Raw genomic sequence first — 57,671 nt, forward strand, 5'->3', positions numbered from 1 at the left:
GGCCGGGCGGAATGGTGAGGTTGACGTCGTTCAGGGCCGTGCGGCGGCCGTACCTCTTGGTCAGGCCCTGGGCCTGGAGTACTGGTGGGGATTGCTCGTTGGGCATGGCCCCATCCTGGAAACGGGGGCCGTCCGCCGGCACCGGCCCAAAGCACGGTTCCGGCCGCCGGGGGCCGTTCTTTCGGCTGGTTCGGCCAAGGTGCGCCCAAGCGGTCAGGCGCCGTTGCCGACGACGCGGTTCTCCCAGGCCCAGACGGCGATCTCGACCCGGTTGCGCGCGCCGAGCTTGCCCATGATGACCGACAGGTGGCTCTTGACCGTGCTCAGCGAGATGAACAGCTCGGCGGCGATCTCCTGGTTGGTGCGGCCACGCGCGATGGCCCGCACCACCTGAAGCTCGCGCTCCGACAGCGGCGGCTCCGCGCGGCCGGCCCGGCCCGGCGCCCCGGAGGCCGCCAGGTGCCGCAACAGCCGCACGGTGACGGACGGCGAGACCAGCGCGTCCCCGTTGGCCGCCGCCCGGACGGCCTCGACCAGGAGGGCGGGACCGGCGTCCTTGAGGACGAAGCCCACGGCGCCGCCGCGCACCGCGCCGTAGACGTACTCGTCCAGGTCGAAGGTGGTGACCACGACGACCCGCAACGGGTCGCGCACGCCGGGGCCGGCCAGCGCGCGGGTCACCTCGATGCCGTCGAGGTGGGGCATTCTGACGTCCACGAGGCACACGTCCGGACGCAGCCGCCGGGCCAGGGCGACGGCCTCGGCCCCATCGACGGCCTCGGCGACCACGCTGATGTCGGGCTGGTCCTCCAGGATGAGCCGCAGCCCGCCGCGGACCATGGCCTGATCGTCGGCGAGCAGGACCCTGATGGTCATCGTGGCTCCCGGGTGGGCAGGGGCAGGGTGGCCCGCACGAACCAGCCGGCGCCGCGACCGGGGCCGGAGAACAGCGTGCCGCCGAGCGATTCGACGCGCTCGCGCATGCCGAGCAAACCGTATCCGGCGCGATGGGCGGGCCGGACCGGCCCCGATGGGGCGTCGTCGACGACCTCCACGGTGACCCCTCGCGGGTCCCGGCCGACGGTGACCGACACCGAGCCGGCCCCGGCTGCGTGGCGCCGGACGTTGGTCAGCGCCTCGCGGACGACGCGGTAGACGGTGCTCGTCACCTCCGGCGGCCACGCCGCCTCACCGTCGGGAGCGTCGGGCATCCGCAAGTGGACGCGCGGGCCCTGCTGGTTGAAGCGCTCGACCAGGGCGCCGAGCCGCTCCGGCCCGGGAGAGGCGGGACCCGTGTCGTCGCGCAGCAGCCCGACGACGCGGCGCATGGCGGTGAGGGCGTCGGCGGCGCAGGTCTCGATGCCGGCCAGGGAGTCAACGGCCTTTCCGGGGTCCTTGCGCCCGACGACCTGGGCGGCCTGGGCCTGGATCAGCATGCCGGCGATGTGGTGGGCCACGACGTCGTGCAACTCCCTGGCCAGTTCCAGACGTTCGTCCCGGCGCACCTGCTCGGCGGTGGTCCGGGCCCGGTCGTCGAGCAGCCGCAGCGACAGCCCGACGGCCACGGCGGCCAGCCAGGCGGCGCCGTTCACCGCCGTCACGGCCGTGACGCCGGACACGGCCGGGTTGGCGGCGAGTTGGCCGCCGGCCACCAGCGCGAGCCCGGCGGCGGCGATGACCCCGGCGGGCACGGGACGCAGGGCCCGGATCGCGGAGCCGACCAGCACGGACAGGCCGAGCGCCAGCGCGGGCCCCGGCTCCTGGGGCAGGTCGGCGGCTTTGGACAGCGTGACGGCGACCGCCGCCACGGCCAGGCCCGCGCCCGCGAGCCACGCCCGGTGCCGGTGCCGGTGGCGGTGGCGGAGCAGCGCGAGCGCGCACACCGCCACCGCGGCGGCGGCGCCGGGGAGCCAGTACCAGGCGCCCCAGCTCTGCGCGATGGCGACGGTCTGGGTGACGAGCGCCGCGAGAAACAGGGCGGTGAGCCCGGTGGCGGAGGCGATCCTGGCGGCGCGGTCCAGCATGGTCACGCCGTTCACGCTACAGATCCACCGGCTTTCGGCCGTGCCGCTCGGCGGCGCGCGGGCCAACACCCGGCACCGGGGCGGCGATCCGTATCCATGCCCCGAGGCTAGTCACGCGGAGGCGCGGGGCGGACCGGCCGAAAGTACGGAAACCGCGTTCACACGCGCCCGCTGAGCCATGTATTGACACCCTCTTGACCTGCTCCTATCCTCTGTTCGACTTCGTGAACGACGTTCGATATTACGGACGTTCCGCGGTCGGGCGCGCCCCGTTTCCCCGCCGGCCAAGAGCGATCAGCGCTGTGCACAGCCCCGTTCCGAGCCCATGAGCGCCTGCTGGGCGTAGGCGCTTCTCCTCATCAACGGAAAGAGTGCGAGATGTCCTCCTCCGTCAGCCGGCGCCGGCTCCTCCAGGTGGGCGGGGCCGCCGCCGTCGCCTCCGTCGCCGGGCCCGTCATCGCAACCTCGCCCGCCCGGGCGGCGATTCCCCCGGCCCGGCCCGACATCGGGGTGTCCGCGCACCCCTTCGAGCTCGGTCAGGTCCGGCTGACCGCGAGCCGCTGGCTGGACAACGAGAACCGGACGCGGAACTATCTGCGGTTCGTCGACGTCGACCGGCTGCTGTACAACTTCCGGGCCAACCACCGGCTGTCCACCAACGGCGCCGCGTCCAACGGCGGCTGGGACGCGCCGACGTTCCCGTTCCGCACCCATGTGCAGGGCCACTTCCTCACCGCGTGGGCGCAGGTCTACGCCCTGACCGGGGACACCACCTGCCGGGACAAGGCCAACCACATGGTGGCGGAGCTGGCCAAGTGCCAGGCGAACAACGGCGCGGCCGGGTTCAACAGCGGGTATCTGTCGGGCTTTCCCGAGTCCGACTTCACCGCTCTCGAACAGCGCACCCTGACCAACGGCAACGTGCCGTACTACGCGATCCACAAGACCCTGGTCGGCCTGCTGGACGTGTGGCGGCACCTGGGCAGCACGCAGGCCCGCGACGTGCTGCTGAGCCTGGCGGGCTGGGTCGACTGGCGCACCGGCCGGCTGAGCGGCCAGCAGATGCAGACCATGCTGGGCACCGAGTTCGGCGGCATGAACGCCGTGCTGGCCGACCTCTACCAGCAGACCGGCGACGCGCGGTGGCTCACCGTCGCCCAGCGGTTCGACCACGGCGCGGTGTTCGACCCGCTGGCCGCCAACGAGGACCGGCTCAACGGGCTGCACGCCAACACCCAGGTGCCCAAGTGGATCGGCGCCGCCCGGGAGTTCAAGGCCACCGGCACCACCCGCTACCGCGACATCGCCACCAACGCCTGGAACATCTGCGTCAACGCGCACACCTACGTCATCGGCGGCAACAGCCAGGCGGAGCACTTCCGGCCCCCCAACGCCATCGCCGCCTACCTGAACCAGGACACGTGCGAGAGCTGCAACACGTACAACATGCTCACGCTCACCCGCGAGTTGTTCGCGCTGGACCCGAACCGGGCCGCGCTGTTCGACTACTACGAGCGGGCGTGGCTGAACCAGATGATCGGCCAGCAGAACCCGGCCAGCGACCACGGCCACGTCACCTACTTCACCCCGCTCAACCCGGGCGGCCGCCGGGGCGTCGGCCCGGCCTGGGGCGGCGGCACCTGGAGCACCGACTACGACAGCTTCTGGTGCTGCCAGGGCACGGGCCTGGAGATGCACACCAGGCTGATGGACTCCATCTACTTCTTCAACGACACCACGCTGACCGTGAACCTGTTCGTGCCGTCGGAGCTCACCTGGTCGCAGCGCGGGATCACCGTCACCCAGACCACGTCGTACCCCGTCGGCGACACCACGACCCTGCGGGTCACCGGCACCGTCAGCGGGACCTGGTCGATGCGCGTCCGCATCCCGGGCTGGACCAGCGGGGCCACCGTCAGCGTCAACGGCGCGGCACAGAACATCGCGACCACGCCCGGCAGTTACGCCACCCTGACCCGCTCCTGGACCTCCGGCGACACGGTCACCGTCCGCCTGCCCATGCAGGTCGTCCCGCGGCCGGCCAACGACAACGCGAACGTCGCCGCCATCACCTACGGCCCGGTCGTGCTGTCCGGCAACTACGGCAACACCGCGCTCGGCTCCCTCCCGTCGCTGAACACGTCCTCGATCACCCGGACCAGCGGCAGCTCGCTCGCCTTCACCGCCACCGCCAACGGCTCCACCGTCAACCTGGGCCCGTTCTACGACGCGCACGGCCACAACTACACCGTCTACTGGAACGTCGGCAGCAGCGCCACGGTCCGCCTCGTCAACGTCGGCAGCGGGCTGGTGCTGGGCATCCAGGACATGTCCACGGCCGACGGCGGCCGCGCCCTCCAGTGGCACGACTCGGGCACCGCCGATCACAACTGGGCGATGATCAACGACGGGAACGCGGTCCGGCTCCGCAACGCCCACAGCGGCAAAGTGCTCGGCGTCCAGGACATGTCCACCGCGGACAACGCGACCGTCCTGCAATGGTCGGACAACGGCACCGCCGACCACAGGTGGACGCTGCTCGACCAGGGAGACGGGACGTACAAGATCCGCAACGAGAACAGCGGCAAGCTGCTCGGAATTCAGGACAACTCCACCGCGGTGGGCGCGTTCGCGGTCCAGGAATCGGACAACGGCACCGCCGACAACCGGTGGCGCGTCGTGCGCAACGGCTAGGGCGCACCACCGTCGGCCGGGAGGCGGGACCACACCCGCCGGACGTCACCTGGAGGTGTATGTCCGGCGGGCGATCTCCGCCCGTGGCATATCGGCGAAGGCGCCGTCCCTGTTTAGCGTTTGAGCCTCGACATCACGACGTACGCGTGGCGACGGCACCCCGATGGAGAGTTGCTCATGAGACGCAGATTCCTGGCCGGCGCCCTGTCGGCCATGGTCCTGGCCGGCACCTTGTTCACCGCGTCCGCCGAGGCCGGCGAGCCGACGGCGCCCCCGCGGCTGCCCGAGCCGGGCGGCGACCACCCGATCGGCATGGTCACGGTGCATCTGGAGGACCGGGACAGTGCCGACCCCTGGGTGCCCCATGAACACCGGGAACTGATGGTCTCCGTCTGGTATCCGGCGGAAAGGCCCTCGGACACCCCCTCGGCGTACATGACCGCCGAGGAATCCAGCACCTATCTGGAGGCCGGCGGCATTCCGCTGCCGCCCGATGTGCTGAGCACCGTGGTCACCCACTCCACCGTCGGCGCCCGGCCCATGCGCACCCGCGCCCGACTTCCCCTGGTCGTGCTCTCCCCGGGGTTCGGCATGCCGCGCGCGACGCTGACCGGACTCGCCGAGGAGTTGGCCAGCCGGGGCTACGTCGTGGCCGGCATCGGCCACAACTACGAGGCGGACGGCATCACGTTCCCCGACGGGCACACCACCGGCTGCGTGATATGCGACAACCCGGATCACGCCCGGGTCGGGGACGTACGCGCCGCGGACGTGTCCTTCGTCCTCGACGAACTCACCGGAACTTCCCCGGCGTGGGAGCACGGCGGGCTCATCGACACCGACCGCGTCGCCATGGTCGGGCACTCGGCCGGGGGCTACAGCACGGTCCCGGCCCTGCTGGCGGACACGCGCATCAAGGCGGCGGTCAACATGGACGGCAACTTCCGCTACCCCAGCGAGGCACTGCTCCGCCGGCCGATGCTGATGCTGGGCGGACCCGGTCACGTGCCCGGCGGGCCCGACCCGACCTGGGACGAGACCTGGACCGAACTGACCGGCTGGCGGCGTTGGTTGAGCGTCGACGGCATGGCGCACCTCTCCTTCACCGACGTGGCGCCGCTGGCCGGACAACTCGGCATCCCGGTCCAGGCCCTCGACGGCGACCGCTGCGACACCATCACGCGCGCCTACGTCACGGCGTTTGCCGACACGCACCTGCGCGGGCGGAACGCGCCCCTGCTGGACGGGCCGTCGGCACGGTACCCGGAGGTGAGGTTCCACCAGCTGCCGTGAGCGACGTTGCCGTGGTCATGAGGGGCGCGCGGGCAGCACGCCGAGCTGGCGCAGCTGCGCGGCGACGTCCACGACCCCCCAGCCCTCGGCGATGCGGTCGTCCACGAAACGGACGATGAAGATCTCGCTGTAGGTGATGGACTTGCCGGTCGGCGCGACGCCCAGGTACTCGCCGCGGTGGGTCCCGGTGACCGTGTTCCGGCAGACGACCTTGTCCCCCTCGGCGATCATGTCCTCGACCGCGACATGGAGGTCGGGGAAGGCCCGGTGGAGCCTGGCGAGCACCTCCTTCTGGGCCTCCGCCCCCGTCGCCTCGATCGGCAACGGCGTGTGGATCAGCACATCGGGCTGGAAGATCTCGTCGATCATCGTCGAGACGAGCTCCACGTCGCCGCTGTTGTGGGCCTCGTTCAGACGGCTGAGCGTCGCCTTGTGGTCGGCGAGTTGGGTTGCAGACATGCGGTTCCTCCCTGGAGGGCTTCGGCGTTCCGCGGGTGTTCGCCGCGGCGCCGGACCGGCGGCGCGAACGTTGTCCCGCACACCTGGGCGACGAACGAGCACCCGCCCGGGGGACAGCCGCGGTCAGAGCTCTTCCAGCCGCCGGGTCAGGAACCGCCGTTCGGGCGTCGTGGTGGCCAGCTCAAGCGCCCGGCGGTACGCCGCCCGGGCCTCGTCGTGACGGCCGAGCCGCCGCAACAGCTCGCCGCGGGTCGAGTGGAAGTAGAGGTAGCCGTCCAGGCCGAGGCGGTCGACGGCGCCCAGCGCGGCGGCGGGGTCGCCGGCCTGGGCGACCGCCACGGCGCGGTTGAGCTCGACCACCGGGGAGCCGGTGAGCTCGGCCAGCCGCCGGTACATCTCGGCGACCCGCGGCCAGTCGATCCGCTCCCGCGTCTGCAACGACGCGATCGCGGCCTGAACGACATAGGCGCCGCGCCCGCCCAGCGCGACCGCCCGTTCGAGCGCCGCCCGGCCCGTCGCGATCTGCCCCGCGTCCCACAGCGACCGGTCCTGGTCTTCCAGCAGCACCAGGTCCTCACCGGAGAACCGGGCCCGGCGCCGGGCGTGGTGGATCATCATCAGCGCCAGCAGCCCGTGTACCTCCGGCTCGTCCGGCATGAGCGCGGCGAGCACTCGCCCCAGCCGGATCGCCTCGGCGCCCAGATCGACCCGGCCGCGGTAACCCTCGTTGTAGATCAGGTAGATCACGGCCAGCACCGCGTCGAGGCGCTCGGGCAGCAGACGCGCGCCGGGCACCGCGAACGGGATGCCGGTCGCCTTGATCTTGGCCTTGGCGCGCGACAGACGCCGCTTCATGGTCTCCTCCGAGACCAGGAACGCCCGGGCGATCTCGGCGGTCTCCAGGCCACCGAGCGCCCGCAGCGTGAGCGCCACCTGACCCTCCAGGGGCAGCGCCGGGTGGCAGCAGGTGAAGATCAGCTCCAGCCGTTCATCCTTGATCACGGTGTCGTCGAATTCGTCCATGACGGCCTCGGGTACCGGCAGCAGATTGATCTTCTCGGCCAGGGTGCGCTCCCGGCGAATCCAGTCAATGGCCCGGTTGCGGGCCGTCGTCACCAGCCACGCGCCCGGGTTCGCCGGCACGCCCGACTCGGGCCAGCGCCGCGCCGCGATCGCGAACGCCTCCTGCGCGGCGTCCTCCGCCTTGTCGAAGTCACCGAGAAACCCGACCAGCGAGGCCAGCACCCGGCCCCACTCGTCGCGGAACACTTCCTCCAGCACGGTCAGCGCCGCGCCACCGGCCGGATCTCGATCGTGGCGCCGAGCCGGACGGCCGGCACGCGCGCCGCCAGCTCGGTCGCCTCGTCCAGGTCGGCCGCCTCGAGCAGATAGAAGCCGCCGAGCACCTCCTTGGTGTCCGCGAAGGGGCCGTCGGTCATCAGGGTCCGGCCGCCGACCACGCGCACGCAGGTCGCCGTCTCGGCGGGCTGCAACCGCGCGGCGCCGGCGCACCGTGGGTCGTCGCCCAGCACCGCGTACTCGGCGTGCATCGCCTCACGTTCGGCATCGGACAGCGTGTCGTCGAAGCCGGGCTCGGCGTAGATCATCACGGCGTACTGCATCGCAACCTCCGGAGTTCAGTGGGGTCCCACCCCTGACGACGAACGAGCGGCGGCGCGGGGGACATCATCGGCGGACATTTTTTCGGACCGCCGTGCCGCCGGCGGCCGCTACCCCCGCGCGACGATCTTCGCGACCGCGTCGCGCATGAGCTCGCGGTCGGCCGGTTCGGGGTCCAGGGCACGGTGGATCGCCGCGCCCTCGATGAGGGCGTCGAGCTGGCGGGCCGCGCGGGGGCTGAAGTGCCGTTCCAGGTCCTCGCGGCTGCGCCGCATCCACGTGCTGGTGATCCGGCGGAACTTCGGGTCACGCGCCGCCAGCGTGTACAGCTCGAAGACGATCACCAGGTCGCGGTTGCTCTGCCGGCCGGACTCGGAGTGAATCAGGTCGAGGACCGCGGCCTGAGCCTGCTCGGCGTCCGCCGCGGCGCCCAGGCGGGCCGTGAAGGTGTCCGCGATCGAGTTCGCGAAGCGGGTGAACGCCTCGTACAGCAGCCCGTCCATGCCGCCGAAGTGGTAGGTGAGCGTCCCCAGCGGCACGTCCGCGCGCGCGGCGATCTTGCGGTGGGACAGGCCCGCCACACCGATCTCCGCGATGAGATCGATCGTGATGTCGATCAGGCGGTCGCGTCGGCCGGGTTCGGTACGGCGGGACTTCACAGCGCTCCTCGGGACGGCTGCCGCTAAAGGGACCGGAGCACGCGGGCCGGGTTGCCCACGGCGAGCGCGTTCGCGGGGATGTCACGGGTGACGACCGACCCGGCGCCCACGACGCTGTTGTCGCCGATGCTCACGCCGGGGCACACGATGACGCCGCCACCCAGCCAGACATTGTCGCCGATGGTGATCGGCCTGGCCGCCTCCAGCTTGTCGCGCCGCGGCTGCGGCTCGACCGGGTGCGTGGGGGTCAGCAACTGAACGTGCGGACCGATCTGGCAGTCCGCCCCGATCGTGATCGGCGCGACGTCCAGCGCCGTCAGGCCCATGTTGACGAACGTGCGGGGACCGATGGTGATGTGGCTGCCGTAGTCCACGTAGACCGGCGCGCGCACGAACGCGGTCTCGTCCAGCGACCCGAAGAGCCGGCGGGCATGGTGCTGGCCGGCCCCCGGGTCCTCGTTGTAGGCGGCGAGGAACTCGGCCGACAGCCGCGCGGCCTTCTTCTGCTCCTCGAAGATCGCCGGGTCGTCGGCGATGTAGAGGTCACCGGCCAGCATGCGCTCGTGGTTGGTGCGCGGATCGCCGGCGAAGTAGTCGGGGGGCGGCGCCGACGCGCCGGAGGCCAGATCAGTCATATGAACGATCGTACAGTGCCGCTATGAGCGATCGTTCATTACGGTGGCTCACTCACGCGCCGCCGCTGCCGGGGAGACCCGCCAGAATTCGGCGTACCGGCCGTCCCGGCGCAGCAGTTCCTCGTGATCGCCCTCCTCCATGACGCGGCCGCCGTCCAGGAAGACGATGCGGTCGGCGCGTTGGACCGTCCGCAGCCGGTGCGCCACCATCACCACCGTCCGGCCCGCCATCAGGCGCTCGATGCCCTCGTGCACGGCCGCCTCGTTCACCGGGTCCAGCGCGGAGGTCACCTCGTCCAGTAGCACGATGGGCGCGTTCTTCAGCAGCGCACGCGCGATCGAGACGCGCTGGCGCTCACCGCCCGACAGCAGCGCGCCGCCCTCCCCGACGTTCGTCGCCCAGCCGCCGGGCAGTCGCTCGATCACCTCGTCCAGCTTCGCCGCGGTCGCCGCCGCCCGCACCTCGGCCTCGTCGGCGTCGGGACGGCCGAGACGCACGTTCTCCTCGATCGTGCCGTCGAAGAGATAGACGTCCTGGAAGACGATGGCGATCCGGGACATCAGCACGTCCGTGCTGATCGCGCGCACGTCCACGCCCCCCACGCGCACGGCGCCCGCGTCCACGTCGTAGAACCGCGCGAGCAGGTGCAGCAGGGTGCTCTTGCCCGCACCCGACGGTCCGACGACGGCGAGCCGCTGCCCCTCCGGCACGGACAGCGACACGTCGTCGAACACCGTGCGGTCCCCGTGCCGGAAGCTCACGGACGCGAACTCCAGGCCGTGGCCCACCGGCTGGACCGGTTCGCGGGGCTCCGGCAGCGGCTCGGTGCGCAACACCGTGTCCAGCCTCACCAACTCGGAGCGCGCGCCCCGTAGTTGGCCGCCGATGTCCGACAGCGACAGCAGCGGGTCCGCGCAGCGGGCGGCCAGCACCAGGATCGCCAGCACCTCCGCCGCGCCGATGTCCCCACCGAGCGCGAGGTGGGTGCCCAGGACCAGCAACGCGGTGAACATCGCCTGCACCGCGAGCGTCAGGCCCACCACGCCGGGCAGCGCCGACAGCGTGGCACGGCGGGACGCGCGCCCGACCTCCCGCAGCGAGTCGTCGAGCAACCGGAAGCGTTCGGCGGTCCGGCCGCCGGCGCGCAGCACCGGCTGGGCCTGGAGATACTCGATGACTCGCCCGGCGGCCTCGTGGTCGCGTTCGGCGCGCTCCGCGTCGCCCGCGGCCATCGAGCGCCCCGTCCAGATCTGGATCGCCGCCACGACCGGCACGCCGACCAGCGCGGCCAGCCCCAACTGCCAGTGGAAGGCGAGCATCACGACGACGATCGTCAGGGGCGTCACGGCGGCGGAGATGAACGGTGCCAGCAGATGCGCGATCACGCTCATCGCCCGCAGGACGCCGCGACTGGCCAGGACGGACACCTCACCGACGCGGGCCGCGCTGTACCAGCCGACGGGCAACCGGGCCAGATGATCGCCGAGCCGGTGGTACACCCCGCGCAACAGCGTGGTCCCGGCGCGGAAACCGGACAGATCGCTGATGTAGCGCAGCGCCGCGTAGACCGCGACCGCGACTCCGAACGCGATCAGCCAGGGCCGGGCGTCCTCGGGTGTGCCGCCGAACAGTTCCCGCAGCACCGGAACCAGCAGCGCGTAGGACAGCCCCTCGGCCATCGCGGTCACGGTCATCAGGACCACGGTGCGACGCACCGGCCGGGCGTACTCGTGGCCCAGCACGCGCAGCAGCATGCGAATCATCGGGTCTCGTCTCCTTCCCGTGCGCCACCACGGAGTTCGGTCCCGTCGGCGACCGCCGACCGGTGGGATCGCCAGAACGCGGCGAACGTCCCGTTCCGCGCGAGCAGTTCGGCGTGCCTGCCGCGCTCGACGACCGCCCCGTTCTCCAGCATCACGACGGTGTCGGCGTCGGCGATCGTCTCCAGGCGGTGGGCGATCACCAGAACCGTCCGATCGCCCCCCAGCGTCGCCAGGGTCCGGCGCACCGCCCGTTCGGTCCCCGGGTCGGCGAAGGCGGTCGCCTCGTCGAGCACCAGCACCGGCGTATCCGCGAGCAGGGCGCGCGCGATCGCGATGCGCTGCGCCTCGCCGCCCGAGAGCCCGGCGTCCTCGCCGATCACCGTCTCGTATCCGCGCGGCAGTTCGAGAATGCGGTCATGAATGTGCGCCAGCCGGGCGGCGCACACCACGTCGTCGAGGCCGGCGTGCGGTACCGCCAGCGCGATGTTGTCCGCGACGGACGCGCGCAGCAGGCGAACGTCCTGGAAGACGAACGAGACCAGCCGGTGGAGCTGCCCGCTGCCGAGCTCCCGCAGATCGACACCGCCCAGGGTGACCGACCCGTGGGTCGGGTCGAAGAACCGCGGCAGCAGCCGAACCAGCGTGGACTTGCCGCTTCCCGACGGTCCCACGATCGCGGTGACGGTCCCCGGTTCGAGCACCAGGTCGATTCCGCGCAGCACCTCGTGGTCGTCGTCGTAACCGAAGCGGACGTCGCGCAGTTCCACGCGGTGCCCCCGCGGCGCGACCGGGTGCGCGGGCTCCGGCAACGGCCGCACCGCGAGCACGTCCCGGATCCGGCCCACCGCGCGCCGGGCGGCCTGCATGTCGTCGAAGCCGTGGCCGAGGGCCGCCACCGGGGCGGTCAGGCCCAGTCCGAGCAGCAGGAAGGGCAGCAGGTCGGCCGGGGCCATGGCGCCGTTCGTGATCAGGGTCGTGCCGCCGATCAGCACGACCAGCAGCACGAACGGCGGGGACAGCGCCACCTGCATCCCGGCGGCGATCCCGGACAGACCGCGCACCATCCGGAAGAAGCTGCCGGCGAAGTCGTCCACGGCCGTGCGAAACCTGCGGTGGACGCGCTCGCCTCCGCCGAACGCCTTGACCACCGAGATGCCCTGCACGAACTCGACGACCGAACTCGCGATCCGCCCCATGGCCGCGTCGAACTCCTGCTGCTCGCGCAGCCGGGCCGGGGTCATCATCAGCGGGACCAGCGCCACTGCCAGCGCCACCGGTATCAGGGTGATCAGCGTCAGCCGCCAGTCGATCGTGAACAGGTAGACCAGCGACACCAGCGGCACCACGAACGCGGAGACCAGCTCACCGGGGGTGTGCGCGATGAACGGGTGCACGGCGCTCACGTCCTCGCCCACGACCTTCGCCAGTTCGCCCGTCCGGCGCCGGGAGAACCAGCCGATCGGCACGGCGCCCAGCCGCGCGGCCAGAGCCCGGCGGAACGACAGTTGCACCCGGCTGTCGAGAAGGTGCCCGACTCCGGATGACGCGGCCGTGAACAGCAGCCGGACCAGCAGGCCGGCCGCACCCGCGAGCACGACGAACCAGACGTGATCGTGATCGACCGGCCCGGGCGACAGCAGGGCCCGGCCCAGTTCGACGACCGCCAGCAGCGGCGCGAGACCCGCCACGGCGCCGATCACCTGAAGGATCACCACGGCGGCGAAAGTCCACGCGTGTGGGCGCAACAGCCCCGGGATGCCCGGCTCCGCGTCCCTCGCCCGGGCCGGGTCGATGGTGGTCATCTTCCTGCCGTCCTCACTCGGCCACGGCGCGGCGCAGGGCGGCGCCGAGTTCGGCGATCTGCCGCTGCGAGACCTCGGCGGACAGGATCGCCTGCGACCCGTGGAAGGTGCCGGGCCACTGGTGCAGCTCCACCGACACACCGGCCTGCAACAGCCGCAGCGCGTAGGCGATGTCCTCGTCGCGGTTCGGACAGAACTCCGCGGTGGAGATGTAGGCGGGGGGCAGACCGGACAGATCGCCGGCCCGCGCCGGGGCGGCGTACGGCGTGGCGGGCGCGGAACCCAGGTAGTGCCGCCACGCCGCCGTCACCTTGTCGCGATTCATCCAGGGCGTATCGGTGAAGTTCCGCGCCGACCACGTCTCCTGCCGGTCGTCGAGCCCCGGCTGGTTGAGCAACTGGAAGCGGATCGCCGGCCCTTGCTCGTCACGCGCCCGCAGCGCCAGCCCGGCCGCGAGCCCCGCGCCGGCACTGTGACCGCCGACCGTGATCCGCCCCGGGTCGGTGCCGAGTTCCGCCGCGTGCCCGGCCGCCCAGGTCAGCACGGCGTACGCGTCATCCAGGGCGGCCGGGAACGGGTGCTCGGGCGCCAGGCGGTAGCCCACCGAGATCACCACCGCGCCGGAGGCCGCCGCGAGCCGGGCCGCCCACGGGTGCTCGGTGTCCACGTCACCCATGACGAACCCGCCGCCGTGCAGCCAGATGACGGCGCCCCGCGCCCGGTGCGGGCGATAGACGCGCACCGCCACGTCCGGATCGGCGGGCACCGTGCGGTCCTCGACCTCCATTCCCGAGGTGTCCGGGGGCGGCACCGAGGTGGCCAACGCGGCGAAGTTCTCGCGCTCGCGGATCGGGTCGGTCAGGTCGGCCCGGGGGAACAACGGGATGAATGCTTCGAGTTCGGGATCCATACCGGCCATCCTCACGGCCGTCCACCCCGGGATCATCCGCCGTCCGTCGCGCATCCCGTCCGGATCGCGCACCGATCGGCGCCTTTATCCTTCTGGTGTGGAGGCACTGGCCGTACGGCTGTCGGGACTTGATTCGCTCGTCGAAGGCGCGCTCCGCGTCGTCATGTTCTACGACACGCTGATGCGCCGGCGCGTGGATCTCCCGGCACTGGCCCGCGCCTCGGCGGGCCTGGCCGAGTGCGTGGCCGGGATCCGGCTGCACGGCACGGGCCGGGCGATCCGCGTCTCGCCCGACGGCACCGAGGCGTCCACCCCGCCGGCACCCGCGTCCACCACGACGCCGATCACCCTCGACGACGAGGAGATCGGCACGGTGTGGCTGGAACGCCCCGGCCCGCCCAACTCGCTCGACGAAGTGCTGCTGGACCGGCTCGCCATCGCCGCCGCGGCGGCCGTCGAGCGCTACGGCCCGGCCCGCACCACCATGGCCGACCCCGCCCTCGTCGAACTGGCGATCAGCCCCGACACCGACGAGGCCGCCCGAGCCCGGGCCCTGCGCCTCCTGGGCTTCGCCGCCGACCTCCCGGTCCGCGTCGTCGCCGTGCGCTCCCAGCTCCCACTCGACCGGGTCGGCGGCCTCATCTGCCCGGCCCGCCGGGTCAAGGCGGCACCCCTCGCCGACGTCGGCGTCCTCCTGGCCACCACCGTCGACCCGGACCGGTTCCCACCGGGCGTACGCGCCGGCATCGGCACCGCCACAAGCCCCGACCACTCCTGGCGCGAAGCCCGCACGGCCCTCCGCTTCACCACCCCCCGCGCCCCCGTCATCCGCCACGCCGACCTGGGCGCGCTGGCGCTCCTGGCCGAGATACCGGTGGAAGCCGCACGCGACAACGCGGACGTGGCCGCCATCGTCCGCCTGGCCGACACACCGGACGACCTGGAGACGCTGGACGCCTACTGCGCCACCGGTTCACTGCGCCAGGCCGCCGACCTGCTCCACCTGCACCACAGCAGCGTCTCCCGCCGCCTCGAACAGATCGGAAAGAGGCTCGGCATCGAACTCACCGACCCCACCGGCCTGACCCGGGCCAGAGTCGCGCTCACGACGTGGCGGCTGCTGCACGACTGAGCGCACCCGGGCGGTCGTTGTTCAGTGGTGCCGCGCGGCACACTGTGGCAAAGCCTCCGCCTTCTGACCGGCTGGCCGGTGAAGCGTCCCTTCGGCCGCCGACCGCTGCCCCGCCAGGGAGGCAGCCTCCCCGACATCCGGGCGCCCAAGAAGCGTTCTCCGGTGGGCTCCTCGGGCCCTGCCGGGGGCGGCCCGCGCGGCGTCAGCCGCCCAGCAGATCGCGGAGGCCGTCAAGAGCTGAGGTCCGTGTCGGGGTGCCGCTGAGGCTCCGGGTCAGGACGGGGCGAGGACGCGGAACTCGTGGTCCTCCGGGTCGGCCAGGCACGTCCACGGGACGTCGCCCTGGCCGAGGTCGAGGTCGGTGGCGCCGAGGGCCCGCAGCCGGGCCACCTCCGCCGCCTTGTCGTCACCGGGGCACGGCAGCAGGTCGAGATGGACACGGTCCGGCACGGTCTTCACGTCGGGCGTGCGGAGGAACTCGAGATACGGGCCGACCCCCTTGGCGGAGCGCAGCACCGCCTGGTCGTCGGTCACCTCGTGCAGGGTCCAGTCCAGCGCCTCGTCCCAGAACCGGGCCATGGCCCGCGGATCCGCGCAGTCGACCACCACCGCGGCGATCGGCCCGGTGTCCCGGTAGGTCTCCCGAGGCTCCAGCACACAGAACTCGTTGCCCTCGGGGTCGGCGAGGACCGTCCACGGCACATCGCCCTGGCCCACATGGGCGGGCGTCGCACCGAGCGCCCGGAGGCGCGTGACCAACTCCGCCTGGTGGGCCGCGGAGGTGGTGGCGAGATCGAGGTGCACGCGGTTCTTCGTCGCTGTCTTGCGTTCCGGGACGGCGACGACATCGACGCAGACAGCGACCGGGTCCGGCCAGACCAGGCCGCCGGCGGGTCCGACGCAGGTGGTCACGCCGGATCCCCCGCTGTGCACACTCCAGCCGAGCGCCTCCGCCCAGAACCGGCCCACCGCCGAGTGATCAAGAGCCTTGATGTTCACCTGAACAGGTCGCAGTGCCATGGTGGCCAACTATCCCTGACGGGCACAGTGGACGACGAGCGCGTTGGCGTGTCCGTGGCCGAGGCCGTGCTCGGTCTTCAGCCAGGCGACCAGTTCGGAGTGCCGGGTGAGGGGCGAGGCGCGGATGAGGTCCAGCCAGTGGGTGACGGGGTGGCCGTACTTCTTCTCGATGGAGGGGAAGTAGCTGGCGGGGCCCTTGGCGCGGGTGGTGGGTTCGGTCATGGTGGTCTCTCCTCGTGGCGGGGTGTGGTCAGGCGTGCGCGGCGTCGTCGGGGTACCAGCGGAGTTCGACGGTGTTGCCGTCGGGGTCCCGGACGTAGAGGGAGATCCCGTTGCCGCGGGCGCCGTAGCGGTCGACCGGTCCCTCCAGGACGTCGAAGCGCCCGGAGTCGATGACCTCCTGCCAGTCGAGCGGCTCCACGACGAGGCAGAAGTGGTCGACGTTGGTCTCGCCGCGGCGCCGGGAAACGAGGTCGACGATCGTGTGCGGGGAGACGCGGACGGAGGGGAACGGGACCTCGCCCGCGCGCCACTGCTCGACGCGCACGGGTTCCAGGCCGAGGGTGCCGCAGTAGAACTCCAGGGCCCGCTCGGGATCCACGGTGTTGAGGACGAGGTGGTCGAATCCGGTGACACGCACGGTGGTCGTTCCTTTCGCGTTCGTGGTCTGACGTGATCCACGATCTCCCGGCCGACGGCGCACACCAAGCCACGATCGGTCTAGAATCGTTGAGCTCAGGTAAACGATGTGGGGAGGGCCGGTGCTGGAACGACACGAGATCGAGTCCTTTCTGACCCTCGCCGAGGAGCTGCACTTCGGGCGCACCGCCGAACGGCTCGGGGTCACGACCGGCCGGGTCAGCCACGTGATCAAGAAGCTGGAACGACAGGTGGGCGCCCGGCTGTTCGAGCGCACCAGCCGGGTCGTGCGGTTGACGCCGATCGGCCGGCGGCTCGCCGACGACCTCCGCCCGCACGTGTCCGGCATGGAGGAGGCGTTCCGCCGAGCCGTCCAGGCCGGCCGAGGCGTCACCGGGCAACTGCGCGTGGCGTTCGTCGGCGACGCCACGGCGCCGGTGCTGAGGAAGGCCGTGAGCCTGTTCTCCGAGCGCTACCCCGACTGCGAAGTCCGCGTCAGCGAGGCGCACTTGTCGGGAACGCGCGCCGGCCTGCTCGATGGCTCGATCGACGTCCTCATCGCCTCGTTCCCCTTCGACGGCATGGCCAACGGCCCCACGCTGATGCGGGAGAAACGCATGCTGGCGGTTCCCCTCGGCCACGCGCTCGCCGACGCGGAGTCCGTCTCACTCGAGGTGCTGGCCGACCACCCCGTCGTGCAGTACCCGGCCGTCACCTCCGCCGCGTTCAAGCGCGACCGCACACCCGACCACACCCCGTCGGGCAAACCCGTCCGCAAGGGCCCCACGGGGAACACCTTCTCCGAGATGCTGTCCCTCGTGGCTCTCGGGAGAGGCGTTCTCCCCGTCGGGGAGCTCACCCGGGAGTACTCCCCGCGCCCGGACATCGTCTACGTCCCCATCCACGACGCCCCACCCATCCGCCGGGGACCCGTCTGGCTGGAGGCGAACACGACCGCCCGCGTCCGCGAGTTCGTCCGCGCGGCCGCCGACGCCCACCCCCAGGGGCCGTGACCCGCGCGCGCGAGCCACGGCCCCGACCGGACAGGACCTACCGGCCCCAGAGACGCCAGGTCTGGTTGCGCGGGGTGCTCTGGCCGGCGGGGTTGCAGGTCCACTGGTGGATCGGGGCCCGCACCGCGGTGGAGATCCCGCTGACGTCGACGCACTTGCCGCTGTGGCGGGCGACGAGCTGGTGGTCGTGGGAGTCGCTGCCCGCGTAGGTGACCGGCCGCAGCGTGAACTGCTGGTTCAGGGCCCCGCTGAGGCAGGTCCACTGCTGGACGGCGGCGCCGTCGGCGGTCGAACCTCCGTTGACGTCGAGGCACTTGCCCGTCTGCTCGTTGACGATGGTGTAGGTGTTCGCGACTCCGGCCACCGGGCGGAAGTTCCACAGTTGCTGGTCGCCGCCCTCGCAGGAGTACTGCTGCTGCTGGTTGCCGTCGGCGGTGTTCAGGTCGGTGTTGTCCAGGCACTGCTGGGAGTGCTGGGCGACGGCGACGGACTGGAAGCCGGTGTCGGAGGGCGGCAGCAGGGTGATGGTGAAGGCGTCGTCGGCGTTGGTGTGCGGCAGGTTGACCGTCGTGGCGTTGCCGGACAGGGACACCACGGAGTTCTGAACGGTGATCGGGCCCTGGACCGCGGCGCCGTTGTTGTACGGAATGCGCTGGACGACCACCCGCACCTGGTTGTTCTGCACGATGCCGCTGGTGGCGTCGAGACGCCTCAGGCCGACCGCGATGTTGCCCGTGGTGCCGCCACCGCCGACCAGGATGCTTGCCGACCCGTTCGTCTTGGTGGCGAACGCGTCGTACGACTGGCTGGGGGTGACGGAGGCGATCTGGCCGGTCTGTGAGCCGTAGTAGCGGTAGACCCACCACTCGCCCTTCGGCAGATGCTGCCCCGCGGAGTCTCGGACCAGGAGGTTGGCCAGGTCGTTGTGGAGCTGCCCGCCGCTCGCCCAGTTGGCACGCAGGCCGTCGGCACCCGCCCGTTCCAGGCGCGTGATGTACCAGGCGCCGTCGCCGGGGTTCTGCTCCTCGGGCGAGCCGTACTCGTTGATCTGGTACGGGCGCGGGTGCGGTATGCCGCGCGCGTCGAGACTGGCGTTCGCCGCCGCCACGTTCGCCACCGGGTCACCCGGCAGGGAGTGCCAGCTGAAGATGTCGGGGACCACGTCGTTCGCGCGGACGAAGTCGAGGTACTGCGTCCACCACGAGCTGGTGGTGGACGGGACGCCGGCGATGCTCGGGCCGACGATCAGGTGGGAGGGGAACGCCTGCCGGATGCGCTGGTGGGTGCGCCGCCACAGCTCGAAGTACTGGGACTGGGGGCGGTTCCAGAACAGTGAGAGGTTGGGCTCGTTCCACAGGTCCCACTGCACCGGAACGCCGGTCGCCCGCACGTCGTTGATCAGCCGGGTGAGGAAGTTGTCGTAGTCGGTCCAGTCGCCGTTGTCGCCGGGGAAGCGGGAGATCGGGTAGCCGTCGGCGCCCCACAGGTCGTGGACCAGGAGGACGAACTCGCCGCCCAGATCGCGGGTGCGCAGCAACTGGGCGCGGGTCGCGTTCCAGCGGCGGTCGTAACGGCCCGACACCCAGCCGCCGGGGCTGTCGAGTTGTGCGCCACCGGCGCGCATGGACTGGAAGTTCACGTCCTCGAAGAAGTGGTCGGCGGGGCCCGACGCGTCTTCCGTCATGCCGTAGATCCAGCCGGAGGCCCGGTGGGTCGGGGAGCCCCCGGCGACGGAGAAGTCGACGGCGATGGACTCGTCCGCGGCCTGGGCCGGGGTGGCGAGCGTGACGAGGGAGGTGACGACGAGGGTGCAGGTGGCGAGGAGCGCGGTGAGGCCGAGGCGGCGTTTGCGCCGCCTGCTGGGGGTGAGGTTCACGCAGGTCTCCTTGGCTGAGGGAGAACGGGGGTTCCGGGGGCGTGCCACGGCGTTCCCGCGGAAGTGACGGGCCGTCGGGCCGTTGCTCCGGGGGCTCAGGGGAGGCTGTCGCGCACGCGTCGTCCGGCATCGCGGGAGCGCGCAAGGAGAGTTCGCCTGTCCATGAGACTCCGGAACGGGTCGGGGAAGGCTGTCGAACCGGTTCGCCTCGCGGCCGTGGACGTCCTCGGTGAACCGGTTCGACGGGGAACGTAGCACCGGCGTTCTCGGGGGTTCAATACGTGTGCACGGGCTTCCCGGCGGGCGTCGACGGTCGCGGCGGCGGCGACCGCACGAGTTCGCTCCTTCGTATTGAATCGCCGCATACCCGGTGCTAGCTTGCGCGAACCGGTTCGACAAGGGAGTGGACAGTGGTGACGATCGGCGATGTGGCGCGCGCCGCGGGGGTGTCCCGCAGCACCGTCTCCTACGCCCTCTCCGGCAAGCGCTCGATATCCGACGAGACGCGGCAGCGCATCCAAGAGGCCATCACCCGGCTGGGGTTCACCCCGCACGCCGGCGCACAGGCCCTGGCCACCGCGCAGACCAAGGTGATCGGCCTCATGCTCAGATTCCACGACGACGAGTTCGCGCCGGCCATGCTCCAGTACGTGCTCCCGCTCTCCGACACCGCGCGGGAGATGGGCTATGACGTCCTGATGGTCACGGACGCCGACGGCGCCGAGGCCCTGCGCCGCATCACCAAGTCCGGCAAGGTCGACGGCCTGATCCTCCTCGACGTCGCGCACAACGACCCGCGCCTGGAGCCGCTGCGGGCGGCGGGGAAGCCGGGCGTGCTCGTCGGCCTGCCGCAGGACACCGACGGGCTGGACATCCTCGACCTGGACTTCGCCGCCGCCGCTCGCATGCTGGTCGACCACCTGCAGGGACTCGGGCACCGCGAGATCATCCTGGTCACGCCGCCGCTGGAGGTGTTCAAGCGCGGGATCTCCTACAGTTGGCGATTCCGCGACGCGGCGATCGAGCGAGCGCGCGAACTCGGGCTCGTGCTCCACGCCCACTACGGGGAGTCCCGGCAGCCGGCCGTGGGGGAGACGCTCAACGCCGTGCTCGACGAGCACACGTCGGCGACCGCGATGATCGTCCACAACGACGGATCCGTCGCGGCGCTGCCCATGGTGCTCCACGAGCGCGGCGTGCGGGTGCCCGAGGACCTCTCCGTCACCAGCCTGTACTCCCAGGAGTTCGGCCGCACGTTCTCCCTGCCCTACACGGCGGTGGAGACCTCCCCGCGCGAACTGGGCCGGCTGGCCGTGCGCCAGTTGGTCGACCGCATCCGGGACGGTGACGGGCCGGGCCCCCACCGGGTCCGCTTCCTGCCCCCCACGCTCACCGACCGGGGCAGCACCACCTGACCCCGGCGCGCACCGGTCACAGCAGCCGCACACGCGCACTGATCGAACCGGTTCGACGATCATCTCGAACCGAGCACGCCCGAAAGGAACGCAGCGATGAGAAGCAGGACTTCACGCTCGGCATCGGCCGCCCTGGCCGCCGTTGGACTTCTGGCCGGAGCCACCGCCTGCTCGGGCGGCGGCTCCGGCGACGGCGCCGACGGCGACCGTTATGTGTTCTGGGACCCCTACCCGCAGTTCGACGACGACTCGGACTGGGTCCAACTGGTCGAGCGGTGCGGCGAGGAAGCCGGAGTCACCGTCGACCGCTCGGCGTTCGACACCTCCGACCTCACCAACCGGGCGCTGCTGGCGGCACAGCAGGGCGACACCCCCGACATCATCGTGCTGGACAACCCGGTGGTCTCCACACTGGCCGAGGCCGGCGTTCTCACACCGGCGGGCGACCTCGGGCTGGACGTCTCCGGCATATCGGAGAACCTCCTGGCGGCCGGGCAGCTCGAGGGCGAGACCTATGGCGTGCCGATCGGCGCGAACACCCTGGCGCTGTACTACAACGCGGAGGTACTCGCCGCCGCGGGCGTGGACCCGGCCTCGGTCACCGACTGGGAGAGCCTGAACGCCGCGCTGGAGGCGGTGACCGCGGCGGGGGGCAAGGGCATCACGTTCTCCGCGATCGGCACCGAGGAGGGCTCGTTCCAGTTCCTGCCCTGGTTCTGGGGCGCGGACGCGGATCTGCGCGAGCTCAATTCCCCCGAAGCGGTGGCCGCCGTCAGCCAGTGGAAGGACTGGCTCGACGCCGGCTGGGCGCCCAACTCGGTGATCAACAACACCCAGACGACGAGCTGGCAGGAATTCGAGACCGGGGAGTACGCCTTCGCCGTCAACGGCACCTGGCAGTTGGCCAACGCGGACGCCTCGGGGATCGACTACGGCGTCATCCCGATCCCGGCGGCGTCGGGCGGGGCCGCCGCGGCCCCCACGGGCGGCGAGTTCGTGACCGCTCCGGTGCAGTCCGACACCGGCCGGTACGAGGCGACCGTGGCGATCACCGAATGCCTCACCAGTGGCGAGAACCTGCTCACCACCGACACCACCCTCTCCTACGTCGCGCCCACCGAGGCCCTGCAGGACCAGCAGGTCGCCGAGAACGAGGCGCTGGCGCCCTGGGTCGAGGCGGTCCGTTCGGCACGCGGCCGCACCAGCGACGACCTGGGCACCGACTACCCGGTCATCTCCGAGCAGTTGTGGACGGCCGTGGGGAACGTCCTCTCCGGCGCCCAGAGTCCGCAGGACGCGCTGGACACCGCTCAGGAAGCCGCCGCGGCCGACACGGCCGACTGATATCGCCGGTGCGGGGCGGCGAGCCCGGCACAGCATCCCAACGAAGGAAGCCCGATGACGGCCATACGCACCCACGGCCGGCCCTCCGCGGCACCGCGGCAGGGTGGACCGACACGACCTCTCCGGCGAACCGGCGGAACGAGCGGACGCCGGCCGCGGCCCCAGCCGATCGCCTGGCTGTTCCTCGCCCCCCTGCTGGTCTACCTGATCGCGTTCTACGCCTACCCGCTCGTCCGCAACGTCGAGCTGAGCCTGAAGGACTACACCCTGCGGTCCTTCGTCCAGGGCGACGCGCCCTTCACGGGCCTGGACAACTACCGGGAGATCCTGGACGACCCGGCCTTCCTCCCGGCCGCGCGCAACACCCTGACGTTCACCTTCGTCTCGATCCTCTTCCAGTACGGCATCGGGCTCGCGCTGGCGGTCTTCTTCCACCAGAACTTCCGTCTCTCCGCGACCTTGCGCGCGCTGTTCCTCGTTCCCTGGCTGCTGCCGCTCATCGTGTCGGCCTCGACCTGGTCGTGGATGCTCAACAGCGAGACGGGGGTGGTGAATTCGGCGCTCGGAGCCTTCGGCCTGCCCCCGGTGAACTGGCTGACCTCGCCCGACTGGTCGCTCGCCGCCGTCATCATCGCCAACATCTGGATCGGCATCCCCTTCAACCTGGTGATCCTCTACAGCGGCTTGCAGAACATCCCGCGCGATCTGTACGAGGCCGCCGCCCTGGACGGGGCAGGTGGCTGGCAGCAGTTCCGGCGCATCACCTTCCCGCTGCTCCGCCCCGTGTCGGCCATCACCGTCCTGCTGGGACTGGTCTACACACTGAAGGTGTTCGACATCATCTGGATCATGACGCGCGGTGGCCCGGGCGACTCCTCGACCACCCTGTCGACCTGGTCCTACGATCTCGGATTCGGCTCCCTGACACCGCACTTCGGGCCGGGCGCCGCCGTGGGCAACCTGCTCATCCTGCTCGCCCTGGTCTTCGGCCTGGTCTACATCCGCGTGCAGAGGAGGCAGGCGGCATGACGCGACGACGAGCACCGTGGAAGACGATGGCCGGCCTGGCGCTGACCGCCGTCATGCTGTTCCCGCTCTACTGGATGGTCAACGTCTCGCTGACCCGCTCGGGGAACATGCGCAAGGATCCGCCGGACTGGTTCCCCCTGGACCCGACCTTCACCGGATACCGGGCGGTCCTGGAGGACCAACTGCCCCATCTCCGGACGAGTTTCCTCATCGGACTCGGCACCGTGGCGCTGACCCTCGCCATCGCCGCGCCGGCCGGCTACGCGCTGGCCAAGCTCCGCCCGCGCGGCAGCGGCCCGGTCGGACTCGTCCTGCTCATCGCCCAGATGATCCCCGGCATCATCATGGCGATGGGCTTCTACGCCATCTTCCTGAACCTGGACATCCTCAACCAGTGGTGGGGCCTGATCATCGCCGACTCGACGCTGGCCGTCCCGTTCGGCGTGCTGATCCTGACCGCCTTCATGTCCGGCATCCCCGACGAGCTGATGGCCGCCGCACGGATCGACGGCGCCGGCGCCTGGCGGACCTTCCGCTCCATCGTGCTGCCCGTCAGCCGGAACGCGGTCGTCACCGTCTCCCTCTTCGCGTTCCTGTGGGCCTGGTCGGACTTCATCTTCGCCAGCACCCTCAACGGTCAGGGCGACACCCAGCCGATCACCATCGGCATCTACCGCTACATCGGCAACAACAACCAGGAGTGGAACTCCATCATGGCCACCGCGGTCGTCGCGTCCGTTCCGGCAGCCGTCCTGCTGGTGCTCGCCCAGCGCTACGTCGCCGCGGGCGTCACGGCCGGGGCCGTGAAGGACTGAGCGGACGGGCCGGGCCATCGCGGCCCGACCGCCGCCTCCCCTGTTTCCGGGTTCGACGGGCGGTATGCCGCACGCCGGCAGCACCGACCTCCACCAGTTTCGTGGCCTCGCGGATTCGCCGCCGCCGCTCAACGTTGGGAGTTCTCTTCCGTGACCGTGTTCCAAACTGCCTCAGGCCGTCTCATCTGGCGGGGAGACGGCGAGACGCTCGTCGTCGAGCCCTGGGGGCGGCACAGCCTGCGCGTGCGCGCCACACGCGCGGCCGACGTGGCCGACACCGATTTCGCCCTGCTCCCGCGGCCGCCCGCCGATGCCGAGATCGTGACGGAAGGGAACGTCGCCCGGCTGACCAACGGCAACATCACCGCCGTCCTGACGGCCGAGGAGTTCTACGACGCGCAGGCCGGATACGACGTGTCCCGGTGCTCACTGGCCTTCCACGACCGCCATGGCGACGTGCTGCTCAGGGAGCTCGGCTCCGGCGGCTCGTTGAAGCTGAAGGCCCGTGCCCACCGGGCGATCACCGGTGGGCCGCACCACCTCACCGCGAGCTTCGAGGCACGCCCGGACGAGAAGCTCTACGGCATGGGGCAGTACCAGCAGGACATGCTCAACCTCAAGGGCTGCACGCTGGAACTGGCACACCGGAACTCCCAGGTGTCGGTCCCGTTCGTCCTCTCCAGCGCCGGATACGGCTTCCTGTGGCACAACCCCGCCATCGGCCGCGCCACCTTCGGCACCAACCGCACGGAATGGGTGGCCGAGAGCACCCGGCAGCTCGACTACTGGATCACCGCCGGTGACACCCCGGCGGAGATCACCGCCGCCTACGCCGAGGCCACGGGGCACGTTCCGATGATGCCGGAGTACGGCCTGGGGCTGTGGCAGAGCAAGCTGCGCTACTGGAACCAGGAACAGCTCCTTGAGGTGGCGCGGGAGTACCACCGCCGCGGCCTGCCCCTGGACGTCCTGGTCGCGGACTTCTTCCACTGGCCGAAGATGGGCGACTTCCGGTTCGAGGACGAGTTCTGGCCGGACCCCGACGCGATGGTGGCCGAGCTGCGGGAACTCGGGATCGAGCTGATGGTCTCGGTCTGGCCGCAGGTCTCGGTGGAGTCGGAAAACTTCCGGGAATTCCGGAGGCACAACCTGCTGGTCGGCGCCGAGCGGGGGCCCGACGTCCAGATGAGCTTCCAGGGCCCCAGCATGTTCCTCGATGTCACCAACCCCGCCGCCCGCGAGGCCCTGTGGGAGCTGTGCCGCCGCAACTACCACAGCAAGGGCATCCGCGTCTTCTGGCTGGACGAGGCCGAACCGGAGTACGGCGTCTACGACTTCGACAACTACCGCTATCACCTCGGCCCGGCTCTGGAGGTCGGCAACCTCTATCCGCAGGCGTTCTCACGCGCGTTGTCCGAGGGCCAGCGCGCCGCCGGGCAGGAGGACGTCGTCAACCTCGTGCGCTGCGCCTGGGCGGGCAGCCAGCGCTATGGCGCGCTGGTGTGGTCCGGCGACATCCACTGCGATTTCGACACCATGCGCAAGCAGATCACCGCCGGCGTCAACATGGGCATCGCCGGCATCCCCTGGTTCACCACCGACATCGGGGGCTTCCACGGGGGAGACATCACGGATCCCGGCTTCCATGAACTCCTCATCCGCTGGTTCCAGTTCGGCACCTTCTGCCCCGTCATGCGGATGCACGGCGACCGGCAACCCACCGCACCGGTCCGGGCGGCGGACGGCACCCCACGGTGTCCCACCGGCGCGGACAACGAGCTGTGGGCCTTCGGCGAGGACGTGTACGACGTCCTCACGCGGTATCTGCGGCTGCGGGAAGCGCTTCGCCCGTACACCCGCCGGCTCATGTCCGAGGCCCACCGCGACGGCCAGCCGGTGATGCGCGCGATGTTCCACGAGTTCCCCGACGACCCCGCCTGCTGGGACCTCGCGGACCAGTACATGTTCGGCGGCGACCTGCTGGTGGCGCCGGTGACCTCGGCCGGCGCCGACTCCCGGGAGGTCTACCTCCCCCAGGGCGCCACCTGGACCGACCTGGGCACCGGCACCCGGCACAAGGGCGGCCGGTACATACGGGCGGCGGCGCCGCTGGAGGTCATCCCGGTCTTCGCCCGTGACGACGCCCTGGCCCACCTCGTCGGCCTCGTCTGACCGGTGAGCGGTGTGGCCCGCCAACACCGGGCCACACCACGCGGAGCCCCGCGGGCCCCGCGCGACCCTCTCCGGCGCGTCGGCCCGGAACGACATCCGAACCGGACACCGTGGTGAACTGTCCCTTTTCATTTCCCCGCCGCTCCGCGAGGGACCAGTGTGACCAGCGCCGCGATGGTCGGGTGCCGGTAGAGATCTCGTACGGAGAACGCCGGCAGTCCCGCCGCCCGCAGCGCGGCGGACACGCGGGCGGCGAGCAGTGAGTTCCCGCCGAGTTCGAAGAAATCGTCCTCTGGCGTGACGGCGGTTTCGAACAGTGACGACCAGATCCGCACCATCACCGCGGCAGCGTCCGTGGGTTGTTCCTCGCCGGGCCGGCTCCCGGGACGGTCACCGAGCCCGGGTGGGTGTTCCCGGGCGGCGCTCACCGGGGCCGGCAGCCCGGCGATGTCCACCTTGCCGTTGGGCGTCATCGGCAGCTCGTCCAGCCGCGTCACCGTGCTCGGCACCATGTGGTCCGGCAGCTTTCGGGCGACCAGGCCCCGGATCTCGGCGGTCGTGTACCCACCGCCGGTGACGTAGGCGTCCAGCCTGGCCAGGGCGGGATCGCCGCCGGGGCCCGCGGCGAGCACCACGACGGCGGCGGAGATGCCCGGGATCTCCTGGAGAACCGACCGGATCTCGTCCAGCTCGATGCGGAATCCGCGCAACTGCACCTGGTTGTCGAGCCGGCCCAGGTGCTGGAGGCGGCCGTCTGGCAGCAGCCGTCCGCTGTCCCCGCTCCGGTAGAGGACTTCTTGGCCGAAGGCGTCCGGCACGAAACGTTCGGCGGTCAGCTCGTCGCGGTTGAGATAGCCGTCGGCCACGCCCGCGCCCGCGACGCAGATCTCCCCACGGGCGCCGAAGGGCAGCGGACGCCCCCGTTCGTCCCTGACGGACACCGCCCAGCCCGGCAGCGCCGCGCCGACGGAGCGTGACCGCCGGGCGATCTCCGCCGGCGTGATGGTCTGCGCCGTGACGTGCACGGTCGTCTCCGTGATTCCGTACATGTTGACCAGTCGGCAGCGGGAGTAGCGGTGCCGGTCGAGCCAGTCGCCGAGGCCCGCCACGACAAGTGGCTCGCCGCCGAAGACCACCAGTCGCACGGCCAGCTCGCCCTGCTCACCGCCGGCCTCGGCATCGGCCGCGTCCAGTTGCGCGAAGGCCGACGGCGTCTGGCTGAGCACCGTCACACGGTGGGAGACCAGGAGTGCGCGAAACTCCTCCGGAGACCGCGACACCCAGTGGGGCACGCACACCAGGTGACCGCCGGTCAGCAGGCAGCCCCAGATCTCCCACACGGAGAAGTCGAACGCTCCGGAGTGGAACTGTGTCCACACATCGGTGGGTGCGAGGTTCATCTCCGGCGCCGTCGCCGCCAGCAGGGCGAGGACGTTCCGGTGCGGAATCAGCACGCCCTTGGGACGTCCCGTCGAACCCGAGGTGTAGATCACATAGGCGGTGTCCCCGGGCCTGGCCGCCGTCCCGACGATGTCCGGCCCGGCGCCGGTGGCCGGCGCCAGCTCGGACGGCGAGACGACTGGTGCCCCGACCAGGGCGGGAAACTCCGCGAGATCGGTGATCACCGCGATCACTCCGGCGTCGGTGGCCGTGAAGGCCAGCCGGTCCGCGGGGGCCCGGACGTCCATCGGCACATACGCCGCGCCGGTACGCAGCACCGCGAGCAGGACGGTGACGAGGTCGATCCCACGGTCGAGGCAGACCCCGACGCGCGCTCCCGGTCGCGCCCCCAGCGACGCCAGGCCCGCCGCCAGGCGCTCCGAGCGCAGGTACAGGTCCCGGTACGTCAGCCGCACGCCGTTCTCCGAGCACGCCGAGGCGTGCGGCTGCCGGCGAGCGATGGTTTCGAAGGCCTCGTGGATGTTCGGGTACGCGGTGAACGTGTCGGCCTCGGCCGCGGGTCGGGGGGTGCGTCCCGCTGCCAGGACCAGTGCCGTCCGGTCGTCCGTCATCAATTCCAGGTCGGCGACGGCCATGGAGTCGGGCCGCTCGAGCATCTGCCGCGCGACGCGGCTCACGCAGCGGGCGAACTCGGCGGCGATCGCCGGGGAAAGGAACGCCTCGTCGTAGTGGCAGCGGGCCACGGAGCCGCCGTCCGGCCGGATCTCCCAGCACAGGGTCATGCGGAACACGGGGGCCATGGCCGGCTGATAGCGAACGCCGGGCGCCCGGCGGGCGAAGACCACCCCCAGCGACGGCAGCGCGGCAGCCTCGGGCGGCTCATTCGCAAGCTGCGTCGCCACCGCCTTCCGCACGACCGCGATGGTGTGGTCCCCGGCGATGTCCGGAGCCACGACGCCCAGCGTCTCCCGGTCGCAGTCCACCAGTCCGATCGGCGCCGTCTCGCCCATCTGATAGCGGTGATGGACCACGGCGACGGCCGCCACGAGCAGGACGGGATCCGGGGCCATTCCGTCGAGCCCCGGCAGTACCACCTGGCCGTACCGGCCGGCGCTCGCGAGGCCCGGGAGCCCGAACGCCAGCGCCGGCTCCGCGCTGTCCGGGGGCACCGGTCCGCCGGCCGCGACCGCGGGAGGCGGTGCGGGCGTCGGCATCCCGCCCGGCTCCGCGCCGGTCAGGGCGCGGGCCATCCGGATCATGGCGGAGCGTTCGAGCCTGGCCCGGTGCGCGACCAGCAGGAGATCGGCCGTGCCGTCCGCATACCGCAGGACCACCACCCGGGCGGCCGGCCCGTCGGCCGGCAGCGCCCGGCGCAGTTCTCTTGCACGGCGCGCCCGGGCCCGGGGATGACCACGTGGCACGTCCAGCCGCTCTTCCCAGGTGGCGGTGTCCGCCAGGCGCTGGAGTTCCCCGCCGCCCGGTATCCCGGTGGCCAGGCTGTGGCTCGCCCGCTCCGGCCGCTTCAGGAACTCCGGTCGGGCGAAGAACTGTTGTGTCTTCATGCGTGTGCTCCCGCAGCATGTCGAAGGAGGCTCAGCGCGCGGTGAACCCGCCGTCAACGGTCAGGACTGTTCCCGTCACGTTCGGCGCGTCGTCGCTGGCGAACCAGAGCGCCGTGGCCGCCACGTCCCAGGGGTCGACGAGCCTGTTGGTGGGCTGTGCCGGGACGAACGTCTCCTCGTGGTCGGCCACCGGCAGCCGCAGCGATCGGGCGATCTCCGAGAGCATCCGTCCGCCGAGGTCGGGGTCGTCGTGGACCGATCCCGGGCAGATGGCGTTCACCCGGACCCGGTGGGGGGCGTAGTCGAGCGCGGCGGCCTTGGTCAGGCCGATGACTCCGTGCTTGGCGGCGACGTAGCCGGCGAAGTGTCGGTATCCCACGAGTCCGGCCGTGGAGGAGATGTTGACGATGCTGCCGCCGCGCCGACCGAGCATGCCGGGCGCGATCGCCTTCATGACGTGCCAGGCTCCGGAGAGGTTGATGTCCAGCATCACCGACCATTCGTCCTGCGTGATCCGTTCCACCGGGCTTCCCGAGGGCGCGACGATCCCGGCGTTGTTGATCAGTACGTCCACGCGGCCGAACCGGTCGAGCGCCTGGCGTGCCATGGCGTCCACGGCGCTCTGGTCGCGCACGTCGCCGGCGATGGGGAGCACGCCGGCTCCCTGCTTCCGGCAGCGCCGGGCGGTCTCGGCCAGCTCCTCGCCGGTGCCCAGGGGATAGGGCACCGCGGTCAGGTCGTCGGCGATGTCGAACAGCACCAGGTCCGCGCCCTCCTCGGCGCAGCGGATGGCGCAGGCACGGCCGATGCCGCGCGCGGCGCCGGTCACCACGACCGTCTTGTCGAGCAAACGCATGGAGGCCGTCCCTACCGTCCGCCCGTGCCGGCCCGGGCTCCGGTGGCGGCGACCAGTTCCAGAACGCCGCGGCCGGAGTCGGTGAGGTACATGTGCCCGCCGGGGAGTTCGACGCGGCGGAAGTCCGTGGCCGTGGCCGCCGACCAGCCGGACAGCTCCTCGGCGCCGACGAGTTCGTCGGTGATCCCGCGCAGGGCCGTGATGTCGACGGCGATCGGCGCGGCGTCGCGCGGCCGGTACTGCTCGTGCATCTCCACGTCGGCCCGCAGCGCCGGCAGGATCAGCTCGCGCAGTTCCGGATTGTTCAACGCGTCGTGCCGGTAACCCGCGAGGGATTCCACCCGTTTCAGGAACTCGTCGTCCGCCAGGCCGGTCGCGCGTTCCGCCCGGTTTTCCCAGGGAGACGGAGACCCGCTGACGAAGAGCCCGGCCACGGGCTGCCCTCTCTCGACCAGGCGTCGCGTCAGCTCGTAGGCCAGCACGGCCCCGAGACTGTGTCCGAAGACGGCGACGGGTCCGTGCCCGTCCCGAGCCACCCGCAACGCCTCCGGCAGCAGCGCGTCGGCGGCCTGGTGCACGTCGCGAAAGGGCTCCTCGTCGACGCGCTGCTCGCGCCCGGCGAGTTGCAGCGGGTGGATGCTCACGTTCGGGACGCCGAGCTTGCGCCAGGGCCAGAAGAAACTCGCCGCCGCGCCCGCGAAGGGCAGGCAAATCAGCTTTACCGGCATGGTCGCCTCTCTGTGGGAGCGATGCTTTCGATCAGCTACCTGCTGAGGAGTTGTGTGATTCGCGAGGAAACGTGCTTCAGCGCTTGGGCGTTCGGTGGGCCATCGTAGCGGAGGAACTCTCGATGACGCCTGGGTGAGGGTGAAATCGGCTTTCTGCGGCGCGGGATGGTGAGGACAGTCCGAGGACCGAATGAGGACGGCATGGGCGATGGTCGGGGCCGGTTTTCGGGTGCCGGTGGCTCGGGAGGCTGATCGGTGTGTCGGATGCGGGTGGTGCGGTGAGCACTGGCCAGGTGCCAGCCACGAGAGAAAACGGGAAGTGCTATGTGTTTCCCGCGTCGCGCGCTCAATATCAGTTGTTCTTCTTGCAGAATCTGCTCGGTGACGCGCCCACTTACAACGTGGGGCTTGTCTACGAACTGCAAGGCGCTCTTGACGAATACGCGCTGCGATCCGCGCTGCTTCTGGTGATGGAACGGCACGAAGCGCTGCGCACGCACTTCGCTCTCGATGACGGAGCACTCCTGCAGGTCGTCGATCCCGACGCTCCGCTGGACTATCTGGTGACGGACGGAACGGATCGGTCCTGGATCGACGAACAGGCACGTCGGCCCTTCGACTTGGAACGCGGGCCGCTGTTCCGGGCGCGACTGCGGCGGCAGGACGACGCGAGGGCGACCCTGCTGCTGAGCATGCACCACATCATCGTGGACGGCTGGTCCGCGGGGATATTGCTGGACGAGATCGTGACGGGCTACGAGGCGCTGGCCGCCGGCCGACAGCCGGACCTGCCGGATCCGGAGTTCCATTACGCCGATTACTCCGGCTGGCAAGAGGCGTGGCTGGCGGGTCCGGAGGCCGCCCGGCAACTGGACTTCTGGCGGAGCACCCTGGGCGGCACCCTGCCCGTGCTGCGCCTGCCCTCCGACGTGGCGACGCACGCCGGACCGACGGGTTCCTCGCATCGTTTCGCCTTGCGGTCGGACGCGACGGGCGCGCTGCGGGCACTCGCCGGTGCCACCGACTCCACCATGTTCGTCGTCCTGCTCGCGGCATTCGCCCTGCTGCTGCGCGGCCGGGCCGGAAACGACGACATCATCGTCGGCACCGCTGCGGCCAACCGTGGCCGCGGCGAGTTCCACCGCACCATTGGGTTGTTCGTCAACGCGGTGGCGATCCGAAGCACGTTCCACGGCGATCCGACCTTCCGCGAGCTGGTGCGCCAAGTGCGCCGAGCCACCCTGGAGGCGGTCGACAACCAGGAAGTGCCCTTCGATCTGGTGGTGCGGGAGCTGGCCCCTGAGCGTGCTCTCGATCACGACCCCGTCTTCCAGGTGCTGTTCACGCTGAACGAGAAGCCGGGTGCGAGACATACGTCGGGCGGGGTGCGATTCGAACCGATTGAACTTCCCACGGAAACGTCCAAGTTCCAGCTCACGCTCGCCATCATCGATCAGGGTGAAACGGTCGACGCCGAATTCGAGTACCGCGCCGACCTGTTCAGTGAGCAGCGGATCGGGCAGTTCGCCGACGAGTTCTGCCGGATCGTCGAATCGGCAGCCGCCGACCCGGACCAGCCGGTCACCACGCTGGCTCGGCCGGGTGATCCGGAGGGGGACGAGCAGCCGGCGCGGCCCGGATCCGAATGGGAGGATCCAGCGCCCTATTCGGCCCCGACCAACCCGACCGAAGCCACGCTCGCGGGCATTTTCGCCAAGGTGCTCGGCCTGGAACAGGTGGGCATCGATGACAATTACTTCGAGATGGGCGGCGACTCCATCCGAAGCGTGCAGATCCTGGCACAGGTCCGGGCGGCCGGCCTCGAACTCCGGCTGACCGACCTGATCCTGCACCAGACCATCCGAGAGCTGGCTCCCCTGGTCATCGCGGCGGATGAAACACCCGAATCACCCATCGTGGAGCGTTGCGACCTGCTCAGCCCGGCGGACCGGGACCTGGTCGGTGAGGACGTCGAGGACGCCTATCCTCTCCTGACTGTCCAAGCCGGCATGCTTTACCACAGCGAAGCCACGGAAACACATCAGATCTACCACAACGTCATGCGTTATCGGCTTCGCGCCGAGTTCTCGGCGACGGCCTGGGAACAGGCGGTCAAGCAGCTTTTGACAAGGCACGAGATGCTGCGGACCAGTTTCGCCTTCGCCCCGTTCAGCGAGCCCGTACAACTCGTGCACCGTGAAGTGGCGGTGCCGATGACGTTCGAGGATCTGCGCGGGCTCGACGACGCCGACCGCCGCGCGGCGGTCGGCGGGCGCCTCCACCGGGAACGCGCGCGTCCTTTCGACCTCGACCGCGCGCCGCTGATCCGGTTCCACGTGCAGCGCCTGTCCGAGGACACCGTGCAACTGTGGATAGCGGAGCACCACGCGATCATCGATGGCTGGAGCGACGCCTCCCTGTTCGCCGAACTGCTCAACCTCTACGTGCGGGAACTGGGGCACCAACGGGAGATCCCGCCGCCACCGAAGGCACGGTTCCGCTCGATCGTCGCGGCCGAGCGGGCGGCCGTGGCCGACCCGCGACAGCGGGAGTTCTGGGTGGAGCAGTTGCGCGACGCGGCGGTGACCCGGCTGCCCCGAGCCGTGGACGACACCGCTCCCGCCGACATGCGGATGACGGAGTTCTCGCTGCCGAACGACCTCTCGACGGGCGTCCTGGAGTTGGCCAAGTCGCTGAAGGTGCCGGTACGGATCGTGCTGCTGGCCGCGCATGTGCGGGTGATGGCGTTGCTGGGCGGTCAGCCCGACGTGGTGACCGGCGCGGTGTACCACGGCCGCGGTGAGGAGAGCGACAGTGACCGGGTCATCGGGCTGTTCCTGAACATCGTGCCGTTCCGCTGCCGACCGGCCGGCGGCAGCTGGGCGGACCTCATCGCGCAAGTCGCCGCGGTGGATCTGGAGATCCAGCCGAACCGGCGGTTCCCGCTGGCGGAGATCCAGCGTGAGCAGGGTGTTGGCACGCTCCTCGAGTCGTTCTTCAACTACACGCATTTTCACGTCTCCCGATCCCAGCCGACCGGTGACGTGGAAGTGCTGGACGAGGAAGGCGTGGTGCCCACCAGTTTTCCGTTCGGTACGGAGTTCTTCCGCTCCGCCGAATCCGGCGAGATCGGTTTCGCGCTGCGGCACGACGCGACCCGGCTGAGCGCCGAGTGGGTGGAGCGCGCGCACGGGTACTACCTCAACGCGCTCACCGGCATGGTCCGCACGCCCGAGCGCGCGTACACCGCCACACTTCTGCTGTCCGCCGACGAGTCGCGTCGGCTCGCCACGTGGAACGACACGACGCGCGCCTTCCCCGAGCCGCATGTGCTGCCCGAACTGGTGCGTCGCCGGGCACTCGTCGCCGCGGATGCGCCGGCCGTTGTCTGCGAGACCACCACCTTGACCCATGGCGAACTCGACGACCGGGTCGGCCGACTGGCGCGCAGGCTGATCGATCTGGGGGTCCGGCCCGGGCAGTTCGTCGGGGTCAGTATGCGCCGCTCGGCGGAGCTGGTGGTCAGCCTGCTCGCCGTGCTCCGGGCCGGTGCCGCGTATGTGCCGCTGCCTCCGGACAACCCGCCCGACCGGCTGGCCGCGATGGTGGCGGAGGCCGGGCTGGAACTGGTACTCACCGATGCCGAGGAGGCCCCGGGTCCGCAACTCGGCGACGCGCGCACCGAGATGGTGACACTGTCGGCATGCCGGCGGCTCTCCGGCACCGTGCCGGAGGTGCCGGTGCTGCCGGACGACCCCGCGTGCCTGATCCTCACCTTCGGCTCGACCGGGCGCCCCGAGGGGGTGGTCGTCTCCCACCGGGCCCTGTGCAACCGCCTGCTGTGGGCGCAGGACGAATACCCGATGGGTGCCGACGACGCGCTGGTGCGGGCGGCGCCGTTCTCCTCCGACGTGTCGCTGTGGGAGTTCTTCCGGCCCCTGCTGGTAGGGGCGCGCCTGGTCATCTGTCGTCCGGGCGGGCATCGCGAACCGGCCTACCTGCGGGAGCTGATCCAGCGGCACGAGGTCGGCGTCGTTCACCTCGCCCCCTCGACGCTCCGGACCCTCCTGGACGAGGGCGGTCTGACGGAGTGCGCGAGCCTGCGCCGGGTCTTCTGCGGCGGTGAGACCTTGTCCCCCGACCTGCGGCGGCGGTTCCGGGCCCGGCACTCGGCCGAACTGGTCAATCTGTACGGAGCGACCGCGGCCGGGGGCGACGTGACGCACTGGCGTTGTCGGGACGACGGCCGCCGGGTGGTACCGATCGGCCGCCCCATCGCCAATGTCACGGCGCACGTGCTCGACAGCGAGCGCCAGCCGGTGCCGGCCGGCCTCCCCGGTGAGCTGTACGTTGGCGGCGCCGGAGTGGCCCGGGGCCATCACGGCGACGCACCGGACACCGGCGTCACCAGCGCCCCGTTCTTCGACCACACCGAGCACGGTCGGCTGTACCGCACCGGCGACTTGGCCCGGCACCTGACCGACGGCGAACTCGAATACCTCGGCCGGCTCGACGAACAGGTGAAGCTCCGCGGCCTCTGGGTCCGACTGGGCGAGATCGACGCGGCGCTGCGCGGCCACGAGTCCGTCCGGGACTGCGCCGCGCTCGTCCGGGACGAGGCGCTCGTCGCCTGCGTGGTGCCGGTCGCGGCGGAGCGGGGGCTGGACACGGCGGCGCTGCGCGCGTTCGCCGCGGAGCGGCTGGCCGGCCACATGGTGCCCCAGGTGTGGCTCGAGGTGCCCGAGATCCCGCTGCTGGCCGGTGGCGAGGCCGACCGCGAGGGTCTGGCCGGGCTGGTCCGGCCCGGGCAGACCGCCGGGCGTCCGTACCGGCCGGCCGGCAACGACGTGGAGCGGGAGCTGGTCGCGCTGTGGGAGGAAGCACTGGACACCAGGCCCATCGGCATCGACGACACCTTCTACGAACTCGGCGGGCAGTCGCTGGTGGCGCTCCGGCTGATCACCGCGATCCGCCGACGGTTCGACCGCCACATTCCGCTGGTCGAACTCATCAGAGGTGGCAGCGTGGCGCGGCTCGCGGCGCTCCTCGAACGCCAGGCGGAGGTGCCGGACGACGGCGCCCTGCTGGTGCCGCTGCGGGCCGAGGGCGATCGCGCGCCTCTGATCCTGATCCATCCCGGTGGCGGTGGAGTGTTCTGCTACAAGGAACTGGCCGCGCGCATCTCGCCACGCCATCCGGTTCTCGGCCTGGCCGCGGCCGGCCTGCGCACCGGTGTCGTCGGCCCGGCCAGCGTCGGCGCGCTGGCCGCCGACTACCTCAAGATCCTCCTGGCCCACCAGCCCACCGGGCCGTACCACCTGGCCGGCTGGTCCTTCGGCGGGGTTGTCGCACACGAGGTGGCGCGGCTGCTGCACGAGGGGGGAGCCTCCGTGGACCTGCTGTGCCTGGTCGACTCGGCGTATCCGGGCCAGCTCCACGTCGGCGGCGACGACGAGCTGGACGCGCTGCTGCGGGCCGAACTGGCCGCCCCCGCCGGGCCGGAGCCGGAGGACCGGGAGGCACTGCTCGGAGTGCTGCGTCACCACATGACCGCTCACGCCCGGCATCGCCCCACGGTGTACCCCGGCAACGCGGTCTTCGTCCAGGGCGACGAGACCCATGTACGGGGCAACGCCGATCTGTGGCGGCCGTTGATCGGCGGTGAGTTCACCGTGCGCCGGACCTCGGTCCCCCACTACGACCTGATGCGTCCACCACACGTGGCAGCGGTGGCCGGGGTCATCAACGGTGTGCTCGGCGGGACGGGCCAGGTGGCCGCGCGGTGACCAATGTGACAAGGGGCCGCCACGATGTCGGCCCCGGCCCGGTCACGACCGGGCACAGGACCGGTTACGGGCGGGCCTCCGGCACGTTCGGTGAGCTGCTGCAGGGTGTGCTGCCCGACGACGGCCGCGATTTCCTGGTCACCCTGCCGATCAGCGAGTTCTCCGCCGCGAGGTTCACGCCCACCGGCGCGGGCGAGCCCCTGACCGTCATTCCGGCCGCCAAGGAGAAGACGCGCCGGCTCTTGCTCACCATGACGGCCGCCTGCGGCTACCGCGGAGGTGGCGTGCTCGAACTGACCAGCGGGCTGGCCGAGGGCAAGGGGCTGGCCAGCTCCTCCGCCGATCTGGTGGCCGCCGCACGGGCGGTCGCCGACGCGCTCGGGCTGCCGCTGGAGGCGACGGCGATCGAGGCGCTGCTGCGTCAGATCGAACCGTCCGACGGGGTGATGTACGACGGAATCGTCTCCTACTACCACCGGGAGTCCCGGTTGCGGGAGAGACTCGGCTGCCTGCCCCGGCTGACCATCGTGGCCGTGGACGAGGGCGGCCAGGTCGACACCGTGCGGTACAACCGGAGCCTCCGCCCGCGCACCGACCGGGAGAAGCAGGAGTACGCCGAACTGCTGGCCACCCTCACGACGGCGGTGCGCGCCCACGATCTGGCCACCGTGGGCATGGTGGCCACGCGCAGCGCCGTGCTGAGTACGAAGGTGCGCCCACGGCCGTATCTGAGCCCTCTGGTGCGGATCGGCAGAGAGGCCGACGCCCTGGGCCTGGCGCTGGCGCACAGCGGAACCGTGCTGGGCGTGCTGATCGCCGAGCACGATCCGGAACACGACGCCAAACTCCGGCAGTTGACCACGGCCTGTCGGCTGCTCGGGGGCGCCGTGTCCGTCTACACCTCGTCGTGCCTCCGCGACGAGTGCCGCCCGGAGGAGAGCGACGCGTGCTGACTCCGAGCGTTCTCGAACTGACCGTGCCGGCGCGGTACAACGGGCCGGCGGGCTCCGCTCACGGCGGTTACACATGCGGTCGGCTCGCGGCGCTGGCCGTGCCCGGCCCGGCCGCCGCCGTCACTCTCCTGAAGCCACCGCCGCTGGCGACGCCGATGCGGCTGCGGCCCGGCGCCCACCGGTCCGCGCTGTGGTGCGGCGACGAGCTGATCGCCACCGCGACGCCGACCGACGCCAGGATCCAGGCGCCGGCCCCCGTGTTGGTGGCGGAGGCGACGGCGGCCGAGAACGGTTTCCTCGGGCGCACGGGGCATCCGTTCCCCACGTGCTTCGCCTGCGGGCACGCCCGCACCGACGGCATCGGTCTGCGGCTGGCACCCGGCCCGGTGGCCGGCCGGCCGCACACCACCGCCTGTGTATGGCGGCCCGCGGACACCGCCGCCGAGACCGTGTGGAGCGCGCTCGACTGCGCCGGCGGCTGGACCGCCGACCCGCGGCGGCGACCCGCGGTGCTGACCAAGATGACCGCCCGGCTGCTGCGCCCGCCGCGGGTCGGCGCGCCCCACGTTCTCGTCGGGTGGCGCAAGGACGATCACGGCCGGACCGCCACCAACGTGACGGCCTGCTACGACGCGGACGGCGAACTGCTGGCCGTCGCCTCCGCAGTGTGGACGAAGAGGGCCGGGTGAAGGGGTGATAGGAGTGAGTCCGAATCTCGACGAAGAGTCACTGCCGGCGTTGTTCACCCGGCAGGCGGCGGCCACCCCGGGGCGCGTCGCGGTGCGCTGCCGTGGCGAAGAGCTGAGCTATGCCGAGCTGGACGAGCGGTCGGCCCGGCTCGCGGCCCTGTTGCGCGAACTCGGCGTCACCGCCGAGGAGCCGGTCGGCGTGCTGATGGACCGGTCGATGCCGCTCGTGGTGTCCCTGCTCGCGGTGCTGCGGGCCGGTGGCTGCTATCTGGCTCTCGATCCGGACTGGCCACCCGCGCGCTCGTCGCGGCTGCTGACCGACGCGGGCGCGAAGGTGGTGCTCACCCAGCGGCCCCTCGCGGACCGGCTCGCCACCGGACACACCACGCTGGCGCTGGACGATCCGGCACTCACGCTGCCGCCGCCCGGTCCCGACGCACCGCTCGGCCCGGACGCCCTGGCCTACATCGCTTACACGTCCGGCTCGACCGGCACGCCCAAGGGCGTGTGCGTGCCGCACCGCGCGGTGGTGCGGCTGGTGCGGGACGCCGACTTCCTGCGGTTGTCCGCCGACGACGTGTTCCTGCAGTACGCCCCGGTCGCCTTCGACGCCTCGACCCTGGAATTGTGGGCACCGCTGCTCAACGGGGCACAACTGTGCGTTCCCCCGCCAGGTGCCCTGACGCCGGCCGAACTGGCCGAGGTGGTGCGAGCCGAAGCCGTCTCCGTGCTGTGGCTGACCGCGGGTCTGTTCCACCAGGTGGTGGACGCCGCCCTCGACGCGCTGACCGGGTTGCGCTACCTCATCGCCGGCGGCGACGTGCTCTCCCCGTCCCATGTCGGCCGGGCGGTGACCGGCCTGCCCGGCACCACGGTGATCAACGGCTATGGACCGACCGAGAACACCACGTTCACGTGCTGCCACCCCATGACCTCGGTGCCGGCCACGCCGACGGTGCCGATAGGCCGTCCGATCCGGGGCACGGAAGTGCGCCTGCTGGACGCCGAGATGGTTCCGGTGCCGGAAGGGGAGACCGGCGAGTTGTACGCGAGTGGCCTCGGCCTGGCCCGGGGCTACCTCGGCCGGCCCGTGGCCACCGCGGACGCGTTCCTGCCCGATCCGTTCGGCCCTCCGGGCTCCCGGATGTACCGCACCGGCGACCTGGCCCGCCGCCTGCCCGGTGGAGACCTGGTGTTCGTCGGCAGGGCGGACAGACAGGTGAAGGTGCGCGGGTTCCGCGTCGAACCGGCCGAGGTGGAAGCCGCGGTGCTGCGCCGCCCCGGCGTCGCCGAAGCCGCGGTGGTGGCGCAGCCCGACACACGCGGCGGCCAGCGGCTGGTGGCCTTCTACACCAGCGACTTCGCCGTCTCCGCCGCCGCGCTGCGCCGCGGCCTCGCCGGCGAACTGCCCGGCCACCTGGTGCCGTCCCTGTTCACCAGGCTGGAGGCGATGCCGTTGACCGGCAGTGGGAAGGTCGACCGCGCCGCGCTGGCCGCGCGCCCGGTACGGCGCCGCCCCGAACTGGACACCGAGTTCCGGCGGCCGGCCGGGCTCGTGGAGACCTGGCTGGCCCGGATGTGGGGCGACGTGCTGGAGATCGACCCGGTGGGCGTCGACGACGACTTCTTCGAACTCGGCGGGCACTCGCTGCTGGCCTCGCAGATCACGACCGAGATCGGCACCGAGCTCGGCATCCCGCTGCGGGCGCGGACCTTCTACGAAAACCCGACCATCGCCGAACTCGCCCTGCATCTCGACGAGATACGGAAGGGGGGAGCCCGGTGAGGATCAGCGTCCCACGCGGAGAGCCGGACATCGATCTCGGTTCCGTGGACCTCTTCGACCCGGAAACCTATGTCAGCGGTGATCCGCACGCCGTGTGGCACGTGCTGCGCCGGCGCGCGCCGGTACACCGGCAGACGCTCCCCGACGGGCGCTCCTTCGCGTCCGTGACACGGCACGCCGACGTGAGCGCAGTGCTGCGCGACCACACCCGGTTCACCTCGCGCAACGGCACTCTGCTGTCCATTCTCGGCTCGCCGGATCCGGCCGTGGACAAAATGATGGCCGCCAGCGACCCGCCGGTGCACTCGCGGATGCGGGTGCCGATGTCCAAGGCGCTCTCCCATACCGCCCTGCTCGCCCAGGAGCCCGGCATCCGCCGCGTGGCGCACCGGCTGCTGGCGCCGCTGCTGGACGGCGAGCCGTGGGACCTGGCCGTGGCCGGCGCCGATTTCCCGATGGCGTTCACGGGCGCGCTGATGGGCCTTCCCGAAGCGGACTGGCCGCGGCTGACCCGGCTGACCACCATGGCGATCGCCCCGGAGGACCCCGCGTACCACGATGAAGCGGGTGATGGCACGCTGGCAGCCGCCCATCACGAGCTGTTCGAGTACTTCGCCGAGCAGTGCCTGGTTCCCGCGCAGCGCGACGACCTCATCGGGTTCCTGCGGCAGATGAAGATCGACGGGCGCCCGCTACGGCTGGACGAACTCGTCTACAACTGCTACAGCCTGCTGCTGGGTGCCAACGTGACCACGCCGCACGCGATCGCCGCCACGGTGCAGGCGTTCATCGAACACCCCGACCAGTACCGCCGGCTGACGGATGGAGCGGACACCGCGACCGCGGTGGAGGAGGGGCTGCGATGGGCCTCCCCGGCCAACCACTTCATGCGTTACGCCGTGGCCGACACGGAACTGAGCGGAGTGCCGATCCGGGCCGGCGAGGCGGTGGTCGCGTGGTTGGGCTCAGCCAACCGGGACGAGCGGGTGTTCGATGATCCCTACCGGTTCGATGTGGGCCGCACCCCCAACCGGCACGTCGCGTTCGGGTTCGGGCCCCACTACTGCATCGGCGCACCGCTGGCCAGGATCGCGCTGCGTCTGCTGTTCGGCGAAATCGTCAGGCTGGTCGAGGAATTCCGGCCCGCCGGAACGGTCGTCCATCTGAAGTCGAACTTCGTGGCGGGCATTCGCCACCTGCCCGTCACCGCGCGGCTGCGCCCGGGCGCCGCGCCCCTGTTGGCCGAGGCGGTCGCGACCGCCGGCTCGCTGTCCGAGTAGACGTCGGCGGAAGGAGAATCCGAGGTGACCACGTCTCCACCGGCCAGGCGCCACGGCAAGTGGCTGTTGCGCCGGCCCAGAAGTGAGTCCGCGGCACGGCTGCTGTGTTTCCCGTATTCGGGGATGGGCGCGTCGATGTACAGCCGGTGGCCGTCGTTCGCCGGTGACGTCGAGATCTGCCCGGTACAGCTTCCCGCCCGGGAGAATCGGATCGGGGAGCCGCATTACGGCAGCTACGAGCGACTCGCCGAGCTCGCGGCCGAAGCGCTCCTGCCCCACCTGGACCGGCCGTTCGCCTTCTTCGGCCACTGCGGCGGCGCGCTCGCGGCGTTCGCCACCGCGCTGCGGCTGCACGAGATCGGCGGCCCCACGCCCGCCTGTCTGCTGATCTCCTCCCAGGTCGCGCCCCACGACGGTCCCTTCGGGCGGTTCCTGGGCATGAGCGACGGCGAGCTTCGTCATGAACTGACCACGCTGACGAGGGAGCTGGGAGGCCGGCCGGACCCGGACGTCATCGAGCTGGGGCTCGGTGTCCTGCGGGCCGATCTCGCCGCCAACCAGCGGTACCACCTGGCCGAACCTGTGATGCTGCGCTGCGCGTTGCACGCGATCGGCTGGAGCGACGACGTGGAGATCCGCCCCGAACAGATGGGCGGCTGGCGCCAGTACGCGCCCGAGGGCCGCTTCTCGGCCACCGTACTGAACGGCAGGCACCACACCTTCCTGAGCGCCCCCGATCACCTGCTCGCCGAGTTCGAGCAGGTGATGGACAAGTCGCTTTCCGCTGCTCGGTCCAGGGAGAACCATGATGGATAGGCGTCCCGATGACTACGCGCTGTCGTGCTACATCAGCCCTCCGGGCGTGCGCTCCGTCCTGCACAGCCGACACGATCAGAACATCTCCCTGTGGCGCCGGAGGGGGGACTCCGTGGAGCTGGTCCGGATGTGGGAGCTGGAGCGGCTGAGTGGGCAGAAGCACCACCACTGGCCGCTGTACTCGGTCGAGCGGGCCCGGGCGCTGCTCGACGGACTGCTCGCCGAGGAGGGGCTGACCCTGGCCGACGTGAGCACCGTGTGGGGCACCCCGGGGCTGCCGGCCGCCGCCGAACTCCCCATTCCGGCCGGGGCCGAGGAGTTCCCGGTGCACACGCTCGGCCACCTGTTCGGTGGGCTGCTGATGGACAGCCGGATCTTCAAGGAGGCGACCATCATCGGCATGGCGATCGACACCGGTCCGGACTTCGTCCAGGAGCGGGTCACCCACCGCTACTCCTACGCGGGATGCGTGTCCCGGCAGGGCCGCCTCACCTTCGCGCCGGTCGAGTCACCCGCACCGCTCTACGCCGCGGCCGAGATGCTCTTCGAGAAGGAGCCGGGCACGCTGATGGCGCTGGCCAGCGCCTGCCGGACCCAGATCGACTTCGATTCGCAGGCCGTGCTCAAGCTCAACCTCTACGGCGGACGAGTGCACCCGGTCTCGCTCTCACTGCCGTTCGTCCAGGACATCGTCGAAGAGGCCCGGGAGCAACTCGCCGGGCGGGCCCTGGAACCGGAGTTCACGCCCGACGAGCATCTGCAGAGCGCGGTGATGTCCGTGGTGCAGGAGTGCTGTGAACTGGTCGCCAGGCGCAATGTGGAGCGCCTCTGCGAGCTGGCCGACGTTCGCCCCGCGGACTGCTACCTCTCCACCAGCGGTGGATTCGCCCTGAACTGCCCCACCAACTCGGCCCTGATGAACCACTTCGGCTTCCGGGGGCTGCTCACCCCTCCCTGCGCCAACGACTCCGGCCAGTCCTACGGGTTGGGACTCCTCGGTCTCCATGGCACCGGCGCCTTCGACCGGGCCGACCACCGACTCGAGTCCGCCTACTACGGAGCGGAACTGCCGGACACCGACACCGCGTTGGCCGAGTTCGCGCCATGGATCGAGAACGTCCGTGAGTTCTCCCCGGAACAGTTCGTGGCCGACATCGCCCAAGGACCGCTGGCCTGGGTGGACGGCGCCGCGGAGATCGGCCCGCGCGCCCTGTGCCACCGCAGCCTGCTGGGCGATCCGCGGTCCGAGGAGACCAAGCGGCTGCTCAACGAGTACAAGCGGCGTCAGTGGTGGCGGCCCGTCGCGCCAGTGGTCATCGAGGAGCTCGCCGGCGAGTGGTTCGACCAGGACCGTCCCTCGCCCTTCATGCTGGAGACCGCGCTGGTGCGGCCCGAGGTGCGCGGCCGGGTGCCGGCCATCCTGCACCTGGACAACTCGGCCCGGCACCAGACGATCACCGAGCGGGTCAACCCGTTGCTGTACCGCGCGCTGCGGGCCTTCCACGCCGAGACGGGCGTGCCCATCCTGTGCAACACCTCGTTGAACGACCGCGGCGAACCGATCGTGGGCACGGTGGCCGAGGCGCTGACGTTCTGCCTGCGCAGAGGCATACCGTTCGCCTATGTACAGGGGCGCCGGGTCAGTTTGCGAAGCGAGCCCGTGCCCGCCGTGGAGCGCCCAACCCGGCCGCGCCCACGACGCGTTGACTACTTCGCCGGCCAGGAGGCCGAGAGGGACGCCATCTGGCGTCGATGGGTGAGGGCCGGCCTGACCGAGCGGGCGATGTTCCTGCTGCCCCAGATGCCCGAGCTGTGGGCCGACCCCGAGGACTGCCCCGTGGAGGACCTCAACGCGCTGGCCGACCACGTGCACGCCACCGATCCCGCCTTCGACCACTGGGTCCGCGAGTTCCGCCTCCAGCAGGGGCCCGGCTCGTCCTTCGCCGAGGGGGCCTGAGAGATGCCGGGCGCGTATCCGGTGCGGGAGAGCCCGGCCGGGAATGAGGAGCCGATGTCCGCCGAGTCCCCCGCGAGCAGCCTGCACGGCCTCTTCGAGGAGCGGGCCGAGGTCTGTGCGGACTCGGTCGCCGTGCTGGCCGGCGATGGCCGGCACCTGACCTACCGCCAACTCGACATGAACGCCAACCGACTCGCTCACCGGCTCCGGAACCTCGGAGTGGACGTCGACCATGTCGTGGGCGTCCGCGTGGACCGCTCGATCGACCTGGCCGTTTCCCTGCTCGCCGTCCTGAAGGCCGGGGCCGCCTATCTGCCGCTCGACCCCGAGGCCCCCGCCGCCCGGCTGGAGCAGATGCTCCGCGACTCCGGGGCGCGAGTCTGTCTCACCCTCGGCCGGCCGCCGGCCGAACTCCCCGGCGGCGTGCGGGGCCTGCGCGCGGATGACCCGGCCGAGGTGGCGCGCTGCTCGCCCGAGCGACCCCAGGTGTCCGTCTCGCCGGACAACCTGGTGTCGGTGTACTACACCTCCGGCTCGACCGGTGTCCCGAAGGGAGTCGCGAGCACCCATCGCGGCTGGGTGAACCGGATGGTCTGCATGCAGCGCCAGCACGGCCTGCGGCCGGGCGAGACGGTCGTCCACAAGACCACCCTGACCTTCGACGACGCGGGCCTGGAGCTCTTCTGGCCGCTGGCAGTGGGCGGCCGGGTCGCCATTCTGGAGCCCGGGCTGCACCGGGACCCCCGGGCGATCGTCGACGCGGTGGCCCGCCACCGGGCGGTGTATCTCCAGGTCGTGCCGAGCATGCTGAATCTGGTGCTGGACACCGTGACACCCCAGGACAAGCGACTGCTGCGCTCCCTGCGCAACACCACGTCCAGCGGTGAGGCGCTCAAGCCGGCCACGGTCGAGCGGTTCAGAGCCGTCATGCCCGGTGCGCTGCACAACACCTGGGGTGCGACGGAGGTCTCGATCGACTCCACCCATCACACCTGTGTGGCCGAGGACACCGCCGCCTCCGGCGCCGTCTGCGTCGGCCGGGCCATGGCCGACAACCAGGTGCACGTCCTGGACGAGAACCTCGACAGCGTGCCGGAGGGACAGATCGGCGATCTCTATCTGGGTGGTTCGGGGCTGGCACGAGGATATGTGAACAACCCGGCGGCCACTGCCGCGGCGTTCCTGCCGAGCCCGTTCGCCGCGGGGGAGCGGCTCTACGCCACCGGTGACCGGGGATACCTTCGCCCCGACGGCGCCGTCATGTTCGTCGGCAGACAAGATCACCAAGTGAAGATCCGCGGCATGCGGGTGGAACTCGGCGAGATCGAGACCGTGCTCCTGCGTCACCCCCAGGTGAGCGAGGCGGTCGCCGTCCTGCACCGCTCCGAGGCGGGCCTGGAGCGCCTGGTGGCCTTCGTCTGCCCGAAGACGCCGGCCGACCCGCCCGAACCGGGCGATGTCCAGGCCCACATGGCGGAGCGGCTGCCCGATCACATGAGGCCGTCCGTGGTGCTGGTTCGGGACAGCCTTCCCCTGAACACGAACGGGAAGGTGGACCGCGGTCGGCTGATCCCGTCCGAGGAGGAGATCCGCGACCACGTCGCGGCGGGCCGCGTGCCCTGCGAGGGGCCGGTCGAGGAGGCGCTGGCCGAGATCTGGTGCGAGCTTCTCGAACTGCCCAAGGTGGGCGCCCTGGACGACTTCTTCCGCCTGGGCGCGCACTCGCTGCTCGCCACCCGGCTGAAGCGTCATGTGTCCGAGCGGTTCGGGGTGGAGCTTCCCCTGCACACCGTCTTCGAACGGCCCGTGCTGCGTTCGCTGGCCGCCGAGATCGAGAAGACGCTCGTGACGCAGCTCGACAGCCTGCCCTCCGACAGCCTGCGGCGCCTCCTGGAGGACAACGACTGACCCGGCGGACCGCGGCCCGGATGCCACTGCTGAGGAGAGACGGAGGAGTACTCGATGTCTGAGCGAAACGAAGAGGACACCCGCGAGTACCGCGTGGTCGTCAACGACGAGGAGCAGTACTCGCTGTGGGAGCGGGACAAGCCCTTGCCGGCCGGCTGGTACGAGCGCGGGGTGACGGGAAGCCGAAGCGAGTGCCTGGCGCATATCGCCGAGGTCTGGACCGACATGAGGCCGCTCAGCCTGCGTCGGCGGATGGCGCAGTCCGCCGGCGGCACCGAGGAGCGGGGCGGCGCGCGATGAGCGACCTGGTGCGGCGTCTGGCCGACGCGGACAGCGAGGTGGACCTGGGCGATCGGACCGGCCCGCTCACCGACCTGCGGCGACGGATCGAGGATCTCCGGTACCTGACGATCAGATTCACCGGAACGCGCGGTGGAACGGTCCTCGGCGTCGCCCTGGACCCGGCCGCCACTCGCCTCGCGGACGCCGACTTCGCCCGGGCCACCGGGACGGTGCACATCGAGGGAGACCTGCTGCTCGACCACGTTCCGGTGCGCTGCGTCGCGGACATCGACCTGGCGTCGCGGCGAGGCGTGGGACGGCTGTCGGTCACCGGGACGGGACACGAGGAGAGGTGAGCCCGGGTGGCGGACGTTCCCCAGCAGCCTGAGAAGCCGCTCAGCGGCCGGATCCGGGGCGGCCCCAGCAGACAGCTGCACGACGAGGTACTCGCACCGCAGTTCCGCTTCGAGGTGCGGCACCTGCTCCCGTGGTACGTCGCCGCCGAGAAGGTCCTGGCACTCGAGTACGGGCGCATGGGCCTGATGTCGGGCGATCAGGTCCTGGAGGTCTTCCGGGCGCTCGACGCCGCCCGGGAAAGCTTCCCCGAGGCCGACCCCGACGAGAACATGTCCGACCTCGCCTTCGCGCTGGAGCGGAAGGTGACGGAGTCGCTCGCCGAACCGATTCCCGTCTGGCACGTCGATCGGAGCAGGAACGATCTGCAGTCCTGCGCCCAGGCCATGTTCCTGCGCACCGAGGTACTGGAAACGGCGGCGGTCGTCCTCGACCTGGCCGGGGCGTCCATCGGGCTGGCGGACGAGCACCGGCACGTGCCGATGCCCGGGTACACCCACTACCAGGCGGCTCAGATCATCACGCCCGGCTACTACTTCGCCGCCGTGTCCGAGCAGGTGCTGCACAGCCTGCGGCGCATGCTCGGCACATACGACGGAATGGACACCTGTCCGCTGGGCTCCGGTGCGATGGCCGGACAGGAACTGGCCTGGGACCGGGAGCGGATGGCCCGTCTGCTGGGCTTCCGCGCCGCCCAGCCGCACGCGCTGACCGGTGTCGCGTCCCGGCGGTCGGCGCAGGAGGTCACCGCCGAGCTCTCGCTTTTCGGAGCCGCCGTCAGCCGGTTCACCACGGATCTGCTCACCTGGAGTTCGGGCGCGTACGGCTTCGTCGAGCTGCCCGACGAGTTGTCCGGCATCTCCTCGGCGATGCCGCAGAAGAAGAACTACCCCATTCTGGAGCGCGTTCGGGGAAAGTCGGCGCACCTGAGTTCCATCCACATCGACACGCTTCTCGGCCAGCGGAACACGCCGTACACCAATCTTGTCGAGGTCTCCAAGGAGGCCGGCTCCCATCTGCTGGACGCCCTGACATCGGCCCGGACGATGGTCCGGCTGCTGTGCACCGTGCTGGAGCACCTGGTGCTGCGCCCCGAGCGCATGCTCGCGGCGTGCGAGCGGGAGTATCTGGGGGGCTTCGCTCTGGCCAACAGGCTGACTCTGGATGAGGGGGTGCCCTGGCGGAGCGCCCAGGTGCTGGCCGGTCGCTACATCGTGGCGGCCCTGGACAGCGGCCGCGAGCCCCCGGACATCGACGCGGGCCTCCTCCGCACGGCGGCGGCGGAGTTGGGGCACCGGCTTGCCGAGCCGGAACGGGCGCTTCGCCGCGCCTGCGATGTCCCGGGAGGGGTGCGCGAGCACCGGACAGCCGGCTCGGTCCACCCCGACGCGGTCGCCGAGCTGGTGGCGGCACAGCGCGCGGAGCACCGGCGGCTGGCCGCCGAATGGAACGCGCGGAGCGCGGTGGCGACGGCCGTGCCCGCGGAGCTCGACCGGATCGCCGCCGTGTGGGCGGCGGACGCGGATGGCACGGGCAGGGGTGCCCGGTGACGCCGACCACGTACCGGACGGCCATCGAATTCATGGATCCGAAACGACCCCTGGGGGCTGGAGCGGTGCTCTTCGACAGCGTGCTGGACGCGATTGGCTGCACCCCGGTGCTGCGGCTCCGGATGGACACGCCTCCCGGAGTCGACGTGTACGCGAAGCTGGAGATGCAGAACGTCTTCGCGATGAAGGACCGTGTCGCCCGCAGCATCATCCTGAAGGCACGGGAGAGCGGGGTGCTGCGGAACGGGGACCCGATCCTGGAAAGTTCTTCCGGCACCATGGCCCTCGGGGTGGCACTGGTGGGCACCGCGCTCGGCCACCCGGTGCACATCGTCACCGACCCGCGCATCGACGAAGTCACCCTCGCCAAGCTCGCCGCGCTGGGCTGTGAGGTGCACATGGTCGGCGCGATGACCGCGCAGGGCTGGCAGAGCGCCCGGCTCGAGCGGCTGGCCGAGCTGATGGACGAGATGCCGGGGGCGTTCTGGCCTCAGCAGTACACCAACCCGGACAACCCGGCGGGATACCGCAGGCTGGCCGAGGAACTGACGGACGACCTGGGCCGGGTCGACGTGCTCGTCGGTTCGGTGGGAAGCGGCGGTTCGCTCTGCGGCACCGCCAGGGCACTGCGGCGGCGCTTTCCCAAGCTCCACGTCGTGGGCGTCGACTGCGTCGGAAGCCGGCTGTTCGAGCAGCCCGACCGCCCGGAGCGGTTGCAGAGCGGACTCGGCAACAGCCTGCTGCCCGGCAACCTCGACCGGCGGCTGATCAACGAGGTGCACTGGCTCAACGACCATGAGGCGTTCGCGGCGACCCGCGCCCTGGCCGCGGAGCAGCAACTGTTCGCGGGCAACACATCGGGCGTGGTCTACCGAGTGCTCCACGACGTGGCCTCGCGGGCGGAGCCGGGAAGCACGGTCGTCGGGATCTTTCCGGACCGCGGTGACCGCTACGCCGGCACCGTCTACAGCGACGCGTACTGGGACCGGCACCGGCTGAGCGGGGGGCCCGTGGCCCGGACCCCTCAGGTGGTGGAGTACGGGACGGAGGTCCGCACCTGGTCGCGGGCGGCCGTCAGGCCGCCCTCGGCGCCGCCCCGGCTGCTGTTCGTGGAGTCCAACACAACGGGCTCGGGCATGCGCGCCCTGCGCACGGCGGCCGCACTCGGCCTGGAGCCCGTCCTGCTGACCGGCGGCCCGGAGCGCTACGCCGGTCTCACCGAGACGGGCTGCGAGGTGGTGGTCTGCGACACCAACTCGCCGGAGGAACTGCGCGCCACCGTCCAGAGGCGGTACCGGCGCGAGGAACTGGCGGGCGTCACCAGCACCAGCGAGTTCTACATTCCCCGCGTGGCCGATCTCGCGGAATGGCTCGGGCTCCCGGGCAATCCGCCGGCGGCGATCGCCAGTTGCCGTGACAAGGCCCTGCTCCGGGAGACTCTGGCCCAAGCCGGGGTGCGCCAGCCCGCGTTCGGCATCGCGCGCGAGGGCACGCTTTCCGGGGACGTGGCCGACGCCGTTGCAAGAGTCGGTCTGCCCTGTGTGGTCAAGCCGGTGGACGACTCCGGCTCCCGGGCCGTGCGGCTGTGCCACACCATGGCCGAGGCGACCGAGCACGCCGAGCGGATCCTGGCGGAACGAACCAATGTGCGTGGGCAGCCCACCGCCCGGCGGGTGCTGGTGGAGCAGTACCTGCCGGGGCCCGAGGTGAGCGTTGAGATGTTCGGCTGGGACGGCGAGACGCATTGCCTCGGCGTCACCGACAAGAGCACCTCCACCGGCCCGTACTTCGTGGAGCACCAGCATGTCTTCCCCACGGCGCTGCCGACGGCCGCCGTCGACAGGATTCAGGACGTCGTCCGCCGCGGCCTGGCCGCGGTCGGGGTCGGGGCCGGTGCGACGCACACCGAGGTCAAGCTGACCCCCGAGGGACCGAGCGTCATCGAGATCAACCCACGGCCCGCGGGCGGGATGATTCCCGAGCTGATGCGGCTCGCCTCCGGGATCCGGGTGCTCGAACAGCACATGCGGGTGGCGGCCGAACTGCCCCCGCAGCTCACCGCCTCCTCGTACCGCCACGCCGGCATCCGCTTCCTGACCGCGCCCCGGCCGGGGGTCCTGCGGACGGTGGAAGGTGTCGCGGCGGCGGGCCGGACACCCGGGGTCGAACAGGTCACGGTCACCGCCCGGCCGGGGGCGAAGGTGAGACCGGCCCAGGACGCGTACGACCGCCTCGGCTTCGTCATCGCCTCCGGAGACGCACCCGGGGCGGTGGCACGTTCCCTGGCCGAGGCGGCGGCGCGGCTGCGGATACGGACGGATCAGGACACGACGAAGGCGGGGCCCCTGCCGTGATCGAACTGCGCAGTGACACCTTCACTCTTCCGACGCGGGAAATGCGCCGCGCGATGGCCGACGCGCCGCTCGGCGACGACGTCTACGGCGAGGACCCGACGGTTCGCGCCCTCGAGGAACTCGCGGCGGAGACCCTCGGCAAGGAGGCCGCCTGTCTGATGCCCTCGGGAACCATGGCCAATCTGGCCTCCCTCCTGGTGCACGCACCGCGGGGCGCCAAGGTTCTGGTGGGCAGCGAGAGCGACATCTACGTCTACGAGGCCGGCGGCGCGTCGGTGTGCGGTGGAATCGTCTACGAACCGATCCCCACCCAGCCCGACGGCCGACTGCTCCTGGAGGACCTGGCCGCCGGATTCCCCGTCGACGGCGACGACCCCCAGTTCGCGCGGCCGGCGCTGATCTGTGTGGAGAACACCCACAACCGCTGCGGCGGCGCGATTCTGCCCGAGGAGTACATCGAGCGGCTGCGGCGGTTCGCCGACGAGCGACGCGTGGCTCTGCACCTGGACGGCGCCCGGGTGTTCAACGCCGCGGTGGCGTCGGGCGTCCCGGTCGCCCAACTGGTCCGCCACGTGGACACCCTGCAGTTCTGTCTGTCCAAGGGACTGGGCGCCCCGGTCGGATCGCTGGCCGTCGGCCGTGCGGACTTCGTCGCCGAGGTCCGCCGGGTGCGCAAAATGCTCGGCGGCGGCATGCGCCAGGCAGGGGTCCTCGCCGCCGCGGGGATCGTCGCCGTCAGGAACGCCGGCCGGCTGGCCGAGGACCACGAGAACGCCGCCGCCCTGGCACGGGGCCTGGCCGGCATTCCCGGCATCGAGATCGACCCCGGAGAAGTCCGGACCAACATCTGCATGTTCCGGGTCACCGACCCGCGGTTCACCTGGCAGAGCTTCGTGGCGTCGGCCCGCGAACTCGGCCTGGCGGTAGGTGAGCTGGGCCATGGCCGCATCCGGGCCGTCACCCACTCCGGCGTCACCGGCCACGACATCGAGGCGGCGGTGTCCATCGTGGCCAAGGTGCTCAGCCGCGGTCCCGAGTACTGACGCCGAAAGAAAGAAGGACAGGATGAGCTCGGAAGAGCAACGGGGCGGTGCGAGCCCCAGGCAGCGGGAACTCCTGGCCATGCTCCTGGCACGGCGCAAGGGGATGTCGGCCGCCCCGCGCCGGGTCCCGGCGGCGGAGCCGATCGCCGCGTCCTACGCCCAGCGCCGGATGTGGTTCATGGACGAGCTGTACGGCGCGGGCCCGACCTACAGCGTGCCGTTCGTGCTGCGGTTCACCGGCGATCTGGACACCGACGCGCTCGTGCGGTCCATCAGGGAGCTGTACGCCCGGTACGAGGCGCTGCGCACCAGGTTCGAGCGGGACGCCGAGGGAAATCTGCTCCAGCACGTCGTGGACACCGACGGACTGGCCGTCGAGGTCAGCGACGTCGGTGAGACCGGTGACCCCGACGGCGCGTCCGCGGAGAGCCGCGCGCGGCGGAGGATCGACGAGATCATCCACCGGCCGTTCGCGCTGACCGGGGACCCGCTGCTGCGGGTGCACCTCATCCGGGTCTCGGACACCCTCCATCTGCTGGCGCTCTGCACCCATCACATCGTGTCCGACGGCTGGTCCGAGAAGATCCTCTTCGCCGAACTGGGCCGGCTGTACACGGCGCATGTCCGGGGCGTGCCGGCCGACCTGGCGCGGGTCCCGTTCCAGTACCGCGACTACACCGCCTGGGAGTACCGCGCGGCGGCCGCCGGTCAGTTCGACGACGACCTGGCCCACTGGGTGAAGAAGCTCGACGGGGCACCGGCACTCCTGGAACTGCCCTGCGCCCGCCCGCGCCCCAAGCGCCCCTCCGGAGCGGGCGCCGCCGTGGAGTTCGCGATCGCCGAGGAACTGGCCCGCGGTGTCGAGACACTGCGCGAGGCCGAGCGGGCGTCGGCCTTCGCCGTCGGGCTGGCCGCGTTCGCGGCGCTCCTCCACCGCTATACGGGCGCCGACGACCTGATCATGGGCGTGCCGGTGGCCAACCGGGCCCGGACCGAGTGGGAGGGCGTCTTCGGCCTCTTCGTCAACACCGTGCCGCTGCGGCTCCGGATGACCGGTGACATGACGCTGCGGGAACTGGTGGCCCGCACCCGGGACGAGCTGCTGGAGGCGCAGGATCACCAGCACATCCCGTTCGACATGGTGGCCAACCGGATCGCGCCCGGCCGCGACGTGAGCTACGGTCCGCTGTTCCAGGTGATGGGCAACCTGCACGAACCACACCCGCCGCTCGACCTGCCCGGTGTGCGCTGCGAGATCCTGGAGGTGCCGACCCGGACCGCCAAGCTCGACCTGACGCTGCATCTGGTCCCCTCCCCGCGCGGCCTCGCCGGCCGGATCGAGTACAGCACCGACCTGTTCGACCGGCCCACGATCGATCGCGTGATCGCCCACTACCTGCTGCTGCTGCGGCGGCTGACCGACGATCCCGGCCGGCGGCTCTCCGCGTTCCCGCTGCTCACCGAGGAAGAGGAGGTCCTCCTCGCGCGGGAGGGCGAGACGGCGTCCGGGTCGGCGCGGCCCGGCGTCGTGCTTCTCGACGCGTACGGGCACCCCTCGCCGATCGGCACGGTCGGTGAACTCCACGCCACGGGCGAGGACGGCCGGCCCGCACCCACCGGCCGACTGGCGCTCCGGCAGGCCGATGGCGGCATCCGGGAGCTCGGGCACCGTGACCGCTTCGTCGAGATCAACGGCTTCCGGGTCGACACCGCGGCGGTGGCCACCGCACTGCGTACGCACCCGGCGATCGCGGACTGCGCCGTCCTCGCCGCCCGGACGGATGACCTCGGGAGCTGCCTGGCCGCCTGCTACGTGCCCGTCGCGAACGGGCCGGCGGTCCAGTCCGTCGAGCTGGCCCGCCATTTGGCGACCGCTCTGCCGCGCCATCAGATCCCCCAGGTGTTCGTGCGGCTCACGGCCCTGCCCCGCAGCGGCGACGGCGATCCGGACCCGGGTGCCCTGGCCGAGGCGGTGCGTCGGGCTGCGGGCGAGGAGGACCCAGCCGACCCCGAGCCGCTGACGGCAACCGAACGGGAACTGGCCCGGCTCTGGTCGCAGCTCCTCGCCCGACCGGAGATCCGCCGATCGGATCACTTCTTCGCGCTGGGCGGGCACTCGCTCCTGGCGGTGAAGCTCATCGCCCGGGCACGGCGGATCTGGCAGACGGACCTGCCGGTGAGGACCCTGTTCGAGGCCCCGACGCTGGCCGAGTTCGCCTGTGCGCTGGAGGAACGGCTGGCCCGGCAGGAGGGGCAACGCCCGGTCGAGATCGCCAGACGCCCCGCCGACGCGCTCGTCCCGCTCTCCCCGAACCAGGAATCGCTCTGGTTCATGGAGGAGTTCCAGCCGGGCAACTCGCTGTACCACATCGCCCGCGCCCGGGAACTCATCGGCGATCTGAACGTCCCCGCGCTGGAGCGGGCGCTGGCAGGGCTGGCCGGACGGCACGAGTCGCTCCGGACCAGGATCGAGGAGCGGGACGCCAACCCGGTCCAGACCGTGGGGTCCGAACCAGCGGTGGAGTTCGGCCGGACCGACATCGCCGGCCCGGCCGGCGAGACCGCCGAGCGGCGCATGGAGGAGGCATTGCGGGCCGCCGCCCGGGAGGCCGCCCGCCCGTTCGACCTGCGCCGGGGCCCGCTGATCCGCGCGCACCTGTACCGCCTCGCGGAACGGCACCACCTGTTCGTCGTCGTGGTACACCACATCGTCTTCGACGCCTCCTCCTACGACATCCTGGCCGCGGAGCTGGCCGAGCTGTATCGCGCGGCGTGTGCCGATGAGCCCGCCGACCTGGCCGAACTGCCCGTCCAGTTCCCGGACATCGCGTTCTGGGAGCGCGGCGAGGAGCAGGTCACCGCCCGGGAGGAGGCGCACGTCTCCTACTGGACCGGACTCCTGGCCGACGCGCCGCCGCTGCTGGAGCTGCCCACCGACACCCCGCGCCCCGCCCGCCGCACCTACGCGGGCGAATCCGTCTCCGCTCTGCTCCCCGCCGACCTGCTGGCCCGGATCCGGTCGCTCAGTGCCGAGGCGGACGCCACGCCGTTCATGACACTGCTGGCCGCCTTCGAGGTGCTGCTGTGGCGCTACACCGGTCAGCCGGACTTCGTCGTGGGCACGACCGCCGCCAACCGCGAGCGGGAGGAATACGAAGGACAGATCGGCTACTTCGTGAACACCCTGCCGCTGCGCGCCACCGTGAGCGGCGACGAGTCCTTCCGGCTGCACCTCCGGCGGGTCCGGGAGACCGTGCTGGAGGCGTCCGCCCACCAGACCCTGCCGCTGGCGAAGCTGGTGGCGCTGCTCTCGCCGGAGCGCTCACCGAGCTACAACCCGCTCGTGCAGATCGTGTTCGACATGCACGAGGGCGAGGAGCGGCACATCCACCTGCCGGGCCTGACCGACCGCGAGGTGTCCCTGGGCGTCCGCTCTCTCGACTTCGACCTGGTGCTGTCGGCCAGGACGGCCGAGGACGGGGTGCGGCTGACGGTCGACCACAACACTGATCTCTACCCCCGGTCCCTGGTGACCGGGCTGCTGCGCCACTACGAGGTGCTGCTGCGCGCCTTGCTGGCGGACCCGGACATGCCCGTCGCACGGCTGCCCCTGCTCGCTCCCGACGAGCGGGCCGAACTGGTCCGGCTCGCCTCCGGGACGCCCTGCGACGACCTGCGGGCGAGCACCCTCCACCAGTTGTTCGAGCAGCAGGTCCGACGCACTCCTGACTCCATCGCCCTGACACATGACGGCAGCCATCTCACGTACGCGCGGCTCAACGCGGACGCCAACAGGCTCGCCGGCCACTTGATCGCATCGGGTCTGGGCCCGGAGAACCGGGTGGGCCTGTACACCGAGCGCGGACCGCACACGTTCATCGCCGTGCTGGGCGTACTGAAAGCGGGCGCGGCCTACGTTCCCCTGGACCACGGTGATCCGCCGGAGCGGCTCGGTGCCATGCTCGACGAGGCCGGCGTGATCGCGATCCTCGCGCATCGGGACACCGAGAAGAGCGCCACCCGGCTCACCGAACGGACCGGACGCCGGCTGTTCCTGGTGGACCGGATCCTCGCCGACGCACCGGAACGCGCGTCCGGCACCCCTCGGGCGCGCGCCGCGGGAGACCAACTGGCCTACGTCCTGCACACCTCGGGCTCCACAGGGCGCCCCAAGGCCGTGGCCCTGCCCCATCGTTCGCTGCTCAATCTGATGCGCTGGGACAGGGACGAGATTCCGGTTCGGCCGGGCGAGGCCGTTCTGCAGTTCAACTCCCTGGGATTCGACGCCTCGTTCGTCGAGATGTTCGCCGCCTGGCAGGCAGGGGGCCGGCTGGTCGTGCTGTCCACCGACGCGACGCGGCGCGATCCCGGGGCAGTGCTCGACATCCTGGACCGGGAACGGATCGGGCGCTGGGACACTCCCTACGTCGGGTTGATGAACGTCGTCGGCTGGTCGCTGGCCGAGGGCGGGGAACGGCGGCTGAGCCTGCGGCATGTGATGTCCGGCGGCGAGCAACTCCAGGTCACCGACGCCCTCCAGGAGTGGCTCCGGGGCGTTCCCGGATGCACGCTGATCAACCAGTACGGTCCGAGCGAGGTCAACCGGGCGACCAGCCAGCCCCTGCCTCGGCGGACGCCGGCGGGGGAGGGGGGCGGCGAGCCGTGGCCGACCCTGCCCCCGATCGGGAGGCCCGCGTACGGCACCTCCGTCTACGTCATGGACGACTCGGGCGCGTTGCAGCCGATGGGCGTCCCCGGCGAGGTGTACATCGGGGGCGGGAACCTCGCACGCTGCTATGTCAACCGCCCCGACCTCACAGCCGAGCGATTCGTACCCGACCCGTTCGGCCCGGTACCCGGCGCACGGCTCTACCGGACGGGCGACATCGCGCGATACCGCCAGGACGGTTCCCTGGAGTTCCTGGGCCGGAACGACAGTCAGCTCAAACTCCGCGGACACCGGGTCGAACTGGGCGAGATCGAGGCCGAACTGCGGCGGGTCCCGGGCGTCCGGGAGGCCGCGGTGGCGGTCCATGGCGAGGGGGTCGCACGCCGGCTCACCGGCTACCTGGTCCCGGAGCCCGGGGTCCTCGCCCCCGCTGCCACCGAGGTGAGACGGCTGCTGTCGCAACGGCTCCCCGACCACATGCTGCCCGTTCACTACGCCGTGCTCTCCGCGCTGCCCACGACGGCCAGCGGGAAGCTGGACCGCAAGGCGCTGCCGGAACCCGCCGATCCCGCCCCCGCCCCGGGACCTGGCGCGAAGCCGCGCACCGACCGGGAGCGGTATCTGTGCGCGGTCTGGGAGGAGTTTCTCGGACACCGGGACATCGGGATCCACGACAGCTTCTTCGACCTGGGCGGCCACTCGCTGCTCGCCACCCGGCTCGTGGCCCGTCTCCGGCAGGAGCTGGCGGTCGACGTGTGGGTCAAGGATCTCTTCGACGGCCGGACCGTCCACCGGCTGGCCGCCGTGCTGGACACCCGGGCGAGGGCGGGAACGGGCGGCCGGGATGCCGAGCCCAGGGTCGTCCGACGCCCCCGGCAGCCCCGACGAGGAGGCGAGCAGAGGTGACATCCCCACGAGAAGTGGTCCTGTACGACTGGTTCGACCGCTCGGTCATGGCACACCCCGCCCGCACGGCACTGGAGGTCGAGGAGCACGTCCTCACCTACGCGGAGCTCGCGCGAGTGGTACGCGGCCTGGCCGGCGCACTGGTCGAGTGCCACGGCGGCACGGCGCCGCGCCGCGTCGGGCTGCTGGCCGGGCGGACCCTGGCCGCCTACGCCGGATACCTGGCGATCCTGTGCCTGGGGTCAACCCCGGTGCCGCTCAACGTGCGCTTCCCTCCCGCCCGCAACGCCGACATCGCCGCGGCCGCCGGACTGGACCTGGTGATCAGCACGGACGCGGAGCGTGCCGCCGAGGTGGGCACGACCGTCTACGAGGCGTCTCCCGGGCGGCTCGCCGAGTTCGCCCACGGCCCCGCGCCGGAGCTTCCCGGCTCCCGTGCGACCCCCGACGACTTCGCCTACATCCTGTTCACCTCG

At 71.3% G+C, this 57,671-nt stretch carries 42 protein-coding genes (2 of these 42 cut by a window edge); 24 read left to right on the forward strand and 18 right to left on the reverse strand.

Annotated features, from left to right (window positions below; all coding sequences use genetic code 11):
- The 3 genes from RM590_RS14915 to RM590_RS14925 all read right to left on the reverse strand — a co-directional run.
- Positions 1 to 106: the 5' portion of an ABC transporter ATP-binding protein gene (locus RM590_RS14915; protein ID WP_311705018.1), read on the reverse strand. 818 nt of this gene lie to the left of the window's left edge; the window shows 106 of its 924 coding nt (coding positions 1-106); its start codon is at positions 104 to 106; the stop codon falls past the left edge of the window.
- 107 nt (positions 107 to 213) lie between these two features.
- A complete protein-coding gene (locus RM590_RS14920; protein WP_311705019.1) occupies positions 214 to 876 on the reverse strand; it encodes a response regulator transcription factor in 663 nt (220 codons plus the stop codon).
- Positions 873 to 2,024, reverse strand: coding sequence for a sensor histidine kinase (locus tag RM590_RS14925; protein WP_311705094.1), 1,152 nt, complete (start codon positions 2,022 to 2,024; stop codon positions 873 to 875). Before RM590_RS14925 ends, RM590_RS14920 begins: the two co-directional genes overlap by 4 nt.
- Before the next feature lie 378 nt (positions 2,025 to 2,402).
- On the opposite strand from RM590_RS14925, the gene RM590_RS14930 reads away from it, so the two are divergent.
- Positions 2,403 to 4,718, forward strand: coding sequence for a beta-L-arabinofuranosidase domain-containing protein (locus tag RM590_RS14930; protein WP_311705020.1), 2,316 nt, complete (start codon positions 2,403 to 2,405; stop codon positions 4,716 to 4,718).
- A gap of 177 nt (positions 4,719 to 4,895) precedes the next feature.
- Positions 4,896 to 6,011, forward strand: coding sequence for an alpha/beta hydrolase family protein (locus tag RM590_RS14935; RefSeq protein ID WP_311705021.1), 1,116 nt, complete (start codon positions 4,896 to 4,898; stop codon positions 6,009 to 6,011).
- Positions 6,012 to 6,026: 15 nt separating this feature from the next.
- Here RM590_RS14935 and RM590_RS14940 read toward each other — a convergent pair whose 3' ends face one another.
- The 8 genes from RM590_RS14940 to RM590_RS14975 all read right to left on the reverse strand — a co-directional run bounded on the left by RM590_RS14940 (position 6,027) and on the right by RM590_RS14975 (position 13,860).
- Positions 6,027 to 6,470 (reverse strand): ester cyclase, encoded by a 444-nt coding sequence (locus tag RM590_RS14940; protein ID WP_311705022.1) that lies wholly within the window; start codon positions 6,468 to 6,470, stop codon positions 6,027 to 6,029.
- 123 nt (positions 6,471 to 6,593) lie between these two features.
- Positions 6,594 to 7,751 (reverse strand): RNA polymerase sigma factor, encoded by a 1,158-nt coding sequence (locus RM590_RS14945; RefSeq protein ID WP_311705023.1) that lies wholly within the window; start codon positions 7,749 to 7,751, stop codon positions 6,594 to 6,596.
- A 2-nt stretch (positions 7,752 to 7,753) separates the two neighbouring features.
- On the reverse strand, positions 7,754 to 8,092 hold the full coding sequence (locus tag RM590_RS14950) for a YciI family protein (protein WP_311705024.1): 339 nt from the start codon (positions 8,090 to 8,092) through the stop codon (positions 7,754 to 7,756).
- 108 nt (positions 8,093 to 8,200) lie between these two features.
- Positions 8,201 to 8,749 (reverse strand): TetR/AcrR family transcriptional regulator, encoded by a 549-nt coding sequence (locus RM590_RS14955; RefSeq protein ID WP_311705025.1) that lies wholly within the window; start codon positions 8,747 to 8,749, stop codon positions 8,201 to 8,203.
- Positions 8,750 to 8,772: 23 nt separating this feature from the next.
- Complete coding sequence (locus RM590_RS14960) at positions 8,773 to 9,384, reverse strand: sugar O-acetyltransferase (protein WP_311705026.1); 612 nt, start codon at positions 9,382 to 9,384, stop codon at positions 8,773 to 8,775.
- Positions 9,385 to 9,432: 48 nt separating this feature from the next.
- Positions 9,433 to 11,148 carry an ABC transporter ATP-binding protein gene (locus tag RM590_RS14965; protein WP_311705027.1) on the reverse strand — a complete coding sequence of 572 codons (1,716 nt, stop codon included), beginning with the start codon at positions 11,146 to 11,148 and terminating at the stop codon, positions 9,433 to 9,435.
- On the reverse strand, positions 11,145 to 12,950 hold the full coding sequence (locus RM590_RS14970) for an ABC transporter ATP-binding protein (protein WP_311705028.1): 1,806 nt from the start codon (positions 12,948 to 12,950) through the stop codon (positions 11,145 to 11,147). Before RM590_RS14970 ends, RM590_RS14965 begins: the two co-directional genes overlap by 4 nt.
- A 13-nt stretch (positions 12,951 to 12,963) precedes the next feature.
- Positions 12,964 to 13,860: an alpha/beta hydrolase gene (locus RM590_RS14975; protein ID WP_311705029.1), complete on the reverse strand. Its 897-nt coding sequence runs from the start codon at positions 13,858 to 13,860 to the stop codon at positions 12,964 to 12,966.
- A gap of 97 nt (positions 13,861 to 13,957) precedes the next feature.
- Here RM590_RS14975 and RM590_RS14980 point away from each other — a divergent pair, with 97 nt between their 5' ends.
- Positions 13,958 to 14,992 carry a helix-turn-helix domain-containing protein gene (locus RM590_RS14980; protein WP_311705030.1) on the forward strand — a complete coding sequence of 345 codons (1,035 nt, stop codon included), beginning with the start codon at positions 13,958 to 13,960 and terminating at the stop codon, positions 14,990 to 14,992.
- Between the two features lie 273 nt (positions 14,993 to 15,265).
- Here RM590_RS14980 and RM590_RS14985 read toward each other — a convergent pair whose 3' ends face one another.
- From RM590_RS14985 to RM590_RS14995, 3 genes are read right to left on the reverse strand one after another with little or no spacing between them, the layout of a single operon-like run.
- Complete coding sequence (locus RM590_RS14985; protein ID WP_311705031.1) at positions 15,266 to 16,012, reverse strand: VOC family protein; 747 nt, start codon at positions 16,010 to 16,012, stop codon at positions 15,266 to 15,268.
- Positions 16,013 to 16,021: 9 nt separating this feature from the next.
- A complete protein-coding gene (locus RM590_RS14990; protein ID WP_311705032.1) occupies positions 16,022 to 16,234 on the reverse strand; it encodes a DUF4287 domain-containing protein in 213 nt (70 codons plus the stop codon).
- Positions 16,235 to 16,262: 28 nt separating this feature from the next.
- The gene (locus RM590_RS14995; protein ID WP_311705033.1) at positions 16,263 to 16,652 is read right to left on the reverse strand and encodes a VOC family protein; all 390 of its coding nucleotides are present in this window, start codon (positions 16,650 to 16,652) and stop codon (positions 16,263 to 16,265) included.
- A gap of 121 nt (positions 16,653 to 16,773) precedes the next feature.
- Here RM590_RS14995 and RM590_RS15000 point away from each other — a divergent pair, with 121 nt between their 5' ends.
- On the forward strand, positions 16,774 to 17,664 hold the full coding sequence (locus tag RM590_RS15000; RefSeq protein WP_311705034.1) for a LysR family transcriptional regulator: 891 nt from the start codon (positions 16,774 to 16,776) through the stop codon (positions 17,662 to 17,664).
- Between the two features lie 37 nt (positions 17,665 to 17,701).
- Here the strand turns inward: RM590_RS15000 and RM590_RS15005 are convergent, their stop codons facing one another.
- Positions 17,702 to 19,540, reverse strand: a complete 1,839-nt coding sequence (locus tag RM590_RS15005) for an RICIN domain-containing protein (protein ID WP_311705035.1) — start codon at positions 19,538 to 19,540, stop codon at positions 17,702 to 17,704.
- Between the two features lie 413 nt (positions 19,541 to 19,953).
- Here RM590_RS15005 and RM590_RS15010 point away from each other — a divergent pair, with 413 nt between their 5' ends.
- The 5 genes from RM590_RS15010 (at position 19,954) to RM590_RS15030 (ending at position 26,315) form a co-directional block, all read left to right on the forward strand.
- On the forward strand, positions 19,954 to 20,955 hold the full coding sequence (locus RM590_RS15010; RefSeq protein ID WP_311705036.1) for a LacI family DNA-binding transcriptional regulator: 1,002 nt from the start codon (positions 19,954 to 19,956) through the stop codon (positions 20,953 to 20,955).
- A 96-nt stretch (positions 20,956 to 21,051) separates the two neighbouring features.
- Positions 21,052 to 22,299, forward strand: coding sequence for a sugar ABC transporter substrate-binding protein (locus tag RM590_RS15015; RefSeq protein WP_311705037.1), 1,248 nt, complete (start codon positions 21,052 to 21,054; stop codon positions 22,297 to 22,299).
- A gap of 54 nt (positions 22,300 to 22,353) precedes the next feature.
- Positions 22,354 to 23,328, forward strand: coding sequence for a carbohydrate ABC transporter permease (locus tag RM590_RS15020; protein ID WP_311705038.1), 975 nt, complete (start codon positions 22,354 to 22,356; stop codon positions 23,326 to 23,328).
- Complete coding sequence (locus RM590_RS15025; RefSeq protein ID WP_311705039.1) at positions 23,325 to 24,143, forward strand: carbohydrate ABC transporter permease; 819 nt, start codon at positions 23,325 to 23,327, stop codon at positions 24,141 to 24,143. Before RM590_RS15020 ends, RM590_RS15025 begins: the two co-directional genes overlap by 4 nt.
- 150 nt (positions 24,144 to 24,293) lie before the next feature.
- Entirely contained in the window at positions 24,294 to 26,315 is a 2,022-nt protein-coding gene (locus RM590_RS15030; RefSeq protein ID WP_311705040.1) for a glycoside hydrolase family 31 protein, read from the forward strand.
- Between the two features lie 128 nt (positions 26,316 to 26,443).
- Here the strand turns inward: RM590_RS15030 and RM590_RS15035 are convergent, their stop codons facing one another.
- From RM590_RS15035 to RM590_RS15045, 3 genes are read right to left on the reverse strand one after another with little or no spacing between them, the layout of a single operon-like run.
- Positions 26,444 to 29,278 (reverse strand): non-ribosomal peptide synthetase, encoded by a 2,835-nt coding sequence (locus tag RM590_RS15035; protein ID WP_311705041.1) that lies wholly within the window; start codon positions 29,276 to 29,278, stop codon positions 26,444 to 26,446.
- 31 nt (positions 29,279 to 29,309) lie between these two features.
- On the reverse strand, positions 29,310 to 30,134 hold the full coding sequence (locus tag RM590_RS15040; protein ID WP_311705042.1) for an SDR family oxidoreductase: 825 nt from the start codon (positions 30,132 to 30,134) through the stop codon (positions 29,310 to 29,312).
- 11 nt (positions 30,135 to 30,145) lie between these two features.
- Positions 30,146 to 30,862: a thioesterase II family protein gene (locus tag RM590_RS15045; protein ID WP_311705043.1), complete on the reverse strand. Its 717-nt coding sequence runs from the start codon at positions 30,860 to 30,862 to the stop codon at positions 30,146 to 30,148.
- Between the two features lie 326 nt (positions 30,863 to 31,188).
- On the opposite strand from RM590_RS15045, the gene RM590_RS15050 reads away from it, so the two are divergent.
- The 15 genes in view from RM590_RS15050 to RM590_RS15120 are tightly spaced (at most 54 nt apart) and all read left to right on the forward strand, a layout consistent with a single transcriptional unit that may run on beyond the window.
- Entirely contained in the window at positions 31,189 to 36,648 is a 5,460-nt protein-coding gene (locus RM590_RS15050; protein ID WP_311705044.1) for a non-ribosomal peptide synthetase, read from the forward strand.
- On the forward strand, positions 36,645 to 37,601 hold the full coding sequence (locus RM590_RS15055; protein ID WP_311705045.1) for a GHMP family kinase ATP-binding protein: 957 nt from the start codon (positions 36,645 to 36,647) through the stop codon (positions 37,599 to 37,601). The genes RM590_RS15050 and RM590_RS15055 overlap by 4 nt, the downstream gene beginning before the upstream one ends.
- The gene (locus RM590_RS15060) at positions 37,595 to 38,290 is read left to right on the forward strand and encodes a hypothetical protein (protein ID WP_311705046.1); all 696 of its coding nucleotides are present in this window, start codon (positions 37,595 to 37,597) and stop codon (positions 38,288 to 38,290) included. The genes RM590_RS15055 and RM590_RS15060 overlap by 7 nt, the downstream gene beginning before the upstream one ends.
- A gap of 13 nt (positions 38,291 to 38,303) precedes the next feature.
- A complete protein-coding gene (locus tag RM590_RS15065) occupies positions 38,304 to 40,076 on the forward strand; it encodes a non-ribosomal peptide synthetase (protein ID WP_311705047.1) in 1,773 nt (590 codons plus the stop codon).
- A complete protein-coding gene (locus RM590_RS15070; RefSeq protein WP_311705048.1) occupies positions 40,073 to 41,356 on the forward strand; it encodes a cytochrome P450 in 1,284 nt (427 codons plus the stop codon). Before RM590_RS15065 ends, RM590_RS15070 begins: the two co-directional genes overlap by 4 nt.
- A gap of 24 nt (positions 41,357 to 41,380) precedes the next feature.
- Positions 41,381 to 42,172 carry a thioesterase II family protein gene (locus RM590_RS15075; RefSeq protein WP_311705049.1) on the forward strand — a complete coding sequence of 264 codons (792 nt, stop codon included), beginning with the start codon at positions 41,381 to 41,383 and terminating at the stop codon, positions 42,170 to 42,172.
- Complete coding sequence (locus tag RM590_RS15080) at positions 42,162 to 44,129, forward strand: carbamoyltransferase C-terminal domain-containing protein (RefSeq protein ID WP_311705050.1); 1,968 nt, start codon at positions 42,162 to 42,164, stop codon at positions 44,127 to 44,129. Before RM590_RS15075 ends, RM590_RS15080 begins: the two co-directional genes overlap by 11 nt.
- Positions 44,130 to 44,183: 54 nt before the next feature.
- Positions 44,184 to 46,037 carry a non-ribosomal peptide synthetase gene (locus RM590_RS15085; protein ID WP_311705051.1) on the forward strand — a complete coding sequence of 618 codons (1,854 nt, stop codon included), beginning with the start codon at positions 44,184 to 44,186 and terminating at the stop codon, positions 46,035 to 46,037.
- Between the two features lie 54 nt (positions 46,038 to 46,091).
- The gene (locus RM590_RS15090; RefSeq protein ID WP_311705052.1) at positions 46,092 to 46,337 is read left to right on the forward strand and encodes an MbtH family protein; all 246 of its coding nucleotides are present in this window, start codon (positions 46,092 to 46,094) and stop codon (positions 46,335 to 46,337) included.
- On the forward strand, positions 46,334 to 46,675 hold the full coding sequence (locus RM590_RS15095; RefSeq protein ID WP_311705053.1) for a hypothetical protein: 342 nt from the start codon (positions 46,334 to 46,336) through the stop codon (positions 46,673 to 46,675). The genes RM590_RS15090 and RM590_RS15095 overlap by 4 nt, the downstream gene beginning before the upstream one ends.
- Positions 46,676 to 46,681: 6 nt before the next feature.
- Positions 46,682 to 48,223 (forward strand): argininosuccinate lyase, encoded by a 1,542-nt coding sequence (locus RM590_RS15100; RefSeq protein ID WP_311705054.1) that lies wholly within the window; start codon positions 46,682 to 46,684, stop codon positions 48,221 to 48,223.
- 32 nt (positions 48,224 to 48,255) lie between these two features.
- A complete protein-coding gene (locus RM590_RS15105; RefSeq protein WP_311705055.1) occupies positions 48,256 to 50,577 on the forward strand; it encodes a pyridoxal-phosphate dependent enzyme in 2,322 nt (773 codons plus the stop codon).
- Positions 50,574 to 51,620 (forward strand): low-specificity L-threonine aldolase, encoded by a 1,047-nt coding sequence (gene ltaE, locus RM590_RS15110; RefSeq protein ID WP_311705056.1) that lies wholly within the window; start codon positions 50,574 to 50,576, stop codon positions 51,618 to 51,620. Before RM590_RS15105 ends, ltaE begins: the two co-directional genes overlap by 4 nt.
- 22 nt (positions 51,621 to 51,642) lie before the next feature.
- Positions 51,643 to 57,195, forward strand: a complete 5,553-nt coding sequence (locus RM590_RS15115) for a non-ribosomal peptide synthetase (RefSeq protein ID WP_311705057.1) — start codon at positions 51,643 to 51,645, stop codon at positions 57,193 to 57,195.
- Positions 57,192 to 57,671, forward strand: the 5' portion of a protein-coding gene (locus RM590_RS15120) for an AMP-binding protein (RefSeq protein ID WP_311705058.1). The gene runs 1,065 nt beyond the window's last position; only the first 480 of its 1,545 coding nucleotides appear in the window; its start codon is at positions 57,192 to 57,194; the stop codon falls past the right edge of the window. The genes RM590_RS15115 and RM590_RS15120 overlap by 4 nt, the downstream gene beginning before the upstream one ends.

The organism is Streptomyces litchfieldiae, assembly GCF_031845365.1.
GTDB lineage: Bacteria > Actinomycetota > Actinomycetes > Streptomycetales > Streptomycetaceae > Streptomyces > Streptomyces litchfieldiae.

Coding starts and splice junctions, on each gene's coding strand:
- RM590_RS14920 (WP_311705019.1), bottom strand. CDS start 876: ATGACCATCAGGGTCCTGCTCGCCGACGATCAGGCCATGGTCCGCGGC.
- RM590_RS14925 (WP_311705094.1), bottom strand. CDS start 2,024: ATGCTGGACCGCGCCGCCAGGATCGCCTCCGCCACCGGGCTCACCGCC.
- RM590_RS14930 (WP_311705020.1), top strand. CDS start 2,403: ATGTCCTCCTCCGTCAGCCGGCGCCGGCTCCTCCAGGTGGGCGGGGCC.
- RM590_RS14935 (WP_311705021.1), top strand. CDS start 4,896: ATGAGACGCAGATTCCTGGCCGGCGCCCTGTCGGCCATGGTCCTGGCC.
- RM590_RS14940 (WP_311705022.1), bottom strand. CDS start 6,470: ATGTCTGCAACCCAACTCGCCGACCACAAGGCGACGCTCAGCCGTCTG.
- RM590_RS14950 (WP_311705024.1), bottom strand. CDS start 8,092: ATGCAGTACGCCGTGATGATCTACGCCGAGCCCGGCTTCGACGACACG.
- RM590_RS14960 (WP_311705026.1), bottom strand. CDS start 9,384: ATGACTGATCTGGCCTCCGGCGCGTCGGCGCCGCCCCCCGACTACTTC.
- RM590_RS14965 (WP_311705027.1), bottom strand. CDS start 11,148: ATGATTCGCATGCTGCTGCGCGTGCTGGGCCACGAGTACGCCCGGCCG.
- RM590_RS14970 (WP_311705028.1), bottom strand. CDS start 12,950: ATGACCACCATCGACCCGGCCCGGGCGAGGGACGCGGAGCCGGGCATC.
- RM590_RS14975 (WP_311705029.1), bottom strand. CDS start 13,860: ATGGATCCCGAACTCGAAGCATTCATCCCGTTGTTCCCCCGGGCCGAC.
- RM590_RS14985 (WP_311705031.1), bottom strand. CDS start 16,012: ATGGCACTGCGACCTGTTCAGGTGAACATCAAGGCTCTTGATCACTCG.
- RM590_RS14990 (WP_311705032.1), bottom strand. CDS start 16,234: ATGACCGAACCCACCACCCGCGCCAAGGGCCCCGCCAGCTACTTCCCC.
- RM590_RS15015 (WP_311705037.1), top strand. CDS start 21,052: ATGAGAAGCAGGACTTCACGCTCGGCATCGGCCGCCCTGGCCGCCGTT.
- RM590_RS15020 (WP_311705038.1), top strand. CDS start 22,354: ATGACGGCCATACGCACCCACGGCCGGCCCTCCGCGGCACCGCGGCAG.
- RM590_RS15025 (WP_311705039.1), top strand. CDS start 23,325: ATGACGCGACGACGAGCACCGTGGAAGACGATGGCCGGCCTGGCGCTG.
- RM590_RS15035 (WP_311705041.1), bottom strand. CDS start 29,278: ATGAAGACACAACAGTTCTTCGCCCGACCGGAGTTCCTGAAGCGGCCG.
- RM590_RS15040 (WP_311705042.1), bottom strand. CDS start 30,134: ATGCGTTTGCTCGACAAGACGGTCGTGGTGACCGGCGCCGCGCGCGGC.
- RM590_RS15045 (WP_311705043.1), bottom strand. CDS start 30,862: ATGCCGGTAAAGCTGATTTGCCTGCCCTTCGCGGGCGCGGCGGCGAGT.
- RM590_RS15080 (WP_311705050.1), top strand. CDS start 42,162: ATGATGGATAGGCGTCCCGATGACTACGCGCTGTCGTGCTACATCAGC.
- RM590_RS15085 (WP_311705051.1), top strand. CDS start 44,184: ATGTCCGCCGAGTCCCCCGCGAGCAGCCTGCACGGCCTCTTCGAGGAG.
- RM590_RS15090 (WP_311705052.1), top strand. CDS start 46,092: ATGTCTGAGCGAAACGAAGAGGACACCCGCGAGTACCGCGTGGTCGTC.
- RM590_RS15095 (WP_311705053.1), top strand. CDS start 46,334: ATGAGCGACCTGGTGCGGCGTCTGGCCGACGCGGACAGCGAGGTGGAC.
- RM590_RS15105 (WP_311705055.1), top strand. CDS start 48,256: ATGGATCCGAAACGACCCCTGGGGGCTGGAGCGGTGCTCTTCGACAGC.
- RM590_RS15115 (WP_311705057.1), top strand. CDS start 51,643: ATGAGCTCGGAAGAGCAACGGGGCGGTGCGAGCCCCAGGCAGCGGGAA.